The organism is Leifsonia lichenia (assembly GCF_054780215.1).
Map to the genome: position 1 here is coordinate 340611 of NZ_BAAGWT010000004.1, position 48922 is coordinate 389532.

Consider the following 48922-nt stretch of genomic DNA (forward strand, 5'->3'; position numbering starts at 1 on the left):
AGAGTGCGGTCGTGAGGATGCGACGGGCGGGGTCGATTGTCGGTGCTGTGGTGGCTGTGGCCGCCCTGGCGGGATGCACGGCGAGCGCGGGGTCGACGACGACGCCTGCTCCCGCATCCACTGGGCTGAGCACCGACCCGGGTGCGGATGCGGGCGTCCCGATCGCGGACGGCGCCATCGCGGCCGCGATCGACAAGCTGCCGGCGCTCGCCTCGTCGATTCTGTCGCAGAGCGGCGTTCCCGGCCTCGCGGTCGGCGTCACATACCAGGGCAGGACCGTGTTCGCCCAGGGGTTCGGCGTGCGCACAGTGGGCACGCAGGACGCCGTCGACGCCGACACGGTGTTCCAGCTCGCCTCGCTGTCGAAGCCGGTCGGCGCGACGGTCGTCGCCGACGAGGTCGGCAAGGGCACCGTCTCCTGGACCACGCCGGTGAAGAAGAACCTGACCTCGTTCGAGCTGGCCGACCCATACGTGACCGCCAACGCCACCATCGCCGACCTCTACGCCCACCGCTCCGGCCTTCCCGACCACGCGGGAGACGACCTCGAAGAGCTCGGCTACGACCGGGCGGAGGTGCTGTCGCGCCTGCGCTACCTGCCGCTCGACCCGTTCCGCGCCCAGTGGACGTACACGAACTTCGGAATCACCGCCGCCGCGCAGTCCGTCGCAGACGCCGCAGGCACCGACTGGGAGACGCTCTCCCAGAACGACATCTACGGCCCGCTCGGGATGACGTCCACCAGCTCCCGCTTCTCCGACTACATCGCGCGCACCGATCGTGCCGTGCCGCACGTTCTCGTCGACGGCCAGTACGAGGCCAAGTACCAGCGGCAACCGGATGCGCAGTCACCGGCGGGTGGCGTCAGCTCGTCCGTCAACGACATGACGAAGTGGATGGCGATGGTCCTCGACGGCGGCCGGTACGGCGGCCACGAGATCGTCTCGGAGAAGGCGCTGCTCCCCGCGATCTCGCCGCAGATCGTCACCGGCCCCGTCGCGAACGCCGAGACCCGGCCAGGGCAGTACGGCTACGGCTTCAACGTCGGCGTCGCGGCATCGGGCCGCACGACGGTCAGCCATTCCGGCGCGTTCGCGCTCGGCGCTGGAACGAACTTCGTGCTGCTCCCCTCCGCGGACCTCGGCATCGTCGTGCTCGTCAACGCCGCCGCGAACGGCACGGCGGAGACCCTGGCCATGCAGTTCCTCGACCTGGTGCAGTACGGCGCACCCCGCACCGACTGGGGAAAGCTGTACCGCGACGCGTTCGCCCACATGGATGCGCCGATCGGCGACCTCGTCGGCCAGGCTCCTCCCGCATCCCCTGTCGAGGCTGCGCCGCTCAGCGCATACGTCGGCACGTACCAGAACCCGTACACGGGACCCGCGACCGTCGCGGACACCGGGGGAACGCTGACGGTCACCCTCGGCCCGAAGGCCACGGTCTACACGCTGAAGCACTGGACGGGGAACGAGTTCGTCGCCCCGCTGGACAGCGAGAACGCGCCGCCTGGCTCCCTCTCCTCGATCGCCTTCTCCCCTCCGGCCGACGGCAGGAGCGCATCCTTCGTCTTCGAGCGCTACACCGCAGAGGGCGTCGGCACCTTCACCCGCTGACCGCCCGGCTCAGCCGGCGGCCCGGTGATCGTGTTGAGCGCCAGCACGATGATGAGCCCGTTGAAGAAGAAGCTGATCACCGAGTGCCAGACGATCGTCCAGCGCACACGGGTGGACAGCACCTCGACATCGGAGGCGGCGAAGCTGGTGCCGACCGTGTACGAGAAGTAGACGAAGTCGACGATCCGCGGATGCTCGGTGTTCGGGAACCGGAACGGCGGCTCCTCCGCCGCGTAGTACCGCTGGTAGTACACCTGCGCGAAGCCCCAGTGCAGGAAACCCCACGACAGCAGCATCGCCCAGACGCCCACCACGTCGATCAGGGAGCCGACGGTCGGATCGTTGTGCAGCCCGAGCACGGAGAACGCCGCGAACAGGCCGATCAGACTGGACAGGATGGTGGCCGTCAGCGACACGATCCTCGCCACGCGGCTCACCTCGATGCGCGTCGGCCGATGCCCTGGCGGCGGCGGCGGCCGCTTCGCCAACCGCCCGAGCACGATCAGGGTCACCGCCTCGTAGAGCGTGGCGATTCCGCACCAGACGGCGAGGAGGACCAGGAACGTCGAGTCGTCGTCATCGGCGACGATGAGGAGCACACCGAGTGCGATCATCCCGAGCTGGGCGATCAGACTGGCGACGAATCCGACCACGACGAGCGGTCTCGGGCCTTCGACGGCGGGCTCACCCGGCTGTGCCTGCATTTCTGGATGCTACCGCGCCCCTGTGGCGGTCCGGCGGTTTCCGCGCTGGAGGGGCAGGATGGACGTGTGGAACCCCTCGAAGTGGTGGCAGCCGTCGTCGTGCGCGACGGGCGCGTGCTGGCGTGCCGTCGCGCGCCGGGGAAGGACGCGGCCGGGCTGTGGGAGTTCCCCGGCGGCAAGGTCGAGGCGGGCGAGACGCCGGAGACCGCCCTGGTGCGCGAGATCCGCGAGGAGCTCGGCGTCGGCATCCGCGTCGGCGGGCTGATCGACCGCAGCGTCACGCAGTCCGGCGGCCTGTCGATCGACCTCGCCTGCTACCGCGCGGAACTGACCGACGATGTGCCGTCGCACAGCACGGATCACGACGCCCTCCTCTGGGTGCGGACCACCGAGCTGGCGGCGCTGGAGTGGGCCGCCGCGGACATGCCAGCGGTGCGAATACTGACCGCCTGACGCGGGATGCGCACGGCAGCAATGTGCATCCCGCACCTGTCGGGCGCCAATCAGTGCACTCTGCACATCGCGGGGGATTGGGCGGCGGCATAGCCTGTTCGCCAACCCTCACCCCCCGTCAGAAGGACAACCCCATGGCACGCACAGCACATGCCGACGACTTCGCACTCAGCCGTGTCTCGCCCGATGCCCGCAAACCCTGGTTCGGCATCGCGGTGCAGCGCTTCGGCCAGGTCTCGGCCCTCTCGCAGTTCCTGCTCGGCGCCACCCTCGGTTACAGCATGACGTTCGGCGAGGCGGCGCTCGCGCTGCTCCTCGGCTCCGTCATCCTCGAGGTGATCATGTGCATCGTCGGCATCATCGGGCAGAAGGAGGGGCTGAACACCGCTCTCCTCGCCCGCTGGACAGGGTTCGGCGAGATCGGCGCCTCGCTGGTCGGCCTCGCCATCGGCATCAGCCTGATCGGCTGGTTCGGCATCCAGAGCGCCATCTCTGCCCAGTCCCTGGACGTGCTGATGCCCGGCGTGATGCCGATCTGGTCGTGGAGCCTGATCTTCGGCCTCGCCGTCACCGCCATCGTCAGCTTCGGCTTCGTCGGGATGCAGTGGCTCGCCAACATCACCGTCCCGCTGTTCCTGATCCTCGTCGGCTGGTCCGTCATCAGCGAGCTGACCAAGCACTCCTTCGGCGACCTGCTCACCTCCCCGGCCCCCGGCCCGACCATGAGCGTCTGGGCGGGCACCGGCATCGTCGCCGGCGGCCTCATCGTCGGCGCGATCATCACGGCGGACATGACCAGGTTCAACCGTTCGAAGGCGGATGTGGTCAAGCAGACCGTCGTCGGCGTCAGCCTCGGCGAGTTCGTCATCGGTCTCGCCGGCGTCCTGCTCGCGCACGCCGCGGCCACCGGAGACATCGTGGCCATCGTGACGTCGTCGATCGGCTTCGTCGGCCTGATCATCGTCATCACCGGGACGCTGAAGATCAACGACTGGAACCTCTACTCCTCCACCCTCGGCCTGGTGAACTTCATCTCCACCGCGTTCTCGAAGAACCTCAACCGCGTCACCACCACCATCGTGCTCGGCGTCGTCGGCTCGATCCTCGCCGCCGCGGGCATCCTGTCGCAGTTCACGGGCTTCCTCATCATCCTCGGCGTCGCCTTCCCTCCCATCGCGGGCATCATGGTCGCTGAGTACTTCTTCGTGCGACGCTGGCGCGGTGAGCTCGACGAGACCCGCGCATCCGGTCGGCTGCCGCAGACCGCTCCGCGGTTCGTGCCCGCGACGATCGTCATCTGGATCGTCTCCGCCGTCGTCGGCTACTTCGTCACCTGGGGCATCCCCGCGCTGCTCTCCCTCGCCCTCTCGATCGTGCTCTACACGATCGCGGGCAAGCTCGGCTGGGTGCGCGGCGTCGGCCGCGCCAGCACCATCCAGCCGGCACTGGACGACGCCCCGGTCGACGCTGCGACCAGCGAGCGGGTCGGCGACCAGCCCGGCGAGCAATCCGGAGCGCTCCCCACCACCAACTGACCATCGGCAGCACACGCACCACCAGCACCACGAAGAAAGCGGGAAGTATGCATATCGGCATCGACGTCGGCGGAACCAACACCGACGCAGTGCTCATGGACGGCAAGCAGACGCTGGCCGGGACCAAGAACTCGACCAGCCCGGACGTGACGACCGGCATCGTTCAGGCCATCGAGTCGCTTCGCGCAGCGCAGCACTTCGACGGCGCCGACATCAGCGCGGTGATGATCGGGACCACGCACTTCATCAACGCGCTGGTCGAGGCGAAGCGGCTCGCGCCGACGGCGGCCCTCCGTCTCGGTCTGCCTGCGACCCGAGCCCTCCCTCCGCTGGTGGATTGGCCGGAGCCGCTCAAGCAGGCGATCGGCGCACGCGGCTACCTGGCGCACGGCGGCTACGAGTTCGACGGACGCCCCATCTCCCCTCTCGACCCGGAGGAGCTGACCCGCCTGGCGGTCGACATGGCGGAGAACGGCGTACGCTCCGTCGCCATCTCGTCGGTGTTCAGTCCGGTCAACCACGACCTGGAGACCCGCGCGGCGGCCATCGTCGCCGAGACGCTGGGCGACGACGTCGCGATCTCGCTCTCCCACGAGATCGGCCGCATCGGCCTGCTCGAGCGCGAGAACGCGACGATCATCAATGCTGCTCTGCGCGAGCTCGCCTCGGAGATCGTCGACGGCCTCACCGCCGCCGTCCGCGCCCAGGGAATCGACGCTCCGATCTTCCTCAGCCAGAACGACGGAACCCTGATGGACGAGGACTACGTGCGCCTCTACCCCGTCGCCACCTTCGCCTCCGGGCCGACGAACTCGATGCGCGGCGCCGCCCTCACCAGCGGGCTCGACACCTGCGCGGTGGTGGACATCGGCGGCACCACGGCCGACATCGGCCTGCTGGTCAACGGGTTCCCGCGCGAGACCGCCAACGAGGTCAAGGTGGCAGGGGTCCGCACCAACTTCCGGATGCCGGACGTGCTGTCCATCGGAATCGGCGGCGGAAGCATCGTCGACCTGGAGACCGGCGAGGTCGGCCCCGAGTCGGTCGGCTACCGGCTCAGCACGGAGGCGCTGGTGTTCGGCGGCTCCACCCTCACCGCCACGGACATCGCGGTCGCCGCCGGCCGCGCGCAGATCGGCGACCCAGCGCTCGTCGCGCACCTCGACCCCGTCTTCGTCGCCCGTGTCCTCGACCGGATCGCCGAGCGCGTCGCAGAGGCCGTCGACCGGATGCGCACCTCGCCGGACCCCATCCCGGTCGTGGCGGTCGGCGGCGGCTCCATCCTGCTGCCGGACGAGCTCCCGCTGTTCGGCACGGTGCACCGCCCGGAGAACTACGCCGTCGCGAACGCGATCGGCGCATCCATCGCCCAGGTCGGCGGCGAGATCGACAAGGTGTACGCCATCGAACCAGGACGACGCGAGCAGGCCATCGCCGAGGTGCGCGCCGAGGCCGTCGACAAGGCGATCGCGGCAGGGGCGTCCCCGCAGTCCGTCGCGATCGTCGACTTCGACGAAGTGCCGATCCCCTACCTGCCCGGCAACGCCACCCGCATCAGGGTGAAGGCCGTCGGCGATCTGGACATGGGGGTGCGGGTATGAGCTGGACGCTGACCGCCGAGCTCGTCCCCGCCCTCGCCCGCGGCGCAGCCGTCCTCGGCACGGGCGGAGGAGGCGACCCGTACATCGGCTCCCTGCTGGCGAGGCAGGCGCTCGCCGAGCACGGCGACGTGACCGTCGTCACCCTGGACGAGGTCCCCGACGACGCCCTCGTGCTCACCGTCGCCATGATGGGCGCCCCCACCGTGATGGTCGAGAAGCTGCCCAGCCTGGATGAGGTCATCGCGCCCGTCGCCGCACTCAGCACCTACCTGGGCCGTCCGGTGACCCACGTCGCCTGCGCGGAGGTGGGCGGCGTCAACTCCACGATCCCCGTCGCGGCCGCCGCGGCGCTCGGCCTTCCGCTCATCGACGGCGACGGCATGGGCCGCGCCTTCCCCGAGCTGCAGATGGTCCTCCCCACCCTCTACGGCGTCACCGCCTCCCCCCTCGCCTTCAGCGACGAGAAGGGCAATGTCGGCGTGCTGCAGACGGTCGACAACCATTGGACGGAGCGCATCGCCCGCGTGGCCTGCGTCGAGATGGGCTGCTCCATCATGATCTCCGGTTTCCCGATGGACGGCGCCGTCGCCCGCGAAGCGCTCGTGCCAGGCTCGCTGCAGCACTGCATCGCCATCGGCACCGGCATCGCGCACGCCAGAGCGGCCAAGGAGGATGCGGTCGGCCGCGCCGTCGAGCTGCTCGGCGGCCGCGAATTCTTCGCCGGCAAGGTGGTCGACGTGCACCGCGGGACCACCTCCGGGTTCGCCAGGGGAACCGCGCGGATCGAGAATCCGAGCAGCACCCTCACCCTGTCGTTCCAGAACGAGCACCTGATCGCGGAGGCGGACGGCGAGGTCCTCGTGACCACCCCCGACCTCATCATCGTGCTCGATCACGACTCCGGTGAGCCGATCACCACCGAGGGCCTGCGCTACGGCCAGCGGGTGCGCGTCGTCGCCGCGCCGAGCGACCCGCGCTGGCACTCCGCCGACGCGCTCGCGATGGTCGGCCCCGGCTATTTCGGATACGACGTTCCCTCGCACCGATTCGACGGCACGCCGGAAGCCGCCGAGCTCGCGGAGGTCGGCGCATGAGCTGGCAGTTGACGGCGGCCGACCTTCCCGACCTCGCCCGCGGAGCGACGCTCCTCGGCACCGGGGGCGGCGGAGATCCCTACATCGGCACGATGCTGGTCGAGCGCGTCCTCGGCGGCGGCTCGATCACCATCCTCGATCCGGACGAGCTCGACGACGACCTGTTCGTCATCCCGACCGCGCAGATGGGCGCGCCGACCGTCATGATCGAGAAGATCCCGGCAGGGACGGAACCGACGCTCGCACTGCGCACCCTCGAAGAGCACCTCGGCAGGAAGGCAGACGCGACCATGCCGATCGAGTGCGGCGGGATCAACTCGATGATCCCGCTGATCGTCGCGGCCGAGACCGGGCTGCCGGTGGTGGATGCGGACGGCATGGGCCGCGCGTTCCCCGAGCTCTCCATGGAGACCTTCGCCGTCTACGGCGTGCACGGCTCCCCGCTCGCCCTCGCCGGAGAGCGGGGCGAGCGGGTGATCATCGACACCGGGGCCGACGACAGACAGATGGAGTGGCTGGCCCGCGGTGTCACCATCCGGCTGGGCGGTGTCGCGCACATCGCCGAGTACGCGATGACCGGAGCCGACGTCAAGCGCACCGCCGTCCCGCGCACCCTCTCGATGGCGCTCGCGCTCGGCCGTGCCATCCGCGAGGCCAGGGAGGAGCACCGTTCGCCGTTCGCTGCGATCGCAAGCGCCCTGTCGACGACCCTGTACTCCGAGATGCGCGAGCTCTTCTCCGGCAAGGTCACCGATGTGGAGCGACGCACGACGGAAGGCTTCGCGAAGGGCCGCGCGACCATCTCCTCCCTGGCCGGGGACGACGACACACTGGAGATCCGTTTCCAGAACGAGAACCTCATCGCGCACCACGGCGACGAGGTCGTGGCGATCGTGCCCGACCTGATCTGCGTCGTCGACCTCGAATCGGGAGAGCCCATCACGACCGAGGGCCTGCGCTACGGCCAGCGCGTCCGCGTGCTCGGCATCTCCACCCCCGAGATGATGCGCACGCCGGAAGCGCTCGCCGCGTTCGGGCCGAGCGCGTTCGGCCTCACGGAGCCGTTCGTGCCGGTCGAATCCGCGCCCGTCTACGCTTGAGGCATGGCGAGAACCCTCGAGCACGGCGACCTGCCGTCGCTGGCCAGGGGGTTCTCGCTGCTCGGCTCCGGTGGCGGAGGCACGACGACCATGCTCGAACTGATGCTGGCGGACGCCGACTGGCCGCTCACCGTGCATCCGGTGGCCGGGCTCGACCCCGCCACTCCGTGCGTCGCCGCGGCGTTCGCCGGGTCGACCTACCTGCTGACGGAGCGCATCCCCGGCTCCGACCCGTTCGACGAGCTGATCGCCGCCGCTGAGCGCTGGACAGGAGTTCGCGCCGGCGCGGTCTGTCCGCTGGAGGGCGCAGGCCTGAACGGCCTGACCCCACTCACCCTCGCGAGCCGCCTTGCCCTGGTGGATGCGGACTTCATGGGGCGCGCGCTCCCCCGGCTCGACCAGTTGTCGCTGTTCATCGACCGGGTGCCGGGCACCGTCACCGTGTGCGGCTCCGGCGCGGGAGGCGTCGTCCTGATCGAGACTGACCGCGCCGCCGATGTCGAGAGCCTCGTGCGCGGCGCGATCGTCCAGGCCGGCGGCGCAGCCGGTGTCGTGGTCGCGGGGTTCACCGTCGGCGATCTGATCGAGCACGCGGTGCACGACGGGTACGAGCGGGCGCTCGAACTCGGAACGGCTTTCGACGCGGCGGCGGCCGCACCGCTCTCCGAACTCGCCGAACGCCTCGGCGGCCGGATGCTCGGCACGGGACGCGTCGCCGCCGTCGAGTCGGCGCCGTCCGACGCGTACTCCTCGGCCGTCGAGGTGACCGCCGACGACGGGGCGCTCCTGCGCCTGGTCGCCCGCTCCGAAGTCCTCGCCGTGCTGCGCGACGGCGCCCTGGAGGCGTCCTCCCCCGAGATCATCGTCACGATCGACTCGATGTCGCGCGACATCCTGCAGGTCGACGGACTGTCCATCGCCCGCCACGTCGCCCTGATCGCCCTGCCCGCCCCCACCTGGTGGACCGAGCGTCCGGAGCGGCTGCGGCAGGTCACGCCCTCCGCGTTCGGCATCGACGGGCTGGATGCGGCATGAGCCAGGCCATCGACCTGAGCGCCCTGCTCGCCCACCCGGCCAACGGCGGCCTCCGCCCCGTCGCCGCCGCCGATCCCGCCACCGTCTGGCACGACGTCGTCGTCGCCTCCAGCGAAGCGGGACTCCCGGCTGACGGGGAAAGCGGCATCGACGCCGACCTCGCCATCCTCACCACGGAGCCGCCCTCCGCGCCGTGGCAGCAGGATGCGCTGATCCGCCGCATCCGGGACCGCGGCTACCTGGCGCTCGCCATGCCGAACGCCGACCTGTTCGGGGTCGGCAGTCGTGTGCTCGCCGAGCGCGTCGGGCTCGCCCTGCTGCACGTCGACGATCCGATGGCGCTCGCCAAGGCGTGCTGGCTGCTGCTGGAGGGCCGGGATGCGCTGACGCTCGGCTACGTGCGGCAGGTCGCCCAGTCGATCGAGTATCACGCGGTCGGTCTCGCCGACCTGCTGCGCCACCTGTCCGCGAGCGTCGGGCACGGGATCGCGCTCATCGACGCGGAGGGCGTGCTGCTCCAGTCGGGTGGCGCGCTGCCGGAAGAGGTGCACGCCGCGATCGACTTCGGCCCCTGGCTCGACACGGTGACCGTCGACGAGGGCGCTGCGGCGTCCGTGCACGTGGACAGCCCGAGCCGCGCCGGGCTCCGGCTGGCGTTCTTCGGCACCGGCCTGAACGCTGTGCAGCTCACGGCGCTCGCGGTCGCCGCCGAGGTGGCCATGCCCGCCGTGGCCGCGCGCATCCTGATCGACGAGGTCGCGGACGTGAACGACGCCGCCGTCGCCGCCGACCTGCTGCGCGACTTCCTCGAACAGCGCGACACCAGGGATGCGGAACGCGAACAGCGGATCCTCGACCGTGGCTGGCGCACGGCCGGCTACCACCTCGGCTTCCGCATCGTCGGGCGCACCAGGGTCGACACCTTCCAGCTTCTGCGCTTCGTGAACCGCGAGCTCGCCGCGGTCCCCGCGGACTCGCACGCGGTGACGAGCGGGCGCGGCGTGACCGGCTGGCTGAGCTTCGCCGCCCCGCCGGCCCCCAGCCAGGTCGAGGGCGCGGTCTCCGCCCTCCGTTCCCTGCACACCGCGGCCCGCCGCTCGTTCAACGTCGCCACCGGCATCGGCGCGGTGGAGAGCGGGTCCGCCGGGCTGGCGACCACCATCGACGGCGCGGCCGATGCCGCCCGCATCGCGGTGAGCCGCTCGGCGACAGGCTGGTTCGTGCGCATCGACGCGCTCGGCCTCGAACAGCTCCTGCTCTCCTGGACGGAGAACGACACGTTCGTGCCCGCCGCCCAGTCGCTGCTCGGGCCGCTCATCTCCCGCGCGCCCGAGCTGCTGGAGACCCTGACCGCCTACCTCGACCACGAGTCGGGCATCGCGGCGACCGCCGACGCCCTCCACCTGCACAGGAACACCGTCTCCACCCGCATCGCTCGCGCCCAGGACCTCCTCGGGCTCGACCTGTCCGACCCGGAGACCCGGCTGGCCGTGCACCTGGCGTGCCGCGCGGTCCGCGGAAGCACCGGCACCGGCACCAGCCCCAGCCCCAGCCCCAGCACCAGAGGAGCCACCTCGTGAGAGCCATGATCTACGACCGTTTCCGCGGCCCCATCGAGGTGCGCGAGGTCGCCGACCCCGTCGCCCCTCCCGGCGGCGCGGTCGTCAGGGTGGGCGCATCCGGTCTCTGTCGCAGCGACTGGCACGCCTGGGCCGGCCATGACGACTCCGTGCACCTGCCGCAGGTTCCCGGCCACGAGTTCGCCGGAACCGTCGCCTCCGTCGGCGACGGGGTGACCAGGTGGCGCGTCGGCGACCGGGTGACGACGCCGTTCGTCAACGGCTGCGGAGCCTGCGAGTGGTGTCGCAGCGGGCAGGCGCAGGTCTGTCCGAACCAGACGCAGCCTGGTTTCACCCACTGGGGTTCGCACGCCGAACTGGTCGCCGTCCGCGCCGCGGACCTCAACCTGGTCGCGGTGCCGGATGCGCTGGACGACGACGCGGCCGCGAGCCTCGGCTGCCGCTTCGCCACCGCGTATCGCGGGGTGCGCTCGCGCGCTGCCGTGCGCGAGGGCGAGTGGGTGGCCGTCTACGGCGCAGGCGGCGTCGGCCTGAGCGCCGTGATGATCGCGGCGGCCATCGGCGCCAGGGTGATCGCGGTCGACCGCGCGCCCGCCGCCCTCGACCTGGCGGCGCGCCTCGGCGCGGAGCACGTCGTCGCTGCGGGAGACTCCGCCCCCTCCGCCATCGCCGAGCTCACCGGCGGCGGAGCGCACGTGAGCATCGACGCGGTCGGCGCGGCGTCCACCAGCACCGACGCCGTCCTGTCGCTCCGCCGCCGCGGCCGTCACGTGCAGATCGGCCTGCTCTCCGCCGACCAGCTCCCCGCCCTCCCCCTCGACCGTGTCATCGCCTGGGAGCTCGACATCCTCGGCAGCCACGGCATGTCCGCCGCAGACTACCCGGGGATGCTCGACCTCGTCGCCTCCGGAGCCCTCCGCCCGCAGGACCTCCTGGCGGGCGCGGTCACCCTGGAGACCGGCGCGACCATGCTCGCCCAGGCCGACACCGCGCCGCCGACGGGGATCACGGTCGTGCATCCGTCGTGACGGGCGCCCCTTCCACGATGCCCAGGGTGACCAGGGCTTCGTGGAGGAGGGGTGCGAGCCTGCTGGCGTACTCGGGCGTCATGTGCCTGTCGTCGGACTTGATCAGCGTCGTGCCGACCGTCGGAGGGCAGCGCCCATCGACGCAGAACCACGGGACCGTGTCGATCACGACGCGCTTGTCCGGGGCGCTGTTGGCGAGTTTCTGGTGGATGCTCGCCCCACGCGGCGCCTCGTGGGTGCTGATGCAATCCTGCGGGCTGTTCATCCGGGTGTAACACGCGTTCATCGGTTTGTCGGCGACCGGCATCGTGAGAAGCGCGATGGTCGAGTCTGCGGTCATCGCATCCAGTTTGGACCCGACGCCCTGCACATCCGTCACGCCCGCGATCGCGACGAGGTCGGGCTGCAGGCGATTGACAGCCTCGACCACGCGATCCGCTCGTTCGGCGCAGCCGGGAGGGACCTCGTCTCCGTTGATCGTGGGGTTGCCGAACGGGCACGCGATCCTCGCGTACGAGATCACCTTCCACTCCGGATGCGCTCTCAGGGCGTCGATGAACGTCGTCACGAATCCGGTGGCGATCGAGTTCCCCGCGATGAGGACGGTCTTCGGAGCAGCGGGGTCGCCCCAGGTGCAGCTCTTCTCGTCGATCACGGTCGCAGTCGCGCAGGCGATCACGTCGTCGGCGGCCACCCTGTTGTTCAACGCCTCATCCATCGAGGGCGTCAGCTCCGACCAGCTCGTCTCCTCGAGCGCGATGCTCAGCTCCGCGCGAAGAGCGCTGAGCTGAGCATCCGGAGCGCGTTCCACGTCCTCTGCATCCCCGTCGCCCGCAAGGCTGGAGAGCAGCGTTTCCGTCCCTGCCGTCACGGCACGCGGCGCCGTGTTCGCCAGTGCGGCACCGGTCGTCCCGACCGCCACGAGGGCGAGGAAGCTCAGGGCGACGAGCGTGCGCCCCGGTGCGTGCGTTCCGTGCGGGTCGCGCGGCTGCCTCGCGCCCGCCAGTGTCCCCTGCTCCTGCCCGTGCCCCTGACCCTGACCCTGCCAACCCTGACTCCGCCGCCTCAGACTCCGCCGGCCCCGACGTGGCCACCCTGGTCGCGGCCAGCGCTCACGCAACCAGCCAGAGGTCCGGATCGGCTCCTCGACCAGGTGGAACGCGTACACGGCGATCACGCACATCAGGATGCTGAGCACGATGGACTGCCACACCCCGACTCCGATCAGGCTCGATCCGATGACGATCACCGGGAAATGCCAGAGATACAGCGAGTACGACACTCTGCCGGTGTACTGGGCCACGGGGTTGGTGAGGAGCCATGCCGACCGCAGCCGCCCGTTCATCCCTGAGACGATCACGGCCGCCGTCGCCACGACAGGGAGTATCGCCCAGGGACCCGGGAACGGCAGCGCGTTGCTGAGCAGGGCGATCGAGGCGAAGATCCCCGCGAGTCCGCCGACGCAGAGCAGCGGCGCGAACCGCCCGGGGATGCGGGCGAACCGTCCGGCGAAGAGCGCGAGCAGGCCGCCGACACCCAGCTCCCACGCTCGGGAGAACGTCGAGAAGTACGCCCAGGTCGGAGCGGTGGCGCTCTCGAACAGCGCCCACCCGAACGATGCGACCACCAGCCCGATCAGAACGACAGCCAGGGCCGACCCGATCGCACGCTTCCGCGCGCCCGCGAACCGTGCGGTGACGGCGAGCACGACCACGATGACCACCGGCCACACCAGGTAGAACTGTTCTTCGACCGCCAGGGACCAGAAGTGCTGCAACGGCGACGGCGGACCGCTCGCGCCGAAGTAGTCCGTGCCGATCATGGCGAAGTGCCAGTTCGCTGCGAACCAGGCCGACCAGCCGCCGTCGCTGAGGATCGAGAGCCGACGCTCGGCGCTGTAGATCATCCACGAGGCGGCGATCGTCACGGTCAGAACCAGCGCGGCCGCTGGGAGGATGCGCCTGACTCTGTTGCGATAGAACGCCGAGAACGAGATTCTTCCTGTGCGCTCGTGCTCCCGGAGGAGAAGGCCGGTGATGAGGAATCCGGAGATGACGAAGAACACGTCCACGCCCACGAATCCCCCGCTCGGCCAGTGCAGAAGATGGTCCAGGACGACGGCGATCACCGCGATCGCCCGCAGACCTTGGATGTCGCGGCGGAACCCCCCGCTCGTCGCACTCACACGCGTTCTCCCTTTGCTGCTCGCGGTATGTAAGCAGCGAGTTTATCTGATTTCAGACTCCGCATTCCAGGCTGGTGGAGTTTCGACCGAGACTCGGCGCGACTCGCCCCGCGAACACGGCATGATGTCGGTATGCACCTCGCTGACATCACTCCGCCGGACACCCAGGCGTCCCGCGCCGCGTACGAGTTCTCCGCCGAGCGCCAGTCGACCGCCCTGCTGAATCACTGCATCCGGTCGTGGCTGTGGGCGATCGGCTTCGCCGAGCTCGATGGGCGTGACGGCGCAGACAGGGAACTGCTCTACGTCGCCGCCCTGCTGCACGATCTCGGCCTGGTCGAGGAGTTCGACAACGTCACGCTCAGTTATGAGGACGCCGGCGGTCACGTCGCCGCAGCGCTCACGGCGGGTGCAGGCTGGCCGGTCGAGCGGCGGCAGCGCGTCCACGACGTGATCGTGCGCCACAACTGGCCGTCCGTCGACCCGGCGATGGATGTGGAGGGCCACCTGCTCGAGATCGCCACCGGACTCGACATCTCCGGCTTCCGCGCTGACGCCCTCCCTCTGTCTTTCCAGCGGGAGGTGCTCGCCGCATACCCACGACTCACCCTGGCGGCCGAGTTCGGCGCCTGCGTGACAGACCAGGCGGCCCGCAAGCCGGCGACGCAGGCCGCGCGCATCGTCGCAAACGGCGTCGAGCGGAAGCTGGCCGACAACCCCCTCGAGTCGCGCGGACCTCGCCCCTAGCCCCTCCCGACTAGCCCCGACGCCATCGAGCCCAGGCTTTTTCACCATTACCGGCCGTTTTAGCGAGACAATTCCTGGGCTCGATGGCGTGGGCGGCCAGCCCGGGCTGCTATGGTTCGCAGACCGGCACCGAGCCGGTTTTCAGGGAAGACGCCTCGTGAACGTCGAGCCTCAGCGGCTCCGCCTCGAACCCGTCGCCTCCTCTGTGCTATCAGAGGAGCATCCCCATGCCCGCGTCCCTGCCTGCCCCCACGACCGCCATCGTCTACTGCGAAGGCCTGTTCGCCGAGCAGGACGGCAAGACCGCGAACGGCCTCGTGCGGCACTCCGAGCGCTACCGGATCCTCAGCGTCGTCGACAGCCGTCACGCTGGGGAGGACTCCGGCCTGGTGCTCGACCGCGTACCGAACGGCGTCCCGGTGCTCGGCTCGATCGCCGAGGCCATCGCGCACGCCGGTTTCGTGCCGGACACGCTGATCGTCGGCATGGCTCCGGCGGACGGGATGCTCTCCGCCGGTCACCGCACCGCCCTCCTCGACGGCATGTCCCGCGGCATGAACCTCGTCAACGGCCTGCACGAGTTCCTCGACGACGAGCCGGAGTTCGCGGCCGCCGCCCTGCTGGCCGGGGTGACTATCGACGATGTCCGCCGTCCCAAGCCGAAGAGCGAGATGCACCTGTTCTCCGGCAGGATCTTCGACGTCACCTGCCCGCGCATCGCCGTCCTCGGCACAGACGGGGCGGTCGGCAAGCGCACCACGAGCACCCTGCTCGTGCAGGCGTTGAACACTCGTGGCATCCGGGCCGTGATGGTCGGCACCGGCCAGACCGCCCTCATCCAGGGCGCCAGGTACGCGGTCGCGCTGGACGCGAGCGTTCCGCAGTTCCTCTCCGGGGAGGTGGAGAACGAGGTCGTCGCCGCGTTCGAGGAGGAGAAGCCGGACGTCATCGTCGTCGAGGGCCAGGGAGCGCTCAGCCACCCGGCCTACCTGACCAGCGCATACATCCTGCGCGGCAGCCGACCGGATGCGGTCATCCTGCAGCACGCACCGGCGCGCGTGATGCTCGACGACTTCCCGATGATGCCCGTGCCGTCCGCCGCGCAGGAGATCCGTCTCATCGAGTCGTTCGCCGACACCCGTGTGATCGGCGTGACGATCAACCACGAGAACCTGACGGACGCCGAGATCACTGCGGCCATCGACGCGCATGAACTCGAGCTCGGCCTCCCGGCGACGGACCCGCTCGCCCGCCCGCTTGCCGCACTGGTCGACATGGTGCTGACAGCATTCCCCGAGCTGGAGCACACCGGCACCGCCAACGCTGCGAGCACCGCCAAGGCTGCGAGCGCCGCCAGCACGACGCCCGCCGCGGCGGTCTAGCGCCCGAACAGCGCCCTGAGCGTCCCCCAGAGCCCGCGTCGCCTGCGCGGCGCGGCATCGGGGGCGGACGTCAGGGTGTCGAGGAAGCCGACCCCGCACTGCGGGCACTCGACGATCAGTTCGTGCACGGCGAGGCCCGCTCCGTAGTACGGGTTGCGCACGACGTTCGCCTCCGCGCCGCACGACGGGCATGTCGCGCTCGCTCCACCGCTCCCGGCCTGCATTGTTCCATTCTGCGTCACCGGGCGGCGTTTCTGCGCCGGCGCCATTCGCTCAGCCGAGCACCGCTCAGCCGAGCGTGATGGTGACCGTCTGGCTCTTCGAGGCCGCTGTGCCCTCCGCAGGGTCGACGGCGGTCACCCGCAGATCGGCGGCGGCCTTGCCGTTGCCGTTGCCGTTCCCACCGGCATCCGGCTTCTTCACCGTCACGTTCGTGAATCCTGCGGCGGCGAGCGCGGCTCGTGCCTCGCTCTCGGTCTTGCCGATCAGGTCGCCAGGGATGCTCGCCGACTGCCCATTGCTGACCTGCACCGTCACAGAGCTGCCCTTGTTTGCGGAGGTGCCCGCTGCCGGGTCCGTTCCCGCGGCCGTTCCGGCGGGCTGTGAGGAGTCGACCGGCGTGCTGTCGATCGTCGCATCCAGGCCGAGTCCCTGTAGCAGCGTCTGGGCTTCCTGCGGGGTCTTGCCCGACACATCCGGGATCGTCACCTGGTCGCCGTAGAGCACGGCGTTGGTCGGCTTGGCGAACGCGCTGCCGCCGTAGAGGCCGTCGATGGCGCTGAGGATCGGCTTCGCGATCGAGAACTTCACGTTCCCGCCGCCGATCCCGTCGAAGTCGAGGCTGCGCAGCGGTGTCGAGCCGGACACGTTGCCGACCCAGGTGGCCGTCGACACCTTGCTGGTGGAGGTGACGAGCCAGTTCTGCAGCGAGTCGTCCGTCGTTCCCGTCTTGCCCATGATGGGCGTCCCGTCGTACGGGTTGGCGCTCTCTGCCGTGCCTCCGCCGCGCATCACGCCCTGCAGCGCGTACGTCACGCCTGCGGCGATGTTCGGCTGGAGGCCTTGCGTGCAGGTGGTCGGGCTGACCTTGTGCGCCGAGCCGTCCGCGTTCACGACCTTGTCGATCGCGACGGGCGTGCAGACGACGCCGTTGTTGGCGATGCCGGCGTACGCGGTGGCCATCGTCAGCGGCGACAGGTAGTTGACGCCGAGGATCATCGACGGAACGGAGGTCAGCGGGTTGCTCGACGACGCGGGATGCACGCCGAGCGCCTTCGCGGCGTTCAGGATGGAGCACAGGTCGATCTGCGTGCCCATCTTGGCGAACGCCGTGTTCACGGATTCGGCCGTCGCCGCCATCACGGAGAGCCTGCTCGCCGAGCCTTCGTCGTTGGTGACGGGCCAGTCCGGCCCGTTGATGTCCGCGCAACTGTTGGTGAAGTCGGACGTCGGGAAGTCGTGCTGCGACGCGTTGATCGTGTCGTACAGGCTGTTGCCCGCTTCCAGCCACGCCGCCAGGTCGAACGCCTTGAACGTCGACCCGGTCTGGAAGCCCTGGGACCCGCCGTACGCTTCGTCGGTGTTGTAGTTCACCGCCGTCGTGCCGTCGACCGGTTGGTCGGTGTTGTTGAACGCCCTGTTCTCGACCATCGTCACGATCCTGCCGGTGCCGAGTTCCATCGAGACATTGGATGCGCCGAGGTCGATCCCCGCCATCGACGGCGGGATGTACGAGCTCAGCGACTGCTGCGCCACCGCTTGCAGGTCGAGGTTGAGGGTGGTGTAGATCTTGAGTCCGCCGCGGTTGAGCGTCGCCCACCGGTCGTCGGCCGTCGCGCCGTACGCCGGGTCGTTGAGCACCACATCCCGCACGTAGTCGCAGAAGAACGCCGCGTTGTACTGGGAGGCGGACGCGCATCCGGAGGTCGTCGGCGTGATGGCAGGCTGAACAGGCGTCTTCTTGGCCGCGTCCCGCTCTGCCGCGGTGATCTTGTGGTTGATCGCCATGCGGTCGAGCACGTAGTCGCGCCGTTCCTTGGTGGCCTTGTACCCGTTGGCGGCGCCGTTGTCTTTGTTGTCCGGCTCGTCGATGCGCAGGTTGGCCGGGTTGTTCAGGATGGCCGTCAGCGTCGCCGCCTGCGGAAGGGTGAGCTGCGCCGCCGTGGTGTTGAAGTAGTAGTGCGCTGCCGCCTGGATGCCGTAGACGGTCCCGCCGAACCCGACGACGTTGAGGTAGCCGAGCAGGATCTGCTGCTTGGAGTACTTCTTCTCCAGCCCGACCGCGTACCGCATCTCCTGCACCTTGCGCTGCAGGGTGACGCCGGCGGCATCGGCGTAGCACGCCTTGAGCTTCTTCGCGTCGGTGAGCGCGTCGCAGCGCTCGACCTCGACGTTCTTGACGTACTGCTGGGTGATCGACGATCCGCCCTGCACGGAGCTGCCGCTCACGGTCGAGAGCGCACCTCGGACCGTGCCGAGCAGGTCGACGGCACCCTCCTGGTAGAACCGGGGGTCTTCGGCGGCGACGGTGGCGTCCTTGACGGTCTGCGCCACGTCGTTCCAGCCGACATCCTGCCTGTTCTGCGCGTAGAACGACGCGATCGGAACATCCACGCCGCCCTTCTTCGCGAAGACGGTGGTGTTCTGCGCGAACGGCTGGATCTCCAGGTTCGACGGCAACGCTTCGAACGCGTTCGACGCGGCAGCAGCGGCTTGGCCGACTCCCAGGAAACCAGGCAGCACGAACGCCGAGGTGAGCACCGCTGCGATGAGCGCGACGACCCCGAACTGCATGATCAGCCCCGCCCGCGACCGCGCCGGCCGTATCTCGTACCGCCTCAGCGGGTCGAAACGTCGCGAGAATGCGGCGAACCGCGGGCGGTCACGGAACGGCGGTCGGGTAGGCATCGGTCCAGCGTTCCACCGGAACACTAAGAAACCTCTGACGCACGCCTCCGAATGCTGTCGTTCTTCACAGACACGGGATGCGGGGCGCTCAGGTTCGCCGCGCGGTTGGTCGCCTCGACACGAAGGAGGCGGCGATCCCCGTCCGGGATCACCGCCTCCTCTCACACACTCCGCACGAACGCGGAGCCGCCGCTTACGCCGCCGCCCGCATCCACTCGCCCGCTCGCGCTCCGGCGGTCACGCGGAGCTCGTCGCCCTGCGCATCCACCGTCACCGCGCCGCCGTCGGTCAGCTCTCCGCTGACCATCAACTCGGCGATCCTGTCGTCGATCTCGCGCTGGATCACCCTGCGCAGCGGCCTCGCGCCGTACTCCGGCTCGTAGCCTGCGTCCGCGATCCAGGCCACGGCCGCGTCCGTCGCCTCGAAGGCGATGGCGCGCGTGCCGAGGCGGCCCGCGGTCGCCGTCAGCAGCAGGCGCACGATGTCGCGCAACTGCTCGGCGTCGAGCTTCCTGAACAGTACGATCTCGTCGATCCGGTTCAGGAACTCCGGCCGCATCGCTTCGCGGAGCTTGCCCATCACGCGGTCGCGCAGGTCCTTCTCCGATGCGAAGCCCGCGGCGGAGGCGTCGCCTCCCACCGGCACGAAGCCGAGGGCTCCGCTACGGGATGCGAGGAACTCCGATCCGAGGTTCGACGTCATGATCACGACCGTGTTGCGGAAGTCGACGGTGCGTCCCTGCCCGTCCGTGAGGCGGCCGTCGTCGAGCACCTGCAGCAGCAGGTTGAACACGTCGGGGTGCGCCTTCTCGATCTCGTCGAACAGCACGACGGAGTACGGGTTGCGGCGCACGCGCTCGGTGAGCTGCCCCGCCTCGTCGTAGCCGACGTATCCGGGAGGGGCGCCGACCAGGCGGGCGACCGTGTGGCGTTCGCCGAACTCGCTCATGTCGAATCGCAGCATCGCCTTCTCGTCGCCGAACAGCGAGGCAGCGAGCGCCTTCGCGAGCTCGGTCTTGCCGACGCCGGTCGGGCCGAGGAAGAGGAAGCTTCCGACGGGGCGGCGCTCGTCTCCGAGCCCGGTCCTGTTGCGGCGGACCGCTTTGGCGACAGCGACGACCGCGTCGTCCTGGCCGATCACGCGCTGGTGCAGTTCGGACTCGAGCTTCGCCAGGCGCTCACGGTCGGCTTCTCCGATGCGGCTGACCGGGATGCCCGTCGCACGCGAGATGACCGCCGCGATCTCCGGCTCGTCGACCACCGCATCCGGTCGCGGGGCGGAGCCCAGCTCGTCGAGGGAACGCTGGACGCTCTCGATCTCGTCGCGCAGACGCGACGCCTCCTCGTAGTGCTCGGCGGCGACCGCGGAGTTCTTCTCCGCTTCGAGCGTGGCGAGCGTGCCCATCAGCGCTGTCGTGTCGACGCGCTTGCCGAGGCGCAGGCGGAGGCGTGCCCCCGCCTGGTCGATCAGGTCGATCGCCTTGTCGGGCAGGAAGCGGTCGGAGACATAGCGGGCCGACAGCTCGACGGCGGCGCGGATCGCGTCGTCGGTGTACGTCACGCCGTGGTGCTCCTCGTACGCTCCCCGGAGCCCGGAGAGGATGAGCACGGCGTCGTCGACACTGGGCTCGCCGACCGTCACCGGCTGGAAGCGGCGCTCGAGCGCCGGGTCCTTCTCGATGCGGCGGTACTCCTTGAGCGTCGTCGCACCGACCAGGTGCAGGTCTCCCCTGGCCAGGCGCGGCTTCAGGATGTTTCCGGCGTCCATGCCGCCTGACTCGCCGGAGCCGCCGGCGCCGACCACGGTGTGCAGCTCGTCGATGAACACGATCAGCTCGTCCGTCCCTGCGCTGATCTCGTCCATCAGGGTGGTCAGGCGTTCCTCGAAGTCGCCGCGGTAGCGGGTTCCCGCGACCATCCCGGCGAGGTCGAGCGCCACGACGCGCTTGTCGCGGAGCTGCTCCGGCACATCGCCGGAGACGATGGCGCTGGCAAGCCCCTCCACGATCGCGGTCTTGCCGACACCGGCTTCGCCGACCAGCACCGGGTTGTTCTTGGTGCGGCGGGACAGGATCTCGACCGTCTGCTCGATCTCGTCGAGACGGCCGATCACCGGGTCGAGCTTGCCGTCGCGGGCGAGCTGGGTGAGGTCGGTGCCGAACCTGTCGAGCATCGGAGTGGTGGATGCGTCGGCACCGTCGTCCTGCCCGTCCTGTCCTGCTGAGCCCGCGCCGACCGTGGTGGTCTGGCGCATGGCGGAGGTGAGCGCGTCCGGTGTCACACCCGCGGCCTGCAGCACCTGCCCCGCCGGGGCGTCCTGCACGACGACGAGCGCGAAGAACAGGTGTTCAGGGTCGATGTACGTCGATCCGGATGCGCGAGCCACCTGGTATGCGTGGAACAGCGCCCGCTGGGCAGACGGAGTGATGGATGCGGCGTCGGCGTCCACGGGGTCGCCCGTGCGCGGGAGCCGCTGCTCGGCCGCAGCGGCGACCGCCTGCGGGTCGGCGCCGATGCGGCGCATGGCGTCCGCGGCAGGCTCCTCTGTGGCCATGACGCGGAGGATGTGCAGGGCGTCCAGCTCGCTGTGACCGTGTTCGAGTGCGAACCGTCCGGCCTCGGCGAGGGTCTCCTGCGTGCGCCGGCTCAGGAACCGGCTGATGTCGATGGAGCGCGCGGTACGCGCACGCTCACCCGCGAGGTAACGAGCGAGGAACTCGTCGAACGAGTTGCCTTCGTTACTGTCGGGAGTGAAGTCTTCGGGCACGAAATCTCCTGTGTGTTGAAAGTTGAGTGAACTGCACTCAAGTTCAACGCTTCGGGCTTCGCGATATTCCCGTGCCGCAGGAACGCGTCAGCGCCGCCGCTCCTGCGTGGTCAGCTCCCGCATCCCGTAGCTGTTGTCGTCCGGGTTCACCGTCACGCCCGGCGCCACGATCGCATCGATTCTGTCCAGGACCTCGTCGCTCAGCACCACCTCCAGTGCGGGGAGGTACGACTCGAGCTGCTCCATCGTCCGCGGTCCCACGATCGCGCTGGTCACGGCCGGGTGGTTGATGACGAACGCGATGGCCAGCTCGATCAGGCTGATGCCCGCCTCGCCCGCCAGCACCGCGAGGTCTTCCACGATGTCGAGCTTGCGCTGGTTCTCGGGCGAGCTCATGTCGAAGCGGGCGCTCGGGCGGGCGGACGACGTCGGCGAGGAGGCGGCGTCCTTGCGCCAGCGTCCGGACAGCCAGCCGCCGCCGAGCGGGCTGTAGGTGAGCGCCCCCATTCCGTGGCGGCGGATGGTCGGCAGCACGTCCTCCTCGATGCCGCGCACCAGCAGCGAGTACGGCGGCTGCTCCGTCACGAACCGTTCCAGGTTGCGCTCGCGCGACGCCCACTGGGCCTCTACGATCTGCGATCCGGAGAACGACGACGAGCCGATGGAGCGAACCTTGCCCTGCCGCACCAGATCGGTGAGCGCCCCGAGCGTCTCCTCGATGTCCGTGTCGTCGCTCGGCCGGTGCACCTGGTAGAGGTCGATGTGGTCGGTGTTCAGGCGCCGCAGCGAGTTCTCGACCTCGCGCATGATCCACCGGCGCGAGCCGCCCCGCTCGTTGGGGTCATCGCTCATCGGCATGAAGAACTTGGTCGCGAGCACCACATCGTCGCGGCGTCCGGCGATGGCCTGACCGACGATCTCCTCCGACACGCCACCGGAGTAGACGTCAGCGGTGTCGACGAAGTTGATGCCGGCATCCAGCGCCCGGTGGATGATGCGGGTCGCGTCTGCACGGTCGTCGTTGCCCCACGGGCCGAACATCATCGCGCCGAGGCAGAGCGGGCTGACCTTCACACCGGTGCGGCCGAGGGGGCGGTACGTCATGTCATGTTCTGTGACCATGACGTCAACGCTATTCCCGCCGCCCTGCGGGTGGGAGGCTCTGTCAGTACCTCCTTCGGCCGCCCCCGCGCCGCCGCCGCGCCGCCCCCGCGACCCCGCTCCGATCCGCCCGCGAAGCCGTTCAGCAGCCCGCGCGAAGCCGTGGCGCGTGCACCGAGCGCCCCGCGTCGCGTTAACCTTGAAGGATGGAAGGTCGCGCCGGCTCCAGAAATGGCGTCGCGAATGCCAAGGCGAGGGCGCTGTACGACGCGGTGGCGTCAGCGCTCCAGTCCCCCATGCACGCTGACCCGGACACCGTCTCCGTCGAGCACGACGCAGCCCGTTTCCTCGTGCGGTTCAGCGACCTCCCCCTCGCCGCCTTCCGGGCCAGGGTCCCGCTGTCGACGCCGCCGGCACAGGCCAAATCCGCTGTCGCGAACGCCGCGCGCAAAGCGCACGCCAACATCCTCCAATGGCGTGACCTCGGCTATCTCAACGAGGTCGGCGCCAGGGTCGCCGCCCTCCGGGATGCCGGCGCGTACGCCGGGCGGCTGTTCGAGGCGTACGGGCAGGGGCGTCTCGACGAGTCGGAGTTGGTCGCCCGGCTGCGCGAGATCCCCCCTGTGCCGCTCGACGGCATCCCGATCGGCCAGAACTCGTCCGGTCAGGGAGGGGGCGGGCCGATGGATGTGGCGGCCACGGCCCTGCGGCGCCACCTGATCTCCGCGGCTCTCTACCAGCACATCGTGGACGAGCTGGCGGACGCGGGGCACCAGGGCTGATGGCCGTCACCCGGCTGAGCCGCGCGGACGCCCGCAGGATCGCCGTCCAGGCCCAGCGGCTCGATGCCGACCGCCCAACCGAGCTGGTGCCTCTGGTCGAGCAGCTCACCCTGCTGCAACTCGACCCCACCGCCGCCATCGCTCCGGCCGCCGACCTCATCGCGTGGACCCGCATCGGATCGTCGTACCGCCCTGAGCACCTGCAGCGCGCGGTCGAAGTCGACCGCACCCTGTTCGAGCAGAAAGCTCAGGACGACCCGAGCACCCCGCCGATCGCCATGCTGCGTCCGACCTCGGCGCTCCGCCTGCACCTCGACGCCATGTCGCGCTGGCCGTCCGATGGCAGCCGCGTGCAGGCGTGGCTGGAGGCGAACGCGCAGTTCCGCCTGGAGGTGCTCGCCCGGCTCAGTGAAACGGGCCCTCTCCTCTCGCGCGACATCCCCGACACCGCCGCGGTGCCGTGGGAGTCGACAGGCTGGACCCACAACCAGAATGTGAGCAGGATGCTGGAGTTCCTGTCCGCCCGCGGCGTGATCGCCACCGCAGGCCGCATCGGCAGGCAGCGCACCTGGGACATCGCAGAGCGCGTCTACCCCGCGGGGATCGCTGTCGTCCCCGAGGAGGAGGCGAAGCACATCCGGGATGCGGACCGGCTGCGTTCGCAGGGCGTCTCGCGCGCCGCGATGGTCGGCGACGCCGGGGAACCTGTCGAGATCGACGGCAGCTCCCGCCCGTGGCGGGTCGACCCCGCCGCACTGGATGCGCTCGGTTCCGGCCGCCCGTTCACCGGACGCACCGCACTGCTCTCACCGTTCGACCGGCTCATCCACGACAGGGTGCGCACCCACGAAATCTTCGAGTTCGAATACCTGCTGGAGATGTACAAGCCCGCCGCGAAGCGCCGCTGGGGCTACTTCGCGCTGCCGATCCTGCACGGCGACACCCTGGTGGGCAAGCTCGACGCGATGGCAGACAGGAAAGCGGGCGTCCTCCGGGTGACCGCAGTCCACGAGGACACCCCGTTCAGCAGGTCAACGAGGAACGCAGTGGATGCGGAGATCGCCGACCTCGCCGCCTGGCTCGACCTCGACGTCGAGCACGCCTGACGCCCTCGCCGTGCACGACCCCTTGAGCCAGACAAACGTAGTATCTGCAGCAGAAGTATTGGTGTTGCAAATATTGAACTGCTAGCGTTGGCCCGGCGGAGTCGGAGCGGCTCCGGCACAAGAGGGTGGGCGCATTGTGGGATTGAGCTATGACTCGGGCGAGTCTGAAAGCATGACGACCGCATTGTCGGCAAACCTCACCACTGCGTCGTCTGTGCTGGACAAGCTGGAGAAGGCGTCCAATCGGCTGCTCGCGGGCTTGGGCACGGGAGAACTGTCCGGACAGGGGTATTCCGCGGTCGATGCGTTGTTCACCTGGATCATCACGCCCTGTATCACGGGAGCGAAGGCTGAGCTGGCTGTGATACGGAGTGAGCTCGATACGTATGTTCTGGCTGACGCGAAGGTGAGTCGTTTCGGGGTCCTTAAAGAGGATGAGCTGAACACGCAGATCATTGCGACCCGGAACCAGCGGGACGCGACCGAGCGCCTGATCGAGTTCAACATCAGCGCCGCGGACCTCATCGTGGCCGCGCCTGGTCTGAGCGGCGCGCTGCAGCTCAAGAACGCGCAGTTGGAGCTGGTCTTGGGCCAACTGGAGAAAGACCTTCGGGACCTGGAAGGCAGGCTGGGCGCACTGCGAGCTTTCGACTCCGCGACGCAGGGGCTGTTTCGAGACGGCGTGACGAAACTGGAAGCCGCCATCAGGGACACCGTTGCGCTCCTGGAAGGACTCGGCCTAAGAGATGGCGACTCGCGCGCCGGAGGGGGCGATGCTGTCGCGGCGAGGAAGAAGATGCTGGACTTCCTGGCCCGCCTCGGCTCGTCGAAGGACTGGGCGACTGCGACGCCCAGTGAGCTGTCGTCGCTCCTGAGCGATCTGTCCCCGTCGCAGATGAAGACCATGCTGGAAGCTCATCCTGAACTGCTGCAGAGGTTCTGGGACCATCCGCCCGCGCCGGAGAAGACGGCTGCGTGGTGGAAGAAGCTCGACGCCAAGCAGCGGAAGGAGTGGGCGAAGGCCGTTCCGAGGCTCGTCGGCAACCTTGACGGTGTCCCTCCGCGTGTGCGCTCCGACGCAAACCGTCAATGCCTAAAGGTCGACCTCGCCGAAGCGAAGAACCGCCTCAAGGAAGCCAAGAACGACCCCGAGCTCACCTCGCCGTTCGAGGGGGTGCGCCGGCTGGCATTGAATCGTCTCGCCGAGGCGCAGAAGCTGACCGAGACGCTGTCCCGAATCGACAAGGCCTACGGCAAGGGTCCGACCGGTGAACCACCGCGCGAGTTGTATGTCTATCAACCCGGCGAACGCACCAAAGTCGCCATCAGCACCGGGCTTCTGGAAACCGCCGAACACATCAGCGTCGTGGTGCCCGGCATGGGAACCACCGCCAACGACATCGGACAATACGGCAACGCCGCGAAAGACTTGCGACAGCAGCAATCGAAGGCGTCCGGTGTCTCGCGCAACAAGATCGCGGTGCTGTCGTGGCTGGACTACGACCCGCCCGGCAGCATGGACGGGTGGGGCGTCACCCAGGACGACCTCGCCAAAGCCGGAGCAGAACGCCTGGGAAACACACTGCGCGGATTGACGGCGGTGAAGGACTGGCCCGCGAACGCGGACGGGCTCTCCGTCGTGGCGCACTCGTACGGGACCAACGTCGCCACCCTCGCCCTGTCCCAAAAGGACGTGTCAGCGGGGCACGTCGTGTTCCTCGGCTCAGCGGGTGTCGCCACCAGCATCCCCTCAGCGGCGACATTGCACGTGCCGGGCGGGGAGGTATACGCGGCCCAGGGCGTCAAGGACGGATGGGCCGTGATCGGACAGAAACTTTCCGGCCGCACCGATCCCACCAGCCCGGACTTCGGCGCGCACCCGTTCAGCGCCGAGGCCTCCTCCCTTGACGGTGTCGCGCTGGAGGGGATCACGAAACACGGCCCGTTCGGAAACGGGCCCACGAACCCGGACGCCTACAGCTACCTCGACAACCGCACCTCCGCTCAATACGCCACCGCAATGGCGACGATGGGGCGAGGGCAGGAAGTCCCCACAGGCGGCACCCCCCAGGACCGATCCACGCCGAACCCGCAACCTCGCCCGAGCCCGACCCCGTCCGGAGCCCAACGATGACCACTACGAGCACAGGCACCCCTCGCCGCGTGGCGAGCCTCGTCGCGCTTATCGCGCTGCTAGCCACCGGAACGCTGACGGGATGCGCACCACAGCCAAAGACTGCGAAGGAGATTCAGCAGATGGAAGATAGCGACAGATCCGACCGCGTGGCGGTCGAAAAGGAGATCCAGCGTCTCTACGATGAGGCGACAGCCCTGGTCGCGGACACGTGGCCGACGGTGCCCGACAGGAGCTGGGGAACCGGGTGCGGCGACTATGCCGATGGCACCCCGTCGGAGTCATGGAACATCTTCAACCAGTACTACGGTCCGACCAAGTCCAGTCCAGAGGACACGGCCGAGCAGGTTGCGAAGATGTGGACAGACTATGGGTTCCCGACGAAGGTGGTCGAGGACAACAGGATCTACCCACCGCGGAAGGTGGTGTCGTACCCGCCGTATCTGACCGGTGTCCGTGAAGACGGGTTCGCGATCGAGTTCACGATCGGCGACAACTACGCCGACTTCCAGGGATATAGCCGGTGCGCGCCGATCGACCCGGACGACCCGGTGCTGCCGAAGAACTGGTGACAGTGCGTCGCTCGAGAGGCAGGTCAGTCACAGGGCGTCGCTCTATCGGGGTTGATGGGAGCAAAGCGACCGTGGGGGACTCTCGCCGCGTGCTACGTGTGGTGGCGCTGGCCGCGCTGCTCACCTCTGGAGCGCTGGCGGGCTGTGCGCCACAGCCAAAGACTGCGAAGGAGATTCAGCAGATGGAAGATAGCGACAGATCCGACCGCGTGGCGGTCGAAAAGGAGATCCAGCGACTCTACGATGAGGCGACCGCCCTGGTCGCCGACACCTGGCCGAAACCAGACACGATGGATTGGGGGACCGGGTGTGGTGACTATGCCGATGGCACCCCGTCAGAGAGCTGGAACATCTTCAACCAGTACAAAGGTCCGACCAAATCCACTCCAGAGGACACGGCCGAGCAGGTTGCGAAGATGTGGACAGACTATGGGTTCCCGACGAAGGTGGTCGAGGACAACAGGATCTACCCGCCACGGAAGGTGGTGTCGTACCCGCCGTATTTGACCGGTGTCCGTGAAGACGGGTTCGCGATCGTATTCACGATCGGTGAGAACTACGCCGACTTCCAGGGATATAGCCGGTGCGCGCCGATCGACCCAGACGACCCGGTGCTGCCGAAGAACTGGTGACGAAGAGGCCAAGCGCATCCGGGATGCCGACCGGCTGCGTTCGCAGGGCGTCTCGCGCGCCGCGATGGTCGGCGACGCCGGGGAACCGGTCGAGATCGACGGCAGCTCCCGCCCGTGGCGGGTCGACCCCGCCGCACTGGATGCGCTCGGTTCCGGCCGCCCGTTCACCGGCCGCACCGCACTACTCTCGCCGTTCGACCGACTCATCCACGACAGAGTGCGCACCCACGAAATCAGCACGTCGAGGAAGAACGCAGTGGATGCGGAGATTGCCGACCTCGCCGCCTGGCTCGGCCTCGACGTCAAGCACGCCTGACACCCCAGGCCCGCCCGACGCGCCAGGCCGCCCGACGCGCCAAACCCACCGACGCACCAAACCCGGCTGACGCGCCCAGCCCCGGCCCACGCACGTCCGGCGGAACGGCCCTAGCCGACCGGCACCGGCTTCTTCCCGTGCGGGTCCGACGCGTTCAGCGCATCCACGACCGTCGCGTAGTCGCCGCGCGCCTCGCCGTAGCGGAGGAACTTCACGCGCTCCACCAGGATCTCCTGCGCATCCGGCTGGGTCTCGAGCAGTGTCATCGTCTCGCTGACGAAGTCGTCGAGCGGCATCGCCACCTCGCTCTCCTCCTGCCCGGGCAGGAGTCCGGTGCGCACCGCTGGCGGCACCAGTTCGATCACCTGCACGCCCGTGTCTGCGAGCTGCAGCCGGATGCTCTCGCTGAGCTGGTGGATCGCGGCCTTGGTCGCGTTGTAGCTGGGGGTCGCGGCGAGCGGGGCGAAGGCGAGCCCGGACGACACCGTCACGATCGCGGCGTCCTGTCTGGTCTGCAGGTGTTCGGCGAACGCGGCGATCAGCCGGATCGGCCCGAGCAGGTTGGTGGTCACGGTCGCCTCCGCCGTCTCGAGGAACCCGGACGCCGAGTGCCAGTCCTCCACGCGCATGATTCCCGCCATCGCGACGACCACGTTGAGCTCCGGATGCGCGGCGATGACCTGCGCCGACGCCGCACGGATGCTCTCGGCGTCCGCCGTGTCGATCCGCACGGTGTGGATGCCAGGGTGCTCGGCCGCGATGCGCTCCAGCAGTTCGGTCCTGCGACCGCCGACGATGACGGTGTTGCCCTTCGCCTGCAACGCGACAGCGATGGCGAGGCCGATGCCGCTGGTCGCGCCGGGAATGAAGACGGTGTTTCCTGTGATGTTCATGCTTCGAGTGTCTGCCGCCCGCGCGCATCCCGGCAGAGAGCGGTCATCGGGGGATCCGCGATCCCTGGTTGCACGCGCGGCGACGGCGGATGATGGATGCATGGACCGCGCCTCTCTCGCCGACTTCCTCCGCAGACGCCGCGAGGAGCTTCAGCCCTCCGACGTCGGGCTCGCCTCCGGGGCGCGCCGCAGGGCCCCTGGGCTGCGACGCGAAGAGGTGGCGCAGCTCGCGAACATGTCGGCCGACTACTACACGCGCCTGGAGCAGCAGCGGGGTCCGCAGCCGAGCGAGCAGATGCTCGCGTCGCTGGCCAGAGCCCTGCGGCTGAGCGGCGACGAGCGCGACTACCTGTTCCGCGCCGCCGGCCACAACCCGCCAGACCGCCTCAGCGGAGCGTCGCACGTCGCCCCAGCGCTGCTTCGCGTGCTCGACCGTCTCGACGACACCCCGGCGCTGATCCTCTCCAACCTCGGGGAGACGCTGGTGCAGAACCGGCTGTCCGCCGCGCTGCTCGGGGACCGCTCCGGGTACACCGGCATCGAGCGGTTCGAGTCGTACCGCTGGTTCGTGCGTCCGGAGACGGAGCGCATCCACTATCCGGAGGACGACAGGGCGCGGCAGAGCCGCGCGCAGGTCGCGTCGCTGCGGGTGGCGTACGGCGCGATGGGCGCGACCTCGCAGGCCGGCGAACTGGTGCGGACCCTGCTGCGGGAAAGCCAGGAGTTCGCCGAGCTGTGGGACAGGCACGAGGTCGCCACCAGGTTCGAGGACCACAAGACGCTCGTGCATCCCGAGCTCGGCCCGATCGAGCTCGACTGCCAAGTGCTCTTCACCGAGGACCAGTCCCAGTGCCTGCTCGTCCTCACCGCCCCTCCCCGCTCGGAGGGCGCGGAGAAGCTCGCGCTGCTCGGCGTGCTGGGCACGCAGGCGTTCAGTTGACGGTCTCGTCCTCCTGTTTACGGCCGAGCACCTCTGTCGGGATGCCGCGGGACAACGCGAGCGAGCCGAGCGAGATCGCGATCAGGCCGAAGAGCGCGACTCTGAGTGACGAGAGCTGCGAGTCCCGGTAGATCGACTCGAGGGTGTTCGCGTCGCTCGTCGACAGTCCGGCGTCCTCCCCGATCTTCTGCACGCTGGCGGCCGGCACGATCTCCACGCCGCCGTTCGTCCGCTCTGCGATCGTGGACTGCACACTGTCCGGCAGGCTGCTCGCCGCGACGCCGGATGCGAATGACGTCGCGAGCGCGCCGATCAGGATCGAGCCGATGAGCGCCGTCCCGAGCGAGGAGCCGAGGTTCTGGAAGACGCCCTGCAGGCCGCCGACCTCGCTTGTCTGCTTCTCGCCGACGCTCGACATGTTCACGTTTCCGAGCTGCGAGGCCAGCAGCCCGAGCGCGCTGCCCGCGAAGAACATCCCGATGCCGAACAGCCAGTTCCGCAGGTCGGCCGTGACCGCCCCGAGCAGCAGAATGGAACTCACCACCAGGATGACCTGACCCACCCGCACGATCCGCCGCGGTGACCAGCGCCGGGACAGCATCGTGCCGACGACGGAGAAGAGGATCAGCGAGATCGACAGCGGGAAGATCTTGAGGCCGGTGGACAGCGCATCCAAGCCGAGGGTCATCTGCAGGTAGACGGGCACCATGAAGAACAGCCCGGCCGTCACCGCGTACTGCGCGCCGAGCACGCTGAGCCCGCTGCGGAGCTGGCGGATGGAGAACATCTCGATGTGCACCAGCGGCGAGCGCCCCGCCTCGGCCAGTTTCCGCTGCCTCCGGGCGAACAGCACGAGCAGCACACCGCCGAAGAGGATGAACCAGGCCGTCAGCGAGATCCCGAAAGGATTGATCGGCACCCCGCCGACCACCGGGGAGTGCAGCGGGATGAGCCACCCCCAGGTCTTGCTCTGCAGCATCCCGTAAACCACGAACACCAGTCCGAACGCCGAGAGCAGCACGCTCGATACGTCGATCCGCGTTCGGTTCCTGCCGGTCTCGTCCCGCACCAGGCGGGAGAAGATCACGACGACCGCCATGATGACGACCTCGGCGACGAAGACGTAACGCCAGTCCAGGTAGGTGGTGACGTATCCGCCGATCAGCGGACCGGCGGCGACCGCGGCACCGGAGACCGCGCCGATGACCGCGTACGCCGTGATCCGGTCGTGACCGCGGTAGTTGTCGGCGATCAGGGCGGCGATGGCGGGGATGACGAGCACTGCGCCGAGCCCCTCGATCACCGACCAGCCGAGGAACAGCAGCTCGATGTTCGGGCTCAGCGCCGTCAGCAGCGATCCGAGCGCGTACACGCACGATCCGATGACGAACGCCCTGCGCCTCCCCCAGACGTCGCCGAGTTTCGCGCCGAGCAGCATGAACGCCGCCATCGTCAGCGTGTAGAAGGTGATCGCCGCCTGCATCGCCGCGACCGTGGTGTGCAGATCGGCGACGACGGTCGAGATCGACACGTTCATCACGGTGCCGTCGAGCACCATCACGAACTGGGCGGCGCCCAGCACGATCACGACCGACCATTTCTTCATGCGCGGCTCCTCGGGGTCAGTATGTTCCCCCTGCGCCGATGGCCGCAATGGCCGCGGCTATCGGCTGGCATACGACATTCGCCTAGTTCTTTGCCAGCCAGCGTGCGTAACCTTCGAGGTCCGCCGCACTGTCGGCTTCACCGCACGGAGGGGAAACGCATGACGACACGGACGCTGCCCGCGCCGCGCGCCGACCGCCGGCCGTTCCGCGTCGGCCCGTTCGCTCGCCGCCGCCTCGCCCAGCAGGCCAGACTGGATGCGGCTGCGACCGCTCAGGGAGCTGCCAGGGATGGCGACCCTGGCGAGCCGACCACGCCTCACGTTCAGGCCATGCAGGCGCACGCCGCCGCGTACGCCAGGCGCGAGGAGCAGCGCTTCTTCGTGCGCATCGACCGCGAGCTCACCGAGTATCGGGTGCTGTCCCGGTCGCTCGACACCGACCTCGCCGCGTACGACAGGCTGACCGGCGACATCTCGCTTGACGACCGCGATTTCATCGCGAACGGCTCCGGTCCCGCCTTCGAGGAGCTGCGCAGGCTGGAGCGCCGGATCACGCGCGGCAAACGCCGTGTCGACGAACTGTCCGCCCTCATCCACTCGCGTTTCACCGCCGCGAAGCTGCGCGCCAACCGCTACTTCGACCACGCGGACGAGAAGCTCGCCGTCTACTGGGGCGCATACCGGCGCGAGCTCGCGGCCGAACGCGCCGCCGCCCCGGATCGCACGCTCGACAGAGCGCCCGTGCTGCAGCGGTCCGACTGGCTCACCACGAAAGAGAACACCAGGTTGCTCGAACTCTGGCAGGGGAGAAACGATGCCCAAGCGTGACCGGCTGCCCGCCGACTATACGGTTCCGAAGACCGCGCGACTCCGCCGTCGCCTGTTCTGGCGGCTGCGCAGGATGCGCGCCGCCGTCGACGTCGAGACGCTCGAGGTCTTCGAGCACGAGCTCGCGGCGTTCGAGCGCGGCGGTGTCGCCGAGATCGAGCGCCAGCGCACCCGCAACATGGCGGCGGCCGCCGCCCGCGTCATCGCCTCGCAGAAGCGCGAGGAGCTGATCCGCGGCTCCATCGAGCGCACGGAGCGTCAGCTCGAACGCGCAGAGGTGGCGGCGGAGCGACTGGATGCGCGCCTGCTCGGCCACGACCCCGACCTGCACAACTTCGCCTGAGACGAAAGGAGAGACGCCATGGCCAGAGACATCGTCGCGAGACCCCCGCGCATCCGCTCCCGCGTCGGGCACATGTCGCGCTTCGCGCACGTGCTCGTCTACCTGCTGCTCCTCGGCATGATCACCGTCGACTACGTCCTGCTGTCTCAGGCGCTGACGCTGCTGTTGCGCAACGACAGCCAGTACGGCTCCATCGGGCTGCAGATGTACGTGATCACCCTCGGCATCTCGCTCGCGGTGGTCACGCTCCCCCACGTCGTCGCGATCGTGATGCGGCGCATCCAGGCCAGGGTGATGGACCGTCGCTGGTCGATCGCCGCTGTGCTGATGAGCCTCGTCTGGGTCGCACTGCTCACCGCGATCACCATCGCGAGGATCAAGGCGGGCATCGACGCGCAGAACGCGGGCGGTCTGACCGGCCTCGTCGGCGGCTCGACGGCGCCCGCCACGACCGGGTTCTCCTGGACCGCCCCCGACACGATCATGGCGTTCCTGATGCTCGGCGTGCTGGCCACGTCCGGCGCGATCAGCTTCATCGTGGCGTGGCTCACCACCCGCCCGCTTCTGCTCGCCAGCGAGAAGGCGCACGCCCACGTCGACGAGCTGCGCCGCTACCGCGACCGGCTGCTCGGCGAGGCCGTCGCCGCCCGCGAGGAGACCATCCAGGCCATGCACCTGGATGCGGCGGACCACGCCAGGTACACGGGCGCCAGGATCACCTTCGCCTCCCGTCTCGACGTCGTCCGCGCGCAGCTCGCCACCCGGCTCGCCCAGCACGAGCGCGACCCGGAGAGCACGAGCCAGATCATCCGCGAGCTCCGCGCCAGACGATCGAGCGACGCGGAACTCGGCCAGGGCGCGCAGCCCGGCCAGCTCACCGACTGACGGCCGCGTTCTCCCGCTTCCTCCCGCCGCCGTGCCCCACCCCCGAAAGGACCATCCCGTGACCTCCCGACACCTCGTCAGAGCCGGCATCGCCATCGCGGCCGCTCTCGCCCTGGGCGCGGGCCTCACCGCGTGCGCGTCGGCGACCGCTGCCGGCGCATCCTGCGACCAGTCGCAGAAGCGCAACATGGGCGTCGTCGCGGGAAGCACGGCGAACGCGCCGGTCACCAGCCTGCCGTCCTCCGCCGTCGCTCAGCTCGAAGCAGTGGGCAAGAGCAACGGCAGCGTCACCGTTGTCGTTCCCTCCGGTTCCCCGCAGGTGATGGGCACGACGGTGATCGGCTCGACGGCTCAGGATGCGGTGGTCTGCCAGAACGATCAGCGCACCAAGCTCACCCAGATCACCGCGTACATCAACGGCCTCAAAGCCTCCTCCCCCGAGGTCGACTTCCTCGGCTCGATCGACCAGGCAGCCCGCAACCTCGGCTCGAACCCGATGGGCGTGCTCGTCGTCGGCAGCGGCCTTCAGACCACGGACCCGCTGAACTTCTCGGCCAGCGGCGTGCTCTACGCCGACCCTGCCCAGGTCGTCGGCGACCTGCAGTCCCGCGGCCTGCTCCCCACCGACCTCAAGGGAGTGACCGTCTACTGGTCGGGGATGGGCGACGTCGCCGGCACGCAGACCCCGCTGACCATCCCTGCGCGCAGCAACCTGGCCGCCATCTGGACCGCCATCGTGAAGGCGGCGGGCGGCACCCTGTCGCTCCTCCCTGAGCCGGCATCCGGTGCGGCGGCCTCCGGGCTGCCCTCGGTGACCGCTGTTCCTGTCGAGGCGGTGCAGACGAAGACCGACTGGACGCATCCCATCGTCATCCGCAACAGCGACCTGCTCTTCACCAAGGACACGGCCACCTTCTCCGACCCGTCGAAGGCGCAGAGCGTGCTCGGCGAGCTCGTGCCGTCGATCGAGCAGAACGGCCAGCAGGTCACGATCACCGGCACCGCCTCCAAAGACCAGGCGACGAGCAACACCGCAGACACCGCGCTCTCGCTGAAGCGCGCGGACGCCGTGAAGGCCGCGCTGGTGCAGCTCGGCGTCCCGTCGAGCCTGCTCACCACTGCCGGGGTCGGCTACGACTGGTGCGGCTGGAAGAGCGAGACCGACGCGTCGGGAAAGTACTCCGACGCGCTCGCCGAGCAGAACCGCTCTGTGATCCTCGCCTCGGCCGGGGTCTCGCTCTGTAGCTGACCGGCAGGCGCTACTGCGGTCCCGCGACGCCGACGAGGTTGCCGGCAGGGTCGGTGAAGTGCCCGACCACCACGCCGGTTCCCTCGTTACGCACCGGCCCCAGGATGCGCGTGCCGCCGAGCCGTTCCGCGTCGCGCAGCGCCGCCTCCACATCCGGCACGCCGACGTAGAAGCTCAGCCGAGGCGACCAGCCAGGACCGCCGCCGATCCCCCCGGGGATGCCCACCCCGCCCGGCGCGTCGACGAACGAGTATGCGTCCTGGTCGGACACCTCAGCGGCGACCGGCGCGCCGGGCGGCGCATCCCAGTCGAACAGCGCCGCGTAGTACGCCCGGAGCGCGTCAGGGTCCGGGCCGATGATCTCAAAATGCACAACCCCGTTGGCCATCCCCCATGCTACGACCGCCCAACGCAATCGAGCCCAGGCTTTTTCACCGCAAATGCGTCGATAGCGGTGAAAAAGCCTGGGCTCGATTGCTGCGCTTCAGCGCGTTGGGGTGTTCACCCGCGACAGGAGCGCGGCGAGCTGCTCGACGTCGTGGCGGTCCCAGGCGCGGAGGTTGCTGTAGAGGAGTTGCTGGTCGCTCGCCCGCACCTCGTTGACCTTCTCGATGGCGGCGACCGTGGCGACGAGGTAGCTCGCCCTGCGGTCGGCAGGGTCGACGCGGCGCTCCACGAAGCCGAGGTCTTCCAGGATGCGCACCTGGCGGCTGACCACGCTCTTGTCCGTCGACAGCTTCTCGGCAAGGGAGCCGGAGTGGGTGGGGCCGCTGCGCACCAGCGAGTAGAGGATCTTGAAGCCGACCGGCTGCAGATCCGGATGCACTCCGGCGGCCCGCTCGCGCATCCCGACGCTCACCCTGTTGAAGAGGAGGGTGAACTGTTCCTCGACGGAGGCGATGGCCTCGTCGTTCGCGCGGGCGGCGGCGCCCTCCGGCACCGCCACCCGTTCCACGTTGCTCATGGCCGCGATCATAACCGACCGACTAACGCCGTTCCTTCGAAGAGGCAGCCGACGCATCCTGTGGTTCGTCCTGCCCGGGATGCACGGCGCCGAGAGATCCGGTCACCGGCGCGGCGATCATCGCCTCCGCGACCTCGACCAGGTTCTCCTCTGCACCGCTGTGACCTGTACGCTCTCGCATCTTCTCGATGGCGGTCTGCGTGCCGAGCTTCACGTTCGGCAGGAACAGGATCGCGACGATGGTGACGATTGCCAGCGGCACCGCGATGAGGAAGATGTCGGCGACCGCCTGGCCGTAGACCGACTCGATGATGACGCGAACGCCCTCCGGGAGCTTGTTCACCTCGGGCAGGGTCCCGCTCTGCAGCGACTTCGCCACATCGGCGCCCGCCGCTCCGAGTTTGCCGATCGCGACCTGCAGATCATGCTGGCGGTCGGCGAGCATCGAGACGACCTTGGTCCCGAGGACGCTCCCCATCACCGAGACGCCGACCGTGCCGCCGAGGCTGCGGAAGAACGCCACGGACGAGCTGGCGACGCCGAGCTGCGACGGGTCGACCGTGTTCTGCACGATCAGCACCAGGTTCTGCATGACCATGCCGACGCCGGCGCCGAGGATGAACATGTAGATGGAGACGATCACATAGTCGGTGTCGTATTCGATCGTGCTCATCAGGTAGAGGCCGACCGTGAGCATGATCGAACCGGCGACCATGTACGGCTTCCACCTGCCGAAGCGGCTGATCAGGTTGCCGACCACCATCGAGGAGATCAGCAGGCCGCCGATCATCGGCAGCGTCAGCAGACCGGACTCGGTCGGCGTCGCGCCGCGGGCGAGCTGCATGTACTGGCTGAGGAACACCGACGTCCCGAACATCGCGACGCCCACCGAGATGGATGCGATCACCGCGAGCGTGAACGTCCGGTTCTTGAACAGCGTGAGCGGGATGATCGGCTCCTTCACCAGGAGCTCGGTGATGACGGCCGCGACCAGCATCACGACGGACCCTCCGACCATCCACGCGGTCGTCCAGCTCCACCACTCGAACTGGCTTCCCGCCATGCTCACCCAGATGAGCAGCAGCGAGACGCCACCGGCGATGAGCACCGCGCCGAGGTAGTCGATGCGCACCTTGCCCTTCGGTCGCTTGGGCAGACGCAGGGTGAGCTGCAGCAGGATGATCGCGAGGATCGCGACGGGCACGCCGACGAAGAAGTTCCAGCGCCAGCCGATCGAGTCTGTGAGCAGTCCGCCGATCAGCGGGCCTCCGATGGTGCCGACGGCCATGATGCCGCCGAACAGGCCCATATAGCGTCCGCGGTCGCGGGGGCTGATGATGTCGGCCATGATGATCTGGCTGAGCGCGGTCAGACCTCCGGCGCCGAGGCCCTGGACGACACGGAACGTGATGAGCATCTCGGGGTTCTGCGAGAACCCGGCGAGCGCGGAGCCGAGCACGAACAGCCCGAGGGCGAGCTGGATGAGCAGCTTGCGGTTCAGCAGGTCGGCGAGCTTGCCCCAGATGGGTGTGGAGACGGTCGTCGCGAGAAGCGTGCTGGTGACCACCCAGGTGAAGGCGGACTGGTCGCCGCCGAGTTCGGAGATGATGCGCGGCAGCGACGAGGAGACGACGGTGCCCGCGAGGATCGAGACGAACATCCCGAGCAGCAGACCGGACAGTGCTTCGAGCACCTGCCGATGCGACATGGCTCCCGCGGGCGCCTCTTCCTCCCGGGTGAGAGATCGTGACATGTTCTTCCTTCGCAATTGGTTGACGATGAGCAACCATATATAATTAGATGACCGAAATCAACTAACTTCCTGCATCGCTGCAATATTTCCGACTATGAAGACTTTTCCTCCCGCGCCGGAGCCAGGCCTCCGCGAGCGCAAGAAAGCGCAGACCCGCGCCAGCCTCGAGCGCGCCGCCGTCGCCCTCGTCCTCGAGCGCCCCATCGACGACGTCACCATCGACGAGATCTGCGCAGCCGTCCCCGTCTCACACCGGACGTTCTTCAACTACTTCGATTGCAAGGAGGACGCCCTCCTGGGGTTCCGCCACGCCTGGGGGGACGCGCAGCTCGTCGGAGAGCACCTCGCACGCACCTATTCAGGCAGCATCGTCGCGTGTGTCGTCGACACCCTGGTCAGCGGCCTGCCGTCAGCGGCCGACCCCGACCTGCAGGAGGCGCGCATGATCATCGCCTCCCGCAACCCCGGCCTCATCCAGGGCAGGATGCGCCGCCTCGACGAGCTGCGCACCGGCCTCGTCGGCTGCATCGCCGATCTGATGCTCCGCGAGAACCTGGTGGATGCGGACAGTTCCGTCCCCGCGGAGGCTCAAGCCGAGCTCGTCGTCGTGTCCTGCATCGGCAGCATCCGGATCGCCCTCCGCGAGTGGGCGGAGGCGGGGGCGACAGACACCTCGGCGTCCGTGGCGGCGCGAGCGACCGCCATTGCGAAGACGCTCGCCCCGCTGGTCGCCTGAATCACCGGGGCGACCAGCGACGGGCGCCGACGGCTCTGCGGTATGCAGGCTACTCGCGCCCGCGGTTCCTGCGCCGGACCTGCCGCGGGGCGCGCCCGGCCAGGAACGACTGGCCGGGGTCCACCACGAATCCCTGGCGAAGCGCTTCGCGCCCGATCAGCATCCGGAAGCCCATCTGGTCGCGGTTGCTGAGCGTGGTCTCGGCTGTGACAGTGCGGCCGAAAAGGTGCACGTCGATGAGCACGACGATGCGCTCCTCCGCGTGGCCGGACGAGCTGCGCACCGTCCGCCTGTCGTGCACGGGGCACTCGACGGTGACGACATCGTCCTCCGACCGCTGCCACGGCCGCACCCGGAACCGCACCCGATCAGCTCCGGTCCCGTCCCCCGGCAGCTCCTCGATGTCGAACGCGTGCAGCGCGGAGCTGCGCGCGCCGGTGTCGAGCTTGGCCTTGATCCAGGGCACGCCGACATCGGGCAGGCTCACCCATTCGCGCCAGCCCACGATGGTGCTTGAATGGAGGTCGTCTTTCACACCCACCATCTTGGCAGGACACCCCCGATGAAACTCGCGATCCTTTCGCGCGCCCCGCAGGCGTACTCCACCCAGCGGCTCCGAGCTGCCGCGCTGCAACGCGGGCACAGGGTGAAGGTCTTGGATACGCTGCGGTTCGCCATCGACCTCTCCGGCGAGGAGCCCGACCTGCAGTACCGGGGCAAGCTGCTCTCCGACTACGACGCGATCCTGCCCCGCATCGGCAACTCGATCACCTACTTCGGCACGGCCGTCGTCCGTCAGTTCGAGCAGATGGATGTGTACACGCCCAACACGGCGAACGGCATCACGAACTCCCGCGACAAGCTGCGGGCCACCCAGATCCTGTCGCGCCACAACATCGGGATGCCGGCGACGGCGTTCGTGCACAGCCGCGCCGACGTGCGCCTCGCGATCGAGAAGGTCGGCGGCGCCCCTGTCGTCATCAAGCTGCTGGAGGGCACGCAGGGCATCGGCGTCATCCTCGCACCGGAGGTGAAGATCGCGGAGGCGATCATCGAGACGCTGCACTCCACCAAGCAGAACGTGCTCATCCAGAGCTTCATCTCGGAGAGCCGCGGCCGCGACATCCGCGCCCTGGTCGTGGGCGACAGGGTCGTCGCCGCCATGCGCCGCAGGGCCAACGGCGACGAGTTCCGCTCCAACGTGCACCGCGGGGGCTCTGTCGAGCCGGTCGAGCTGACGCCCGAGTACGAGCAGGCCGCCGTTCGCTCCGCTCAGATCATGGGGCTGCGCGTCGCCGGGGTGGACATGCTCGAGGGCAACGACGGCCCGCTGGTCATGGAGGTCAACTCCTCCCCCGGCCTGGAAGGCATCGAGACGGCGACCGGCCTGGATGTGGCCGGCGCGATCATCGACTTCATCGACAACCAGGTGGCGTTCCCCGAGATCGACGTGCGTCAGCGGCTCAGCGTCTCCACCGGCTACGGCGTCGCCGAGTTGGTCGTGCACGGCAACGCGGACCTCGTGGGCAAGCGGATGCGCGACTCCGGTCTCGGCGACCGCGATATCACCGTGCTCACCCTGCACCGCGGCGCGAACGTCATCCCGAACCCGCGCGGCGATGTCGAGCTCGAAGCCGGCGACCGGCTGCTCTGCTTCGGCAAGCTCGAAGAGATGCGGTCCATGATCCCCGAGCGCCGACGCCGACGCCACAAAGTGCGCAAGCTTCCCAAAGAGCCCCTGCCCGAATCCTGACTCAGAAGCGATCGAGCCCAGGCTTTCTCACGCTATTCCGGCCGAATACCGGGAGAAAGGCTGGGCTCGTTTGCGACCACATCCCACCCTGGCGCGAGCGGGAGCGGTTCGGCGGGGAGCGGACCCCAGGCGTTCCAGTCGGCGGCGAGTGGGAAGGCGTGGGCCTCGACGGCCGCGACGGCCCCGCGCCGCGCGTCCTCGACCGCGAGCAGCTTGGCGGCGTCGAACTTGCCGGTCTCGCCCGCCCAGGCGAGCTCGTCCTCGTCTTTCAGGCTGTGGCTGCCGTCCGGTTCCGCGATCACGTCGAGGATCCAGTCGGCGGTGTCGAAGCCGAGCGGAGTGCGCGTCCACGGAGTCTCCAGGTTCACGTACGCGTACTCCGTCCACCCGTCAGGTGTGAGCCAGCGCCACGTCGACCACGGCTGTCCAGGCACGTGGATGCGCAGCACGCCGTCGCCGGTCCACTCGCGCTCCGTGTAACTCCCGTCCCACCCGCCAGGCACCATGTTGCGGCCGCGCGGTCCTCCCCGCTCGCCGACGGCGACCATGCCGATCGTGCCCGCCGGCTGCCAGAGGGCTATGCATCGTTCTGAGTCCTCGAGCACGTAGTGCTGGTACGCACTGCTGATGCGGTCGTCGGAGATCCAGCGGAGGAGCGTGGTCGCGGTGGTCTGCGGCATGGAGAGGAGTCTAGCCGTGCGACGTCGGCACCCCGCTCGACGGAACCCAGGCGTCATCGAGGAACGCCTCGTGGTGGTATCCGGTGCCGTCGAGCACCACGACGGTCGACTCCGGCACCTCGAGGAAGACGCCCGGCAGATCGTTGAGCGGTTCGGAGACCACCAGGTGGGCGCTGCGGTCGAAGATCCGGAAGCGTTCGATGTCCGGGTACATCTCCAGCAGCGTCGGAATGTCGACCGCGTGGAACAGGGACCGCGTCTGGTGCTGCGTCGAGTAGCGGAACGCCCAGATGGTCGAACCGTCCGCGACGGCGATCGTGCCCTGCATCGGGAACCGGATGCCGGCGGCGTGCCCGACCTCCTCGACCTTTCGGATGGCGGCGCCGACCGCCGCGATCGGGTCGTCCCGCAGACCGTAGGTGAGGGCGAGGTGGAACAGCACCTCCGTGTCCGTCGTCCCCTCGATGAACGGGTACAGGTCGGGGTCGACCGCGAACGTCAACTCCCGTTTGATCTTCGGGAAGTCGATGATCGCGCCGTTGTGCATGAACATCCAGTGCTCGAAGCGGAACGGGTGGCAGTTGGTCTGCTGGATCGGCGGATGCGTCGCCGCCCGCACGTGCGCGAAGAACATCGGGCTCTCGATCGCGGTCGACAGCTCGCGCAGGTTGGCGTCGTTCCACGCGGGTTCCGTGCTGTGGAACAGCGCCGGCGTCTGCTCTCGGGTGCCTCCGCTGGGATACCAGCCGAGCCCGAAGCCGTCGCCGTTGACCGGCTCCGCCCCCAGCGACGAGTTCAGCGACTGCGCGACGATCGAGTTCTGCGCGTCGAGCACCAGGGTCGACGGATTGATCGGCGCCCCGGAGTATGCAAGCCATCTACACATCGCACGACCTCCAAGTCTGTGCAATCGGTATGGCTCATCATCCCACCAGGAGGGGCCGACTACCAGGCTCTGGATGCGCTGATCGCCCAGGCGCCCGCGCTCAGCGGGATCGTGCCGTCGGCAGCCACCGGCAGATGGCCGATCAGGTGGTCGCGCAGCCGGTCGCGCGCCCGAGCGTCCAGTCCGGCGACGTACCCTGGCGCTGGCCCCTGTCCTCCGAGGAACGGCCGCCAGTAGTCGTCGAAATCAGCGAACACGGTCGGAGTCTCGATCGCCCGCACGGCGACCTCCGTCAGCCCGGCCGCCTCGAACGCGCGCCGGAGGACGTGCGGGTCGCTGAGCGGGAACCGCACGGCCTCGTCGAGTGTCACTGCCTCCTGGTCGAGCTCGACCGCTGCATCCCAGAAGATGCGCAAGAACTCCATCCGCGCTCCGTAGTCCCACACGGTTGCCGCGATCGTTCCGCCCGGCCGCGTGACGCGGACGGCTTCGGCGAGCGCCACCTGCGCGTCCGGAACGAAGTTGAGCACGAGCCCGAACACCACCACGTCGCGGGATGCGCTCGGCACCGGCAGCGCGTCCGCCCTCCCCTGCAGCAGCTCGGCCCTCCCGCCCACCTTCTCCGCCGCGAGGCGGAGGAACCCGGCCGACGGCTCGATCCCGACGATGGATGCGGGCGCGCATCTCTCCAGGACCGCCGCTGTGAGCGCCCCCGTGCCGCAGCCGACGTCGAGCCAGTCCAGCCCGTCGCCGAGGCCCAGCCCGTCGAGGAACGGCACCGCGAGCTGCGCGCTCCACCGTCCGACGAACCGCTCGTAGGCGTCGCCGCGCTCCCATCGGGTGCCGCGGCCCAATTCGCTCATCGCCGTGCTCTCATCGCCGTGCTCTCATCTGCCGCCATTCCGTCCCGGACTCCGCATCCGCCGCGTCCACCGCATCCACCGCATCCACCGCATCCACCGCCCAGTGTGCGCCTCTCCGCCCTCCGCGGCCACTCCCGCGCATCCCGGATTGCCCGCAAACACTGGACTATTGTTGTCGACCGCAACAGAATGCCGTTATGAGGAGCGCTCATGTTATCCGCACGCCGGATCAACGGCTGCGGATCTTCGTCAGTTCCACCCTGCAAGAGCTCGCCGACGAACGCCGCGCGGCGCGCACCGCCATCGAGCGCCTGCACCTCGCGCCCGTGATGTTCGAGCTGGGCGCCCGCCCGCATCCGCCCCGTGACCTCTACCGCGCATACCTGGAGCAGAGCGACGTCTTCCTCGGGCTCTACTGGGAGCGCTACGGCTGGGTCGCTCCGGAGGAGGAGGTCTCCGGCCTCGAAGACGAGTACAACCTGTGCCCGGACGACCTCCCCCGCCTGCTCTATGTCAAGACTCCGGCGCAGAACCGCGAGCCGAAGCTGACCGACCTGCTCAACCGCATCCGGGACGACGACCGGGCGGCGTACAAGTACTTCGAGTCGGCCAGAGAACTCGCCAGGCTGGTCGAAGCCGACCTGGCCACCCTCCTCGCCGAGCGTTTCGAGCAGAGCAGATCGCTCACCGTCGTGGACGTCCCTGCCGATGCCGACAGAGTGGCGGAGCCGGTCCGTCTGCCGAAGCCGCTCACCGGCCTCATCGGCCGGGAGGCCGACCTGACGGCGATTCGCAACCTCTACGGCGCGGGCGCGCGCCTCGTCACCCTCACCGGTCCCGGCGGCATCGGCAAGAGCCGCCTCGCGCTCGCTGCCGCCCGCGCGGTCACCCCGGCGTTCGTCGACGGCGCGGTGTTCGTCGACCTGTCGGCCGTCCACGACCCAGACCGCGTCCCCGCCGCCATCGCGCAGGCACTCGGGGTGCGCGACACCGGCGACGCTCCGATCATCGAGAACCTGGAGACTGCCCTCCACGACAGGCATCTGCTCATGGTCCTCGACAACTTCGAGCAGGTGCTCACCGCGGCCCCGACGCTGACGGCGCTCCTCGCCGCAGCGCCTGGGGTGTCGATGATGGTCACCAGCCGCGCCCTGCTCCGGCTGAGCGCCGAGCAGAGCTTCGAGGTCGGCCCGCTCCCGGAGGACTCGTCCCTGAACCTGTTCGTCGAGCGCGCCCACGCCGTCAAGCCCGACTTCGAGGTCACGGAGGACAACCGCGCCGCCGTCACCGGCGTGTGCGCCGCGGTCGACGGGATGCCTCTCGCCATCGAGCTCGCCGCCGCGCGCATCAGGGTGCTCTCCCCCGACGACCTCCTCGACCGGCTGGACAGGAGCCTCGCGGTCCTGGTCGGCGGCTCGCGCGACCTCCCCGAGCGGCAGCAGACGCTGCGCCGGACGATCGAGTGGAGCACCCAGCTCCTTGAGGAGAGCCAGCGCACTCTCCTCGCGCGCCTCGGCGTCTTCGAGGGCGGTTTCACCCTCGAAGCGGCGGAGGCGGTCGGAGCCGCCGCGTTCGACGGCCACGGCGACGGGCGGACTCCGTCGTCGGACGTCCTCGGCGACCTGGCGGCTCTCGTCGACAGCAGCATGGTCAGACAGCACGACCGGGATGGGCGTGCCCGGTTCGCGATGCAGGCCATCGTGCGCGAGTACGCCCGCGAACAGCTCTGGGACGCGGGTGCCCTGCACGCCGCCCGGGACGCGCACGCCGGGTACTTCCTCGGCCTCGGCGACAGCGCGAAGGACGAGCTCAAGGGCGGACGGCAGCGCGAGTGGCTGACGCGGCTCGGCGATGAGCGAGACAATCTGCGCGCCGCGGAGCGTTTCCTGCTCGGCTCCCGCGACTGGGATCGCGCGGCGCACCTCGCGTTCAGTCTCTACCTCTACTGGTGGGTGTCCGGCCTGCTCGGCGAGGTGCGCACCTGGATGGACGAAGCCCTCGACTCCGGAAGCACCCTCTCCGAGCTCACCAGGGCCATCGCGCTCTACTTCACCCGCACGATCATGTTCTGGAAGGACCCGGACGGCAGCGTCGCGGCCGAGCTCGCGGAGAGCGCGGACCTCTTCCGCAGCGTCGGCGACCAGGACGGCGAAGGGCTCGCCCGCATCTCGCTCGCCCTGGCGCTCCTCGCCGGAGCGAAGCCGGACCCCGACCGCGCAGAAGAGGTGATGCAGGAGAGCCTCCGGCTGTTCCGGTCCAGCGGCAGCAACTGGGGCGAGTCGATGGCGTTCGTCCTCCTCGGTCGCGTCTCGCTGCGGAAGCAGGACATCCCCGAGGCGCGCGACAGATTCGCCACGAGCCTCGCCATCGCTCAGCGCGAGGGCGACGCCGTCGGAGAGCGGATCGCCACCTACCATCTGGGCTGGGCGCAGCTCATGCTCGGCGAGACCGACGAGGCGCGCGCCGACTTCGCCCGCAGCGTCGCCGTCTCCGCCGCACTCGGCCACGTCGAGGGTCTCGCGTACGGCCTCGAGGGCATGGTCGCCATCGCGGCCATCGCCGGAGACGTCGACCGGGCGGGACGGCTCGCCGGCGCATCCCGAGCATTGCGGGAACGCAGCGGCCTGCACAACGGCCCCACCTTCACGTTCCACCAGGCGTACCTCGATCGTCTCAGCGCTTCCGGAGACGGCGAGCGATTGGATGCGGCGGTCGCGGCCGGTCGCGAGCTCACCGTCGAGCAGGCCGTCGCCGAGGCCATCGCCGCAGACGCATGAGCCGCGCGTCTGCTGCGCCAGCGCGCGCTCCGCTCAGGCGCGCACCGAGTTCGTGTCTGCCTTGTCGCGCTGTCGCCTGCTCAGATACAGGATCGGCACGCCGATCAGCTCCACCGCGGCGCCGATCACCAGTGACGTCCCGTACCCCCAGACATCGGCGGAGCGGCCGAGCGCCGGCTGGATGAACACGCCGCCGAGGCTCCCGAACAGCGAGTCGAAGGAGAGCACCGTCGCGCGCTGCTTCGACGGGATCATGTCGTTCAGGTACGCCTGCCGCACCGGACCCGCCACGGCGAACACGAACCCCCAGACCACCAGGAACACCACAGCCAGCCAGAACAGGCTGGTGACCCCGAGCGCCACCAGCACCACGACGCTCGCAATGGACGCGCCGATCACCGTGGTCGTCCTCCTGGCGAACAGCCCCCGGATGCGCGAGGCGAGCACGCCGCCCGCCACCTGCGCCAGCGAGAGTATCGCCGCCGCCAGGCCTGCCACCGAGTACGCGGACGGGTCGCCGTACAACTGCAGCAGATACGGCTGCAGCGCGTAGAACGCGTAGATGCCGACCCCGGAGGCGAACGGCGCGGACAGGATCACGTACCGTACCGACCGCTTCCGCAGGCCGTGGTCGATGGACTGCACCAGCACGTTCCTCGTCGCCCTGAGCGGCCCCATGGTCTTGTCTGGCGTGAAGCCCAGGTCTTTCATCACCACGAACGCGAAGACGAACATGACGACGAGCACCCCCGCTCTCAACAGGAACGGAACTCCCAGGTTCGTGGTCTGCGCGATCACGCCACCGAGCACGGAACCGGTGAACATCGCGATGCCCTCCACCACGAGCCCGCGGCCGAACACCGCCTCCAGGCTGCCGGTGTATGCGGTGGAGGCGAGCGCATCCACCAGCCAGGCGTCGACGGCGCCGGAGAAGAACGTGAACCCGAGACCGAGCAGCACAGACACCAGCGCCCACCAGACGAACGGCGCGTGCCAGAGCCAGAGCATCCAGTACAGCGCGGTGGTCACCGACAGGGTCACGGTGCCGAGCAGGTACGACGCTTTCCTCCCCACGGTGTCGGCGACGACGCCGGTGGGAATCTCGAACACGACCATGCCGGCGGTGAAGAACGCGTTCGCGGCGAACGCCTCGAAGTTCGTCAGCCCTGCATCGAGCAGGAACAGGGTGTTGATCCCCCAGATGAACGACGCTGCGAGGCTGTTGCCCAGCTGCAGGGTCAGGTAAATGCGCTGCACCCGGCGCGAAGCCGGGTTCATCGCCGGCGACCGCTCCGTGCATCCACGATGCTCACACCTGCCATCATCGACCTCCGCGGCACACCGGGCCAGCCCCGCGTGAGCGATCGGCCCCGCTGAGGACTACCGTTGAAGCATGACAGCACCGGATACAGCGCAGGACGAGGCAGATACTGCCCGCGAAGCGACGACTTTCTCTGAGCTGGGACTCGACGGGGCTGTGCTGAAGGCACTGAAGGATGTGGGCTACGAGACCCCGTCCGCGATCCAGGCCGCGACCATCCCACTCCTCCTCGAGGGCCGCGACGTCGTCGGCCTCGCGCAGACGGGCACGGGCAAGACGGCAGCGTTCGCGCTGCCGATCCTCTCGCGCCTCGATGTCTCGCAGAAGACGCCCCAGGCCCTCGTCCTCGCGCCGACGCGCGAGCTCGCGCTGCAGGTCTGCGAGGCGTTCGAGAAGTACGCGGCGCACCTGCGCGGCGTGCACGTGCTCCCGATCTACGGCGGACAGGGCTACGGCGTTCAGCTCTCGGCGCTCCGCCGTGGTGTCCACGTCGTCGTCGGCACGCCCGGGCGCATCATGGACCACCTGGCCAAGGGAACTCTGGACCTCTCCGAGCTCAAGTACCTCGTGCTCGACGAGGCGGACGAGATGCTCAAGATGGGCTTCGCGGAGGACGTCGAGACGATCCTCGCCGACACCCCGGACGACAAGCAGGTCGCACTCTTCTCGGCGACCATGCCGGCACAGATCCGCCGCATCTCGAAGAAGTACCTGCACGATCCGGAAGAAGTGACGGTCAAGAACAAGACCACGACCTCCGCGAACACCACGCAGCGCTACCTGATGGTCTCGTACCCGCAGAAGGTGGATGCGCTCACCCGCATCCTCGAGGTCGAGAACTTCGAGGGCATGATCGTCTTCGTCCGCACCAAGAACGAGACGGAGACCCTGGCCGAGCGGCTGCGCGCCCGCGGATACTCCGCGGCGGCCATCAACGGCGACGTGGCTCAGGCACAGCGCGAGCGAACCGTCGACCAGCTCAAGTCGGGCAAGCTCGACATCCTGGTGGCCACCGATGTCGCCGCTCGCGGCCTCGACGTCGAACGCATCAGCCACGTCGTGAACTTCGACATCCCGATCGACACCGAGTCCTACGTGCACCGCATCGGCCGCACCGGTCGCGCTGGTCGCAGCGGCGCCGCGATCAGCTTCGTGACGCCGCGTGAGCGCCGCCTGCTCGGCGCGATCGAGAAGGCCACCCGCCAACCGCTCACCCAGATGCAACTGCCGACGGTCGAGGACGTCAACGTCACCCGTCTGGCCCGTTTCGACGACGCCATCACGGATGCGCTCGGCCAGGAAGACAGGATCGCCCGCTTCCGCGACATCATCGCCCACTACGTCGAGCACCACGACGTGCCGGAGGCCGATGTGGCCGCGGCTCTTGCGGTGGTCGCCCAGGGCGAGGAGCCCCTGCTGCTCTCCCCCGAGGATGAGTTGGCGCGTCGCGTCGAGCGCGACGGCCGCGACTCCCGCGAGCGTGGCACCAGGGACGGGCGCGACTCCCGCGACGCTCGCGGAGACCGCGGCGGCCGCCCGGAGCGCCCGGAGCGTCGCAGCCGTCCGAGCGGCAAGCCGATGGCGTCGTACCGGCTGGAGGTCGGCCGCCGTCAGAAGGTGGAGCCCCGCCAGATCGTCGGCGCGCTGGCGAACGAGGGCGGACTGAGCCGCGAGGACTTCGGCGCCATTCAGATCCTCCCGGCGTTCTCCCTCGTGGAGCTCCCTGCTGATCTGCCCGGCGACGTCCTGCAGCGGCTCGAGAGCACGCGCATCGGCGGCAAGCTCATCGAGCTGCGCCCCGACCGTCGCGGAGGCACCGTGCACCGCGACGATCGCGCTCCTCGCGCAGACCGCGACGACCGTCCCTCCCGCAAGCCGCGCCACAAGTAGCGCCGCAGAACGCAGAAAGGGCCACCCGGCATCGGGTGGCCCTTTCTTCATGTCCGCAACGGCATACACACGTTCCGCGTGTGTTCGTTCCCGCATGGGGGTGGTGTTGTGTGGGGGTGGTGTTAAATGCGAAATGGCCACCCGGTGTGGGTGGCCATTTCGTGTAAAAGAAGTCCGG

The 48922-nt window shown here is 69.1% G+C and carries 42 protein-coding genes; 26 read left to right on the plus strand and 16 right to left on the minus strand.

Annotation, left to right across the window (positions count from 1 at the left end; all coding sequences use genetic code 11):
• Window positions 1–17 precede the first annotated feature (17 nt).
• Window positions 18–1616 carry a serine hydrolase gene (locus tag ACYVGI_RS12070; protein WP_460632898.1) on the plus strand — a complete coding sequence of 533 codons (1599 nt, stop codon included), beginning with the start codon at window positions 18–20 and terminating at the stop codon, window positions 1614–1616.
• Here ACYVGI_RS12070 and ACYVGI_RS12075 read toward each other — a convergent pair.
• Entirely contained in the window at window positions 1580–2320 is a 741-nt protein-coding gene (locus ACYVGI_RS12075) for a DUF1345 domain-containing protein (protein WP_460632851.1), read from the minus strand. The two genes, ACYVGI_RS12070 and ACYVGI_RS12075, sit on opposite strands and share 37 nt — an antisense overlap.
• A gap of 66 nt (window positions 2321–2386) precedes the next feature.
• Between ACYVGI_RS12075 and ACYVGI_RS12080 the strand changes: the two genes are divergently transcribed.
• The 8 genes from ACYVGI_RS12080 (at window position 2387) to ACYVGI_RS12115 (ending at window position 11746) form a co-directional block, all read left to right on the plus strand.
• On the plus strand, window positions 2387–2773 hold the full coding sequence (locus tag ACYVGI_RS12080; RefSeq protein ID WP_460632852.1) for a (deoxy)nucleoside triphosphate pyrophosphohydrolase: 387 nt from the start codon (window positions 2387–2389) through the stop codon (window positions 2771–2773).
• Between the two features lie 134 nt (window positions 2774–2907).
• Window positions 2908–4308: a purine-cytosine permease family protein gene (locus ACYVGI_RS12085; protein ID WP_460632853.1), complete on the plus strand. Its 1401-nt coding sequence runs from the start codon at window positions 2908–2910 to the stop codon at window positions 4306–4308.
• Between the two features lie 47 nt (window positions 4309–4355).
• Complete coding sequence (locus tag ACYVGI_RS12090) at window positions 4356–5909, plus strand: hydantoinase/oxoprolinase N-terminal domain-containing protein (protein WP_460632854.1); 1554 nt, start codon at window positions 4356–4358, stop codon at window positions 5907–5909.
• Window positions 5906–7003: a DUF917 domain-containing protein gene (locus tag ACYVGI_RS12095; RefSeq protein ID WP_460632855.1), complete on the plus strand. Its 1098-nt coding sequence runs from the start codon at window positions 5906–5908 to the stop codon at window positions 7001–7003. Before ACYVGI_RS12090 ends, ACYVGI_RS12095 begins: the two co-directional genes overlap by 4 nt.
• Window positions 7000–8103, plus strand: a complete 1104-nt coding sequence (locus ACYVGI_RS12100) for a DUF917 domain-containing protein (RefSeq protein WP_460632856.1) — start codon at window positions 7000–7002, stop codon at window positions 8101–8103. The genes ACYVGI_RS12095 and ACYVGI_RS12100 overlap by 4 nt, the downstream gene beginning before the upstream one ends.
• A 3-nt stretch (window positions 8104–8106) precedes the next feature.
• Window positions 8107–9138 carry an S-methyl thiohydantoin desulfurase domain-containing protein gene (locus tag ACYVGI_RS12105; RefSeq protein ID WP_460632857.1) on the plus strand — a complete coding sequence of 344 codons (1032 nt, stop codon included), beginning with the start codon at window positions 8107–8109 and terminating at the stop codon, window positions 9136–9138.
• Window positions 9135–10718, plus strand: coding sequence for a PucR family transcriptional regulator (locus ACYVGI_RS12110; RefSeq protein ID WP_460632858.1), 1584 nt, complete (start codon window positions 9135–9137; stop codon window positions 10716–10718). Before ACYVGI_RS12105 ends, ACYVGI_RS12110 begins: the two co-directional genes overlap by 4 nt.
• Window positions 10715–11746: a zinc-dependent alcohol dehydrogenase family protein gene (locus ACYVGI_RS12115; RefSeq protein WP_460632859.1), complete on the plus strand. Its 1032-nt coding sequence runs from the start codon at window positions 10715–10717 to the stop codon at window positions 11744–11746. The genes ACYVGI_RS12110 and ACYVGI_RS12115 overlap by 4 nt, the downstream gene beginning before the upstream one ends.
• On the opposite strand, the gene ACYVGI_RS12120 is transcribed toward ACYVGI_RS12115, so the two are convergent.
• Window positions 11724–13931 carry an acyltransferase family protein gene (locus ACYVGI_RS12120; protein ID WP_460632860.1) on the minus strand — a complete coding sequence of 736 codons (2208 nt, stop codon included), beginning with the start codon at window positions 13929–13931 and terminating at the stop codon, window positions 11724–11726. The genes ACYVGI_RS12115 and ACYVGI_RS12120 overlap by 23 nt on opposite strands.
• 132 nt (window positions 13932–14063) lie before the next feature.
• On the opposite strand from ACYVGI_RS12120, the gene ACYVGI_RS12125 reads away from it, so the two are divergent.
• Entirely contained in the window at window positions 14064–14678 is a 615-nt protein-coding gene (locus tag ACYVGI_RS12125) for an HD domain-containing protein (RefSeq protein ID WP_460632861.1), read from the plus strand.
• A 227-nt stretch (window positions 14679–14905) separates the two neighbouring features.
• Window positions 14906–16060 carry a DUF1611 domain-containing protein gene (locus tag ACYVGI_RS12130; RefSeq protein WP_460632862.1) on the plus strand — a complete coding sequence of 385 codons (1155 nt, stop codon included), beginning with the start codon at window positions 14906–14908 and terminating at the stop codon, window positions 16058–16060.
• Here the strand turns inward: ACYVGI_RS12130 and ACYVGI_RS12135 are convergent.
• The 4 genes from ACYVGI_RS12135 to ACYVGI_RS12150 all read right to left on the minus strand — a co-directional run bounded on the left by ACYVGI_RS12135 (window position 16057) and on the right by ACYVGI_RS12150 (window position 22838).
• Complete coding sequence (locus ACYVGI_RS12135; protein ID WP_460632863.1) at window positions 16057–16284, minus strand: hypothetical protein; 228 nt, start codon at window positions 16282–16284, stop codon at window positions 16057–16059. The genes ACYVGI_RS12130 and ACYVGI_RS12135 overlap by 4 nt on opposite strands.
• A 64-nt stretch (window positions 16285–16348) precedes the next feature.
• Window positions 16349–18853 carry a transglycosylase domain-containing protein gene (locus ACYVGI_RS12140; protein WP_460632864.1) on the minus strand — a complete coding sequence of 835 codons (2505 nt, stop codon included), beginning with the start codon at window positions 18851–18853 and terminating at the stop codon, window positions 16349–16351.
• 307 nt (window positions 18854–19160) lie between these two features.
• Window positions 19161–21734 carry an ATP-dependent Clp protease ATP-binding subunit gene (locus tag ACYVGI_RS12145; RefSeq protein WP_460632865.1) on the minus strand — a complete coding sequence of 858 codons (2574 nt, stop codon included), beginning with the start codon at window positions 21732–21734 and terminating at the stop codon, window positions 19161–19163.
• 87 nt (window positions 21735–21821) lie between these two features.
• On the minus strand, window positions 21822–22838 hold the full coding sequence (locus ACYVGI_RS12150) for an aldo/keto reductase (protein ID WP_460632899.1): 1017 nt from the start codon (window positions 22836–22838) through the stop codon (window positions 21822–21824).
• 203 nt (window positions 22839–23041) lie between these two features.
• Between ACYVGI_RS12150 and ACYVGI_RS12155 the strand changes: the two genes are divergently transcribed.
• The 6 genes from ACYVGI_RS12155 to ACYVGI_RS12180 all read left to right on the plus strand — a co-directional run bounded on the left by ACYVGI_RS12155 (window position 23042) and on the right by ACYVGI_RS12180 (window position 28377).
• On the plus strand, window positions 23042–23617 hold the full coding sequence (locus tag ACYVGI_RS12155; protein ID WP_460632866.1) for a hypothetical protein: 576 nt from the start codon (window positions 23042–23044) through the stop codon (window positions 23615–23617).
• Window positions 23617–24723 (plus strand): DNA glycosylase AlkZ-like family protein, encoded by a 1107-nt coding sequence (locus tag ACYVGI_RS12160; RefSeq protein ID WP_460632867.1) that lies wholly within the window; start codon window positions 23617–23619, stop codon window positions 24721–24723. The genes ACYVGI_RS12155 and ACYVGI_RS12160 overlap by 1 nt, the downstream gene beginning before the upstream one ends.
• 172 nt (window positions 24724–24895) lie before the next feature.
• The gene (locus ACYVGI_RS12165; RefSeq protein WP_460632868.1) at window positions 24896–26857 is read left to right on the plus strand and encodes an alpha/beta hydrolase; all 1962 of its coding nucleotides are present in this window, start codon (window positions 24896–24898) and stop codon (window positions 26855–26857) included.
• Complete coding sequence (locus ACYVGI_RS12170) at window positions 26854–27429, plus strand: hypothetical protein (protein ID WP_460632869.1); 576 nt, start codon at window positions 26854–26856, stop codon at window positions 27427–27429. The genes ACYVGI_RS12165 and ACYVGI_RS12170 overlap by 4 nt, the downstream gene beginning before the upstream one ends.
• A gap of 89 nt (window positions 27430–27518) precedes the next feature.
• Window positions 27519–28061: a hypothetical protein gene (locus ACYVGI_RS12175; protein WP_460632870.1), complete on the plus strand. Its 543-nt coding sequence runs from the start codon at window positions 27519–27521 to the stop codon at window positions 28059–28061.
• A 64-nt stretch (window positions 28062–28125) separates the two neighbouring features.
• Entirely contained in the window at window positions 28126–28377 is a 252-nt protein-coding gene (locus tag ACYVGI_RS12180; protein ID WP_460632871.1) for a hypothetical protein, read from the plus strand.
• A 110-nt stretch (window positions 28378–28487) separates the two neighbouring features.
• Here ACYVGI_RS12180 and ACYVGI_RS12185 read toward each other — a convergent pair whose 3' ends face one another.
• Complete coding sequence (locus ACYVGI_RS12185) at window positions 28488–29270, minus strand: SDR family oxidoreductase (RefSeq protein ID WP_460632872.1); 783 nt, start codon at window positions 29268–29270, stop codon at window positions 28488–28490.
• Between the two features lie 100 nt (window positions 29271–29370).
• Between ACYVGI_RS12185 and ACYVGI_RS12190 the strand changes: the two genes are divergently transcribed.
• Window positions 29371–30210 (plus strand): helix-turn-helix transcriptional regulator, encoded by an 840-nt coding sequence (locus tag ACYVGI_RS12190; protein WP_460632873.1) that lies wholly within the window; start codon window positions 29371–29373, stop codon window positions 30208–30210.
• On the opposite strand, the gene ACYVGI_RS12195 is transcribed toward ACYVGI_RS12190, so the two are convergent.
• Window positions 30203–31816 (minus strand): MFS transporter, encoded by a 1614-nt coding sequence (locus ACYVGI_RS12195; protein WP_460632874.1) that lies wholly within the window; start codon window positions 31814–31816, stop codon window positions 30203–30205. The genes ACYVGI_RS12190 and ACYVGI_RS12195 overlap by 8 nt on opposite strands.
• A 159-nt stretch (window positions 31817–31975) precedes the next feature.
• On the opposite strand from ACYVGI_RS12195, the gene ACYVGI_RS12200 reads away from it, so the two are divergent.
• From ACYVGI_RS12200 to ACYVGI_RS12215, 4 genes are read left to right on the plus strand one after another with little or no spacing between them, the layout of a single operon-like run.
• Window positions 31976–32644: a hypothetical protein gene (locus tag ACYVGI_RS12200; protein ID WP_460632875.1), complete on the plus strand. Its 669-nt coding sequence runs from the start codon at window positions 31976–31978 to the stop codon at window positions 32642–32644.
• Complete coding sequence (locus tag ACYVGI_RS12205; protein WP_055891722.1) at window positions 32631–32987, plus strand: hypothetical protein; 357 nt, start codon at window positions 32631–32633, stop codon at window positions 32985–32987. Before ACYVGI_RS12200 ends, ACYVGI_RS12205 begins: the two co-directional genes overlap by 14 nt.
• An 18-nt stretch (window positions 32988–33005) precedes the next feature.
• Window positions 33006–33872: a hypothetical protein gene (locus ACYVGI_RS12210; RefSeq protein WP_460632876.1), complete on the plus strand. Its 867-nt coding sequence runs from the start codon at window positions 33006–33008 to the stop codon at window positions 33870–33872.
• Between the two features lie 58 nt (window positions 33873–33930).
• Window positions 33931–35121, plus strand: a complete 1191-nt coding sequence (locus tag ACYVGI_RS12215) for an OmpA family protein (protein WP_460632877.1) — start codon at window positions 33931–33933, stop codon at window positions 35119–35121.
• Window positions 35122–35131: 10 nt separating this feature from the next.
• Here ACYVGI_RS12215 and ACYVGI_RS12220 read toward each other — a convergent pair whose 3' ends face one another.
• The 3 genes from ACYVGI_RS12220 to ACYVGI_RS12230 all read right to left on the minus strand — a co-directional run bounded on the left by ACYVGI_RS12220 (window position 35132) and on the right by ACYVGI_RS12230 (window position 37838).
• Complete coding sequence (locus ACYVGI_RS12220; RefSeq protein WP_460632878.1) at window positions 35132–35509, minus strand: VOC family protein; 378 nt, start codon at window positions 35507–35509, stop codon at window positions 35132–35134.
• 96 nt (window positions 35510–35605) lie between these two features.
• A complete protein-coding gene (locus ACYVGI_RS12225) occupies window positions 35606–36085 on the minus strand; it encodes a MarR family winged helix-turn-helix transcriptional regulator (protein ID WP_460632879.1) in 480 nt (159 codons plus the stop codon).
• Window positions 36086–36107: 22 nt separating this feature from the next.
• Complete coding sequence (locus ACYVGI_RS12230; protein WP_460632880.1) at window positions 36108–37838, minus strand: MDR family MFS transporter; 1731 nt, start codon at window positions 37836–37838, stop codon at window positions 36108–36110.
• A gap of 94 nt (window positions 37839–37932) precedes the next feature.
• On the opposite strand from ACYVGI_RS12230, the gene ACYVGI_RS12235 reads away from it, so the two are divergent.
• Complete coding sequence (locus ACYVGI_RS12235) at window positions 37933–38574, plus strand: TetR/AcrR family transcriptional regulator (RefSeq protein ID WP_460632881.1); 642 nt, start codon at window positions 37933–37935, stop codon at window positions 38572–38574.
• Window positions 38575–38623: 49 nt separating this feature from the next.
• Here ACYVGI_RS12235 and ACYVGI_RS12240 read toward each other — a convergent pair whose 3' ends face one another.
• Window positions 38624–39118: an ATP-dependent zinc protease family protein gene (locus ACYVGI_RS12240; RefSeq protein WP_460632882.1), complete on the minus strand. Its 495-nt coding sequence runs from the start codon at window positions 39116–39118 to the stop codon at window positions 38624–38626.
• A gap of 18 nt (window positions 39119–39136) precedes the next feature.
• Here ACYVGI_RS12240 and rimK point away from each other — a divergent pair, with 18 nt between their 5' ends.
• Window positions 39137–40327: a 30S ribosomal protein S6--L-glutamate ligase gene (gene rimK / locus ACYVGI_RS12245; RefSeq protein ID WP_460632883.1), complete on the plus strand. Its 1191-nt coding sequence runs from the start codon at window positions 39137–39139 to the stop codon at window positions 40325–40327.
• 32 nt (window positions 40328–40359) lie between these two features.
• Here the strand turns inward: rimK and ACYVGI_RS12250 are convergent, their stop codons facing one another.
• The 3 genes from ACYVGI_RS12250 to ACYVGI_RS12260 are packed head-to-tail and all read right to left on the minus strand — an operon-like array spanning window position 40360 to window position 42756.
• Window positions 40360–41007, minus strand: coding sequence for a ribonuclease FAU-1 family protein (locus ACYVGI_RS12250; protein WP_460632884.1), 648 nt, complete (start codon window positions 41005–41007; stop codon window positions 40360–40362).
• Between the two features lie 10 nt (window positions 41008–41017).
• Entirely contained in the window at window positions 41018–41893 is an 876-nt protein-coding gene (locus tag ACYVGI_RS12255; protein ID WP_460632885.1) for a class II glutamine amidotransferase, read from the minus strand.
• A 59-nt stretch (window positions 41894–41952) separates the two neighbouring features.
• Window positions 41953–42756 (minus strand): class I SAM-dependent methyltransferase, encoded by an 804-nt coding sequence (locus ACYVGI_RS12260; RefSeq protein WP_460632886.1) that lies wholly within the window; start codon window positions 42754–42756, stop codon window positions 41953–41955.
• A gap of 197 nt (window positions 42757–42953) precedes the next feature.
• Between ACYVGI_RS12260 and ACYVGI_RS12265 the strand changes: the two genes are divergently transcribed.
• Entirely contained in the window at window positions 42954–45533 is a 2580-nt protein-coding gene (locus ACYVGI_RS12265) for an ATP-binding protein (protein WP_460632887.1), read from the plus strand.
• A 33-nt stretch (window positions 45534–45566) separates the two neighbouring features.
• On the opposite strand, the gene ACYVGI_RS12270 is transcribed toward ACYVGI_RS12265, so the two are convergent.
• A complete protein-coding gene (locus tag ACYVGI_RS12270) occupies window positions 45567–46811 on the minus strand; it encodes an MFS transporter (protein WP_460632888.1) in 1245 nt (414 codons plus the stop codon).
• 115 nt (window positions 46812–46926) lie between these two features.
• On the opposite strand from ACYVGI_RS12270, the gene ACYVGI_RS12275 reads away from it, so the two are divergent.
• Window positions 46927–48744, plus strand: coding sequence for a DEAD/DEAH box helicase (locus tag ACYVGI_RS12275; RefSeq protein WP_460632889.1), 1818 nt, complete (start codon window positions 46927–46929; stop codon window positions 48742–48744).
• The last annotated feature ends 178 nt before the right edge of the window (window positions 48745–48922 follow it).

Bases quoted from the DNA above. Each gene is read 5' to 3' on its own strand.
- ACYVGI_RS12070 (WP_460632898.1), top strand. From the start codon at position 18: ATGCGACGGGCGGGGTCGATTGTCGGTGCTGTGGTGGCTGTGGCCGCC.
- ACYVGI_RS12075 (WP_460632851.1), bottom strand. From the start codon at position 2,320: ATGCAGGCACAGCCGGGTGAGCCCGCCGTCGAAGGCCCGAGACCGCTC.
- ACYVGI_RS12085 (WP_460632853.1), top strand. From the start codon at position 2,908: ATGGCACGCACAGCACATGCCGACGACTTCGCACTCAGCCGTGTCTCG.
- ACYVGI_RS12090 (WP_460632854.1), top strand. From the start codon at position 4,356: ATGCATATCGGCATCGACGTCGGCGGAACCAACACCGACGCAGTGCTC.
- ACYVGI_RS12095 (WP_460632855.1), top strand. From the start codon at position 5,906: ATGAGCTGGACGCTGACCGCCGAGCTCGTCCCCGCCCTCGCCCGCGGC.
- ACYVGI_RS12100 (WP_460632856.1), top strand. From the start codon at position 7,000: ATGAGCTGGCAGTTGACGGCGGCCGACCTTCCCGACCTCGCCCGCGGA.
- ACYVGI_RS12105 (WP_460632857.1), top strand. From the start codon at position 8,107: ATGGCGAGAACCCTCGAGCACGGCGACCTGCCGTCGCTGGCCAGGGGG.
- ACYVGI_RS12110 (WP_460632858.1), top strand. From the start codon at position 9,135: ATGAGCCAGGCCATCGACCTGAGCGCCCTGCTCGCCCACCCGGCCAAC.
- ACYVGI_RS12125 (WP_460632861.1), top strand. From the start codon at position 14,064: ATGCACCTCGCTGACATCACTCCGCCGGACACCCAGGCGTCCCGCGCC.
- ACYVGI_RS12130 (WP_460632862.1), top strand. From the start codon at position 14,906: ATGCCCGCGTCCCTGCCTGCCCCCACGACCGCCATCGTCTACTGCGAA.
- ACYVGI_RS12135 (WP_460632863.1), bottom strand. From the start codon at position 16,284: ATGCAGGCCGGGAGCGGTGGAGCGAGCGCGACATGCCCGTCGTGCGGC.
- ACYVGI_RS12140 (WP_460632864.1), bottom strand. From the start codon at position 18,853: ATGCAGTTCGGGGTCGTCGCGCTCATCGCAGCGGTGCTCACCTCGGCG.
- ACYVGI_RS12150 (WP_460632899.1), bottom strand. From the start codon at position 22,838: ATGACGTACCGCCCCCTCGGCCGCACCGGTGTGAAGGTCAGCCCGCTC.
- ACYVGI_RS12155 (WP_460632866.1), top strand. From the start codon at position 23,042: ATGGAAGGTCGCGCCGGCTCCAGAAATGGCGTCGCGAATGCCAAGGCG.
- ACYVGI_RS12160 (WP_460632867.1), top strand. From the start codon at position 23,617: ATGGCCGTCACCCGGCTGAGCCGCGCGGACGCCCGCAGGATCGCCGTC.
- ACYVGI_RS12165 (WP_460632868.1), top strand. From the start codon at position 24,896: ATGACGACCGCATTGTCGGCAAACCTCACCACTGCGTCGTCTGTGCTG.
- ACYVGI_RS12170 (WP_460632869.1), top strand. From the start codon at position 26,854: ATGACCACTACGAGCACAGGCACCCCTCGCCGCGTGGCGAGCCTCGTC.
- ACYVGI_RS12180 (WP_460632871.1), top strand. From the start codon at position 28,126: ATGGTCGGCGACGCCGGGGAACCGGTCGAGATCGACGGCAGCTCCCGC.
- ACYVGI_RS12185 (WP_460632872.1), bottom strand. From the start codon at position 29,270: ATGAACATCACAGGAAACACCGTCTTCATTCCCGGCGCGACCAGCGGC.
- ACYVGI_RS12190 (WP_460632873.1), top strand. From the start codon at position 29,371: ATGGACCGCGCCTCTCTCGCCGACTTCCTCCGCAGACGCCGCGAGGAG.
- ACYVGI_RS12195 (WP_460632874.1), bottom strand. From the start codon at position 31,816: ATGAAGAAATGGTCGGTCGTGATCGTGCTGGGCGCCGCCCAGTTCGTG.
- ACYVGI_RS12200 (WP_460632875.1), top strand. From the start codon at position 31,976: ATGACGACACGGACGCTGCCCGCGCCGCGCGCCGACCGCCGGCCGTTC.
- ACYVGI_RS12205 (WP_055891722.1), top strand. From the start codon at position 32,631: ATGCCCAAGCGTGACCGGCTGCCCGCCGACTATACGGTTCCGAAGACC.
- ACYVGI_RS12210 (WP_460632876.1), top strand. From the start codon at position 33,006: ATGGCCAGAGACATCGTCGCGAGACCCCCGCGCATCCGCTCCCGCGTC.
- ACYVGI_RS12220 (WP_460632878.1), bottom strand. From the start codon at position 35,509: ATGGCCAACGGGGTTGTGCATTTTGAGATCATCGGCCCGGACCCTGAC.
- ACYVGI_RS12225 (WP_460632879.1), bottom strand. From the start codon at position 36,085: ATGAGCAACGTGGAACGGGTGGCGGTGCCGGAGGGCGCCGCCGCCCGC.
- ACYVGI_RS12230 (WP_460632880.1), bottom strand. From the start codon at position 37,838: ATGTCACGATCTCTCACCCGGGAGGAAGAGGCGCCCGCGGGAGCCATG.
- ACYVGI_RS12235 (WP_460632881.1), top strand. From the start codon at position 37,933: ATGAAGACTTTTCCTCCCGCGCCGGAGCCAGGCCTCCGCGAGCGCAAG.
- ACYVGI_RS12240 (WP_460632882.1), bottom strand. From the start codon at position 39,118: ATGGTGGGTGTGAAAGACGACCTCCATTCAAGCACCATCGTGGGCTGG.
- rimK (WP_460632883.1), top strand. From the start codon at position 39,137: ATGAAACTCGCGATCCTTTCGCGCGCCCCGCAGGCGTACTCCACCCAG.
- ACYVGI_RS12250 (WP_460632884.1), bottom strand. From the start codon at position 41,007: ATGCCGCAGACCACCGCGACCACGCTCCTCCGCTGGATCTCCGACGAC.
- ACYVGI_RS12255 (WP_460632885.1), bottom strand. From the start codon at position 41,893: ATGTGTAGATGGCTTGCATACTCCGGGGCGCCGATCAATCCGTCGACC.
- ACYVGI_RS12260 (WP_460632886.1), bottom strand. From the start codon at position 42,756: ATGAGCGAATTGGGCCGCGGCACCCGATGGGAGCGCGGCGACGCCTAC.
- ACYVGI_RS12265 (WP_460632887.1), top strand. From the start codon at position 42,954: ATGAGGAGCGCTCATGTTATCCGCACGCCGGATCAACGGCTGCGGATC.
- ACYVGI_RS12270 (WP_460632888.1), bottom strand. From the start codon at position 46,811: ATGAACCCGGCTTCGCGCCGGGTGCAGCGCATTTACCTGACCCTGCAG.
- ACYVGI_RS12275 (WP_460632889.1), top strand. From the start codon at position 46,927: ATGACAGCACCGGATACAGCGCAGGACGAGGCAGATACTGCCCGCGAA.